A 57,671-nucleotide genomic window follows, 5' to 3' on the forward strand; every position below is an offset into this window, starting at 1 on the left:
CAACCCTTTGGGCGTTTCACAGGCACTTACTCTCATCGTTGTTACTTCTTAAAAGGGACTACCATTGTTGCAAAGTAACGCCTTGATATTAAGCACCTGTGAAACGCTGAATTCTGCATCTTGAGGTGGCTTGGGTATAGCTGGAATAGGCCCAAAAACAGTAAGGTTTTTTGGGCCTTTAAGAGGGGGTTAAATGTCTTTTGGCTTTTCGATGTAATAACCTTGCACACCATCAAGACACAGCGTTTCGATAATATGCTTTTCTTCTTGGCTTTCGACACCTTCAGCGAATACACTCACACCAATGCGGTGAGCTAAATCCACCATTAAGCGCATGAAGTATTGGTTATTTTTATCTTCTTCAAGGCCGCGAGTATAGCTTGCGTCCATTTTGATAAAGTCTGGTTTTAAGTCTCTAAAGAATTTAAATGACGTTAATCCCACACCAAAACGTTCTACAGTGATGCGTGCACCAACACGGTGAACCATATCGATAAAGCGCTTACTTGCTTTAATGTTTTGTTGTAAACCAAACTCACTGACTTCAAATACCAGTTTTGAGGCAATATTACTGTCTTTTAAAAGTCGACGTTCTAGCCAGATCACAAATTGATCATTGTGAGCACTTGAAGCTGTAACATTAATACCGAAGAATTTTTCAGAGAAGTTACGCGTTTTGACCTTTTCCAGAGTGCTATCGATAATTAAGCGGTCAATTTCCATTGCCATTTCTAATTTTTCAGCCATAGCCAGGAAAGAGGCGGTCGGTAGCATTTGGTTTTCTGCGCTTTTAAAACGCACTTGGATCTCAGCATAAGCTTTAACACTTTTACCTATCGGCATAATGTTTTGCATCACTAAGTGTACACGTTTTGATTCTATTACTTCGTTAATCACTTTGCGCCAGTTTTGATTACCAAAACCAGCACTGGCATTATTAACTAAGTCAGTTTCACGCTGTACATGCCATGCGTTCGCTTGTTTTGATTGCGCCATGCTCATTGCGTTATCAACAATCGATAACAATTCACCAAGCGGCTTACCTTTTTCGTAACCGACAATACCCGTATTGGCTACTGAGCTTAATTCTTGGTTTTGCTGATACTGTGTAAAGCGTGATTGTAAGTTGTCACCGAAACGCTCTGCTTCTTTAAGTGGGGTATTTGGCAATACCACTGCAAAATCTGAGCTATTTAAACGAAAAACCTGACTGCCAGTGTATGTGCCACTGATATGTTTAATAATATCGGCCACACCTTTTACGTATTCATCACCTTTTTGGTAACCACGGGTTTGGTTTATGGTTTGCAATTCGCTACAACGCACCATGGCAAGTGACCCAAAGGTACTTTTTTCTGCGTTTTCAATATTCTTCTCGTAGTACTCAACAAACATATTACGGTTGCCAAGGTTTGTGACTACATCTTTATACGCTTCTTTTTTAATGCTTAGCGCATTGTTTTGAATATCATCATGTTTAGTTTGTAAGAAATGCGATAGACGATTGAAAGAAGGAATTAAATCTTTGCTTAGTTTTTTTAGACGCGTGGTGTCCATTGCTTGTTCAAGGTCGCCATTAACTTGATTTTGGTTAATGTAAATGTCAACGATATCCGAAATCGTGGTGCTAATTTTACGATTAAGGCGGCGAAACATGCTCTTCATATAAATAATAGGAAGTAGGGCGATAAGGCCTGAAATCAAAATGACAATGAATAAAGACTCTTGTAAGAGGCTAGCAAGATTATGCGCATTAATCGTGAATTCGACTTTAATGTCGGATGTTTGGTTTACGGCAAACTGAGGACGAATTGAATTAAAACTATTATTAACTATTTCTGCAAACAAGGGCAGGGACTGGCTTGATTCAACCATGCCTACCACTTGACCCGATTGATCACGGATCACAAGCTTAGAAAAGGTACTGCCATCGGCAAATGCTTTTTGAATTTTCTCTGGTGCAAGTTGTTCAATTGTTTGCGTATTTATATATGCGTTTACGACACGCTGTGCTTTTTGCTGAGCATCACTGACTGCGCTATCAAAGCTTAGTGCAATAAAGTAACCGCCCAAAAGTGCAAACAGCAACCAAGATATAAGTTGTATGAAAATTAGTTTTTTAAAGCCAGCCATGTTCTTATCTTTTAAAAGCCTAAAGGAAGGAATCAATTCCTTGATTGATTGCTTTAAGTATAGTCGTTGTATTCTAAAGCATAATACAGAATAAACTAAAATTAGGTTAGATTATAAGTGCTTTAAAGTCTAATACAATCGACGAATAGTAGTAGATAAAAAGTTTAATGGATTCGTGGAGTTGGCTCCCCCTCCCCGACTCGAACGGGGGACCTGCGGATTAACAGTCCGTCGCTCTAACCAACTGAGCTAAGGGGGAACTAAATAGAGTAGTGTGGTGCTATGATTTGGCTCCCCCTCCCCGACTCGAACGGGGGACCTGCGGATTAACAGTCCGTCGCTCTAACCAACTGAGCTAAGGGGGAACAATCATATTCATAAACTTGGCTCCCCCTCCCCGACTCGAACGGGGGACCTGCGGATTAACAGTCCGTCGCTCTAACCAACTGAGCTAAGGGGGAAACGTTTATGATTGAAAAACTTGGCTCCCCCTCCCCGACTCGAACGGGGGACCTGCGGATTAACAGTCCGTCGCTCTAACCAACTGAGCTAAGGGGGAAGCGTCATGCCTTTCAACGGGGCGAAATATTAATGACAGCATTGCAAAGTGTCAACATAAAAACTTCATAAATTCAAAAAAGAAGCTTATTCGATGTTTTTATGTTCGATCTGAGCAAAATGTAGCTGAAAAGCTCAACATTTTTTGCTTAGCAGCGGGGGATCTATGTCGAAAGCTTGGCTTTTTTGCATGCTTTTTGAGCAGCGGTACGTTTTTTAAAAATATAAAAAAGTTTCTTTGCATAGATATTCTTTACCAAATCGAGGAAATTACTATTAATGCAATGTTTTTTTCTCATCGTCAAAATCAAATCTAATTCTTTTTATTAGGGATCAACAGTCGCCGTTTTTTTCGAACAATTGACTTTATTGGGCATGCAAAAGTCCGTGTAATTTTTTAGGAAAAGTGAAATATACCCTTCACGGCATTGCTGGAATTTTATTTTTAATAATTTATATCAATGGGTTAGTATCCTAAGCCGTTCTAATCTTTTCTTGTCATAGTTAACTTTGCATAGCGGTAGAACAATTTTTGCGCGTTCTTTTCGAGAAACTTATAAAAGGGTTAAAACAACAGGCTTTGGTATTCTTAGTATTAAGTGATAAACACCCGCCTTAAAAGCCTTTATATTTGCGGCTTCTAGAGAGTTATCCACGGTTTCTGTGGATAACTCTGTTTATTAAACTTTAAGAACAGCTATGGTGCTAGGATTTTCGAGGGCTACAGCAATTTCAAGTATTTAATTCATTTTTTTTAATTATTTAAAAATCATAGGGTTATTGTTTTTATCTGAAGCCTTGCTGAATTGATGAGTAAATTTATTCGTGACGATGAAATGGCGCTATTTATTGTGTAAAAAAACAGCGATAGCTGCCTTTTAATTGTAACAAAGCTATTAAACTTGTTTTTATATTGTTTTTTATTGGGGTTGGCCGTTATTTTTATGTCAAAGCGTCAAAAGTAATAGTTTTGTGTATGAATTTTGATTCTGTTAATAAAGCATAGCTTGCAAGGGAAGGATGCTTTAAACTTACAGGTTCAGAAAAAGAGGCAAAGTATTCCCATGAGCGTGAAACCGCAGAGCAAAACTAAACCTGATCTTTTAAACTCACCCATTCTGCCAACCTTGAAAAAAATGACCATTCCTATGATCTTCGGAATGATCACTCTGATGATGTTTAATTTGGTTGATACCTTCTTCATTAGTTTATTAGGCACCGAACCTCTTGCTGCTGTCAGTTTTACCTTTCCTGTAACCTTTACTGTAATTAGCCTTGCAATCGGCTTAGGGATAGGCACTTCAGCCGTGATAGCCAGAGCTCTCGGTAGCGATAAATTAGATGAAGCACGCTTTGATGCTAGCATGTCGTTACTGGTGTCGGTGGTGATGGTGTTTAGTCTTTCTGTGGTGGGCTATCTATTAATAGAGCCTATCTTTAAGTTATTAGGTGCAGGTGAACAAGTCTTGCCGCTTATCCACGACTATATGAGTGTGTGGTTCTTAGGGAGTGTATTTTTAATTACCCCTATGGTTGGCAACTCAGTGCTCAGAGCCAGTGGTGATACCAAAACACCGAGTATTGTCATGGGGGGAGCGGGGCTCATTAATGCCATCTTAGACCCTATGCTTATTTTTGGATTTGGGCCTATTCCTGCCCTAGGTATTCAAGGTGCTGCGATTGCCAGTGTTATTGCATGGTCAGTTGCGGTGGTTATTATTTTATACATTCTTGCGGTAAAAAATGGCTTATTAAGCCTGCATTCTGGTATGCAAACACCGCTTAGTTCGATTCGTAAAATTCTTAAAATTGGTTTGCCTGCGGCTGGTGCAAATATGCTGACACCTATTGCCATGGCGGTCATGACAGCATTGGTGGCTAAACATGGTCCTGAAGCGGTTGCGGCGTTTGGTGTAGGTAGTCGCATTGAATCTATCGCAAGCCTTGTGGTGCTTGCGTTATCAATGACCTTACCGCCATTTGTGAGTCAAAACTTTGGGGCAGGTAAGTTTGAACGAGTGAAAGAAGCCTACACAAAAACCCTGAAATTCGTGATGATTTGGCAGTTCGCTATTTATATAGTGTTGCTATTAGCCTCAGGCTTTATTGCTGATGTGTTTGGTAAAGAGCAAGCGGTATTGGATGTGATTAAGTTGTTCATCTATATCTTACCGCTAAGCTATGGCTTACAAGGGGTGATTATTTTATCTAATTCTTCATTTAATGCCCTGCATAAACCAATGAATGCACTGATTTTAAGTGTGGTACGCCTGTTTGTTTTTTATGTTCCTTTTGCTTATATAGGCAGTGAATTTGCGGGCTTGAGTGGTTTATTTATTGGTGCTGCGATTGGTAACTTATTTACTGCAACCTTGGCTTATAAGTGGTTTATTAAAGAAGTTGATGGATTAAGCGAGTCATATATGAAGGAGTGCCATTCATGAGCGACCATTTCCAGCTAGTTTCAAAATTTCAGCCAAATGGCGACCAGCCAACAGCCATTGCACAATTAAAAGAGGGTCTAGAGGCCGGCCTTGCGCATCAAACTTTATTAGGGGCTACGGGAACGGGTAAAACCTTCACCATGGCGAATATCATTAATGATTTGAATCGACCAACCATTATCATGGCGCACAACAAAACACTCGCTGCACAGCTTTATGGTGAGATGAAGGAATTTTTTCCTCATAATGCGGTTGAGTATTTTGTATCTTATTATGATTATTATCAGCCAGAAGCTTATGTTGTAGCCAGCGACACCTTCATTGAAAAAGACGCCTCTATCAATGAACACATTGAACAAATGCGTTTAAGTGCCACCAAAGCGCTACTTGAACGACGTGATACCATTATTGTGGCATCGGTGTCTGCTATTTATGGTTTGGGTGACCCTGACTCATATATGAAGATGATGCTATTGCTGAAAGTGGGTGAAACCGTTAATCAGCGCGATATGCTGCGTCGTCTTGCTGAGCTGCAATATACACGCAACGATATTGAATTTAGCCGCGGTACATACCGTGTACGTGGCGAAGTGGTCGATATATTTCCTGCTGAATCGGATACTTACGCAGTTCGTGTCGAGATGTTTGACGATGAAATTGAACGCTTAAGTATTTTTGACCCGCTTACAGGAGCCGTTGAAAAGCACATTGTACGCGCGACTATTTATCCGAAAACGCACTATGTAACACCCCGTGAAAAAATTCTCGATGCCATTGATAAAATTAAAGATGAGCTTAAAGACCGCCGAGCTCAGTTACTCAGTGCCAACAAACTTGTAGAAGAGCAACGTATTGCTCAGCGCACCCAATACGATATTGAAATGATGACCGAGCTTGGTTATTGCTCAGGCATCGAAAACTATTCGCGTTACTTATCGGGTAGAACACCGGGCGATCCGCCGCCGACATTGCTTGATTACTTACCCGATGATGCATTGATGATTATTGATGAATCACACGTTACTGTGTCGCAAATTGGTGCTATGTATAAAGGCGATAGAAGCCGTAAAGAAAACCTTGTTGAGTATGGCTTTCGCTTGCCATCGGCATTAGATAACCGTCCATTACGCTTTGAAGAATTTGAAGCCATCGCACCGCAAACTATTTATGTGTCGGCAACACCTGGTGACTTTGAGCTTGAGCGCTCATCAGGGGAGGTTGCAGAGCAGGTTATTCGTCCAACCGGACTTATTGATCCTGAAATCGAAGTGCGCCCTGTGGGCAGCCAAGTTGATGACTTACTTTCTGAGATCTATAAACGAGTTGAAGTGAACGAGCGGGTACTTGTGACCACTTTAACTAAGCGTATGGCCGAGGATTTAACCGACTATCTCAACGACCATGACGTAAAAGTGCGCTATTTGCACTCAGACATCGACACTGTTGAACGGGTTGAAATTATCCGTGATTTACGTGCCGGTGTGTTTGATGTGTTAGTGGGCATTAACTTATTGCGAGAAGGTCTCGACATGCCAGAAGTGTCACTGGTGGCGATACTTGATGCAGATAAAGAAGGTTTCTTACGTTCGACTCGTTCGCTTATACAAACAATAGGACGTGCCGCTCGTCACTTAAATGGTAAAGCAATTCTGTATGGCGACCGCATCACTAATTCAATGCGACAAGCCATTGATGAAACAGACCGCCGCCGTGAAAAACAACAAGCTTATAACCTTGAACATGGTATTGAGCCACAAGCGCTGGTGAAAAGTATCACCGACATTATGGATGTGGGCGAAGAAGCAAGTCCTAAAGACAACCTTAAAGTGGTGCGTAAAGAGTCTAAGAAAGTGCTCAGTGCAAAAGATATTGCCAGCCAAATCAAAACCCTTGAAGCGAAAATGCATGCCTATGCCAGCGATCTTGAGTTTGAAAAAGCGGCGTCTGTGCGTGATGAAATTCACGAATTACAACAACAGTTAATTAATTAAAGATGATGACAAACGATTTTTCTGCCATTTTAAATGCCTTAGCAGAGGCTCCTCTTGCTGCAAATGAACTATGTCGTGTATTTCATGGCCGTGGCCACTCAGTGGCTGAGCTGAGCCACATTAATTTGGATTTTTATCCGCCCGCACTCTTTTTAGTTTCATATGAAGAAATTGAAGAACAAGCACTTGCGCAATTAACAGATACCCTGTGGCAATGGGCGCAAGAGAACGCGCCTGAGCTTGTGAGTGCATTGGTTTACCAGCAGCGCAGCGGCATTAACACCCGTAATGCCCTTATGTTTGGTGAATTACCGCAAGAGCATTTAGTGAGTGAAAACGGCATTAAGTTTAAAGTCGATTTATTGAGTCGCCAAAATACCGGGATTTTCCCTGATATGCGCCGTGGCCGTGAGTTTGTTCAAGCCAATAGTAAAAATGCAAAAGTGCTCAACCTATTTTCATATACATGTGGCTTCTCTGTTGCAGCAATGCAGGGTGGGGCAGACCAAGTTATTAATATGGACATGAATAAAGGTGTGCTGCGCACGGGTAAACAAAATCATCAGCTAAATGGTTTTGAGCAAGGTGTGAGTTATTTCCCGCACGATATTTTAAAATCATTTGGTAAACTAAAAAAATCAGCGCCCTATGAATTGATCATCGTTGATCCACCTAGCTTCCAAAAGGGCAGCTTTATATTGACTAAGGATTATCAAAAAATTCTACGTCGTTTACCTGAGCTGTTGAATGAAAACACCCAGTTATTACTGTGTGCCAATAGCCCTGAGCTTTCAGAGCAGGCGTTTAAAGATCTCATTACCGAGCATACACAAGGTGCAATTAGTTTTGTTGAGCGACTAGCTCCTACAGATGGCTTTGTTGAGGTAGACAGTGATCGCAGCTTAAAAGCGTTAGTTTATAAAACAGCAAACTAATGGCACTGAGTAAACGGCTTTCAGCCATCGTTGATGTGGTTGATTCAGATTATGATGAGATCTGGGATTGTTGCTGCGATCACGGTTTGTTAGGGATTGAGCTTTTACAGCAAGATAAAGCACCGCTTATACATTTTGTCGATATTGTGCCTGAGTTGATGCAGGCACTAAGTGATAAACTCGAACGTTTTGCTACAAGTGAGCAACGCGGTCGTTGGCAGGTACATTGCCAAGATGTGGCAATGATTACACCAGACCCACAAAAACGCCACCTAGTTATTATTGCTGGGGTGGGCGGAGAGTTGTTAGTGCAGTTCTTAGCGAAGATTGTCAGTCAACAGCCAAATACGCATATCGACTTTATTGTTTGCCCGGTGCATCACAGTTATCAAGTTCGCAGCTATTTACAAACACTGCCATTGGGGCTCATCTCTGAGCAGTTGGTGTGTGAAAACAAACGCTTTTATGAAATCATTGCCATGAGTGCGTCATCTTCGCAGCCGATCACGCGAGTCGGGCAGCAAATGTGGCAGCTGACAAGTAAAGAGCACCAAACGTATTTAAAGCAGTTATGTGCTCATTACCAACGCATGTTAAATCAAGACGCCGATTATTATCAGCCTGTGCTTGAACAATACAGTGCATTATTATCTTAATTAGAGCTAACTTAATTAGAGTTAATTAAAGTTTATTAATCTCTTGTTTTACGTTGTAGCTTGAATCGGTGACAATGGCTTCGAGCGTTTGCACACGCTCTCTTAACTCTTGCAGCTCTTTTGTTACTTCGGCTACATGTTCGTTGGCTTCTTTTGAATTTTTTAAAGTTCGTGATTTAAACTCAAGGTGTTTTTTATACATATCATAAATTACCCCAGAGCCAACTGATATCAGCACGATTAACACCACCATGGTAGTACCTGACATACACTTCTCCTTCCTTTTTAGTACCCAATACCAATTCACTATAATACTTAATCATTTTGAGGGATTAAACCTGTCGTTAACTGCGTTAAAAATTTCTCATTTAGAACAACTAAATAACGAAATTTTTGCCTTGTTATCAACGAGGTTTTATTGCCTCAAAATAGACTACTTAATTAAGCGAATTGGTATAATAGAGTATAGATTGTATTTAAAAATGCAATTTGCATTCTGTTACAAGGTGTTTCGTTTTAGAAACGGCTTGATGCGAATAAAGCCCGTGACCAACATGGTACCTGCGATAACACACAGTGCGCCAACTAAGGTATTGGGACCAATTTGCTCATCTAAAATTAGATTACCCCATACTATGCCAAAAAGTGGAATCAAAAAAGTAACAGTCAGCGCTGAGGTTGGGCCAATGTCATCAATCAAACGAAAGAACAAGATATACGCTATCGCTGTACACAGTACACCGAGTGCGAGTACCCCAAGCATAACCTCGTTACTTGGCATTTCTCTGGCAGGAATAACAAAAATAAGCGGCAGTACCATAATACTCGCCGCCCACATACTGCCATGGGCATTATCAAAAGCTGATAACTTTGGGGCATGTTTGGTGTAATGAGATGCGATGGCATAGCTTAGTGAAGCACACAGTGCTGCAACAATGGCCGTGATGGCTTGGCTGTCGATAGTCAGGCTATTTTGTCCTACCAAAATGGCCACGCCCGTTAAACCTAACAGTAAGCCAAGCAACATACTTTTAGTGGGCTTCGTTTTAGTCCATACAATACCTACGATGGCGCCCCAAATTGGCGTTGTTGAGTTTAATATGGATAAGGTAGATGCATTAATTGTTTGTGCTGCAAAGGCAAACAATAAAAAGGGAATGGCGGAATTAAGCGCGCCAATAATGAAAAAATGCTTTTTGTGGGTCGTGAAAGCCAGTTTCTTGCGTAAGTACAGCGCAAAAATAAACAGTGTTATTGCTGCAAAGCCGACTCTTAACTCTATTAATACTGCAGGGCCTAAGCTATTCGCTGCCATGCGCATAAATAAGAAGGAAGCGCCCCAAATAGCAGCAAGGATGAACAGGCGTAATAAACTTGGCAATGACATGGTTTTACATTCTTAAATTATAAAACCTGAGCATAACAAATTTATGCCCCAATACTCGCCATTTTCGGACTATTAATCAGTTGATTGGGGAAGTTTCTTTTCAAAGTCAGATTTAACGATTTCTAGAGCGGCTAATACGTCTTCGGCAGGTACGTCGTTTTGTTCTAAGAGCATAATAAGATCAACAGCAATTTTGATGTAGTTAGGCGCGCTATCTAACTCATTACTCATTTTTGCAGTTCCTTTTTCTTAGCAACTTGGCTGATCGCTACATCGATGGCCGTTTGCACTTGTTGCTCCATTCTAATACGTTCTGTTTGCGGTAAATAAAATTCCATGTCGACATCGTAACGGATGTAACGGGCAGGCAGTTGGTTTAATACGGTGCAGCATAAATCTGCCATAATATCATCACTGTAAGTCGATTCTAAGTTGCGTTTAGTGATGTCTTCGACAACTAATTTTTCATAGTAGTTGTGAATGTCGTCATGCATTTTCATACAAAATAAGCCTAATTAAACAGTCACTTTTAGTGTATACCAAGCTTTAAAATAAATCGACAGCCGCCCTAAAAAGCTGACCATGAACATCAACCAAACGGCTTACATTTCGTTGATAGCCACCGCCCATGGCTGCAAAGACTGGGATTTCTGCTTGCTTTGCTTGGCTTAATACAAAATGGTCACGCTGGTACACGCCTTCTAAACTCACTTGAAAGTGTCCTAATTCGTCATCCGAAGCGATGTCTGCGCCAGCGTTATACAAAATGATGTCTGGCTGGTGGAGTCTAATTGTTAGGGCTAAAGCTTGTTTTACTGTTTCAAGGTATTCAGTATCTGAAGTGCCATGCTCTAAAGCAAAATCGTAGTTTGATTGCTGTTTAATTCGCGGGAAGTTTTGCTGACAATGAATAGAGCAGCTAATGATCTGGGGATGTACTTGTGTAACTTCGGCTGTGCCATCACCTTGGTGAACGTCACAGTCAAAGATTAATACGGTGTCGGCTTGCTCTGTATCAATTAAGTGTGCTGCGGCTATCGCCAAGTCATTGAATATACAAAAACCACTACCATAGCTTGTAAAAGCATGATGATAACCACCACTTAGATTAAAAGCCGCACCCTGTTGCAAAGCAAACTCAGCGCCTTGAATACTCGCGCCAACAGAGTAAAGTGTTCGTTCAACCAATTGAGTGGACCAAGGAAAGCCCATTTTTTTAATTGCTTTGCTATCAAGACTGCCAGTTAAAAAAGCGTCGACATAGTCGGGGTTATGGCACAGAGTAAGCTGCGCTTTAGTGGCTTGTTGTGGGGTAATGAAGTGCTGCTCATCAATAAAGTTGCTGACAAGCTGTTTTAACAAGCGATATTTATCAATGGGAAAGCGGTGACGCTCTGGTAAAGCTAACGCTGAATAACTTGGATGATAGTAAAACATTATCTCAGCTGCTGTTTCTCGACCTGTTGAATTTTGTCTTCAGTGGCAGAAATGGCTTTACGACAACGACCAAGTCTTGCATGTAAAGCTAATATTTCTTTATTAATTTCGGTTGCTTGCTGTGAATTTGCTGCGTCGAGCTTAAGCTTTCGCTCTTCGATCATCAAAACTAAGCGGCGTTCAAACTCATGGTTTTGCTTGAGTTCGTCATACAATTCATGAGATGACTGAATGATTTTTTGCACGGCTTGCTTGTAAACCTGTGGCTTTGCTTTTGGCTTAAAGCTGTATTTATTTTCTTTAGCCCAAACCGGGGTTGATTTGATCACATTAAACACCGCTTCTACCTGAAGGGTAATACGCTCAAGCGCATATTGATAGGCATGGCGATGCTCAGCTGGCGGCAGGCTGTTAAGCTCATCTTCAATTTCGGTTACATAGTCGGCTAACTTCATACTTTTTGTGCTAAACACGGCTTTATCAAACAAACTTGGTTGGGCTTGCATGTAGCGATTTTTTGCAAATAAATTACCCTTATCAAATTGCACGGCTAACTGTTTTAGCCGTTCAATTTGTGACCGTAGTTTATCAAAAGCAGTTGATTGCATTTATAAATATGCCTCATAGATTAACTTTAATGCTAACACTATAACCACAGTGTTAAACACTGGGCGGATCATTTTACCACCAAACTTAATTGCTGAATGTGCACCTAGCCATGCACCTAGCATTAAGAAAAAGCCCATTGTGATGCCAAGTAAAAAGTTCACATGACCAAGCGCGACGAAGGTGATCAATGAAATAAAGTTTGAAACAAAATTCATTGAACGGGCAAGGCCACAGTTAAGCAATAAGCTCATTTTATATAATAGGCTATTTGATGCGGTCCAAAAGGTACCAGTACCTGGGCCTGCTAAGCCATCAAAAAAACCAAGTCCTAGACCTTGCAGCCATTGTTTAACTTTAGTTTTACCATCAAGCTCAGGTAACTCGTTATGCTCAGTTGTACTTAAACTGCCAAATAAACTGTAACAAGCGACTAAAATAATCACCACCGGTAGTAATTTATTTAAAAATTCAATACTTAAGTAATCAACCACTAAAGTACCTATGAGTGCACCAATGGCTGTTGCAACAATGGAAGCAGCCCAAAACCGTGGGTTGAACAACTTTTTACGAAAATACGTTACGCTGGCCGTCAATGAACCAAAACTTGCTGCAAGTTTATTGGTCCCTAAGGTGAGGTGGGGCGGTAAGCCTGCGGTTAATAGCGCGGGTACTGTTAACATGCCACCACCGCCTGCAATTGCATCGATAAAGCCCGCTGCTAGTGCGACTGCGCATAATAGTGCCCAGGTTGTTGGGTCTAAAGCTAATTCAAACATTAATAATCAATTTGTCTTTTAAAAGGTGGCAAGGTATCGAGCATGGCTTTGCCATATCGCTTGGTCACTAGTCGGCGATCAAGGATAGTAATGCGACCCTGATCATTTTCTTTGCGCAGCAGTCTACCACAGCTTTGTACTAATTTCTTTGCCGCATCAGGTACGGTTATCGAAAGAAACGGGTTGCCACCTTTACTTTGCACAAACTCAGCCTGAGCTTCTTCTATTGGTGAGGTAGGCACCGCAAATGGAATTTTTGTTATTACCAGGTTTTCTAAGTACTTACCTGGTAAATCAAGACCTTCAGATAAACTTTGAGTGCCAAATAAATAGCTAGCACGGCCTAAATCTACATTGGCTTTATGTTTTTTCAACAGTGTTTCACGAGACATTTCACCTTGCACTAAGATCTCAATTCCTTTGCTACGCAGCGCTTTAACAACATGATCCATTTGCCAATAAGAGGCAAACAACACTAAATTAGCTTTTTTATCATCAAGGAACTTAGGTAATTGCTCAGCCAAGTGGTCGCTAAACGCTTTATCGGTCGGCTCAATATGACTTGCAGGAATATGCAACGTCGCTTGTTTTGGGTAATCAAACGGAGAAGGGACTTTTATGTATTTTACGCCTTCTTCTTTGGCAAGACCGCATTCATAGGCAAAGTGATCAAATGAACCCAATGCAGTTAAGGTGGCTGAACAAAGTACGGCACCCGCACATTGATTCCATAATTTATCTTTTAGGTAATAGCCAACTTCAATAGGGCAATCACTGAGTAAATGGTCGTGATGGTTCTTATATTCCAAGCGTTTTATCCATCGCGCATGGGGAATACCTTCGCCTTTTGTGGCGTAGCTAAACCACAGCTTGTTCAATAACTCTAAGCGATTAATGTACTGACCACTTTCAGCCAAGATTGGATCAGCCACATAAGGTTTTATATCGCCATCACTTACGTCTTGAACTAAGGTGTCATGCATCTTGTTGAGTGCTCTTAGGGCATCAAGGGTGGCATCGCTAATATCTTTTGCTTTGGCATGTAAAGAAGCAGGGATTTCACCATGTTCAAAACGATAGGTGTCATCACTGTTATAATTAAAGTCTGCGTTATCAAGAATATCACGCACCACTTTTAAGTTTTTACCAGCATCATTGATACTGTCACTGAGCTTAAAATTTTGCCCAATCGCTTTTTGACCTACGAGCACATTAGCCATTTTACCAGCAAATTTAACCAGCTTGTCGAGCCAATCTATGGTGCCTTTAATGGTTGCTGCAGCAGAAGAAAAATCGCGGGTGATGTGCGCTAAATGGTGCGCTTCATCGATTACATAAATCGTATCGTCAGGTTCAGGTAGAATTTTACCGCCACCCAAATCAAGATCAGCCAGTAATAGAGAATGGTTGATCACTAGCACATCCATTTGCATCAGACGCTGACGCGCCATATGAAAAGGGCAGAGCTGATGAGCGCGCATTTGTCGTTGGCATGAGTGCTTATCACAGGCAATTAAATTCCACACTTTATCAGGAATAGTATCAGCCCAGCTATCGCGGTCGCCTTGCCATTGCTTTTTTGAATAAGCATCATAAAGTTGCTTTAAGCATTTGGTTTCCATATCTGAAAGCGGCGATGATAGGGTCGGCATAAACTCCATTTGCGTTTGACTGTCGCCATTTACAGCAGCACTGAGTTTTTGTGCGCAGATATAACGCTGTCGACCTTTCACTAAATCAAACTTAATGTCGAGGCCAGAGTGCTCTTTAAAAAAAGGCAGCTCCTTACTAATTAACTGCTCTTGAAGGGCAACGGTTGCCGTCGAAATCACTAATTTCTTTTTCTTGGCCATCGCCAAAGGCAATGCCCCTAGACAATACGCCAGCGACTTGCCGGTGCCGGTGCCTGCTTCAATAACACAAATTCGTTGGCTCTTGTGATATTCGCCAGCCAGCGTTTTTGCAATTTCGGCAACTAAATAGTTCTGGCTGCTTCGAGGGCGGTAATCGGTGAGGTTATCAGCAACATGCTTATGAATTTGCCGAATTGTTTTTTTTAAAGAGTCAGAAAGCATGCCCAGAAAACCTAAAGTATGTATATAATTACAGTAATGAATTTTAGAGATTTAACTGGGCAACTACAAGCGACTTGTTCGATTATTATTTTAGAAGCTTTAACAGGGGCTCGAGGTGAACTTTATAGTTTGACCACTGAGTTAGAGCATCTTTGTAAATCGGTTGCCTTACTTGTTCAGAACTTGGCGTCATTATTGGACGTTGGTGATTATAAAAATTAATACAGTTTTCATGCATCTCTAAATTGCAATGACGTAGTAATTCAGCCACCGTATTGGAAAAATCATTAACCAAGTTTTGATAATCGACTGTATAAATTTCGCCAGCATAGAGCGTGTCCCAGTGTGACATTAAGTCTGTATAATCATTTATGTATTGTGCAAGGGATGTGAAATCGTAGCTATAAGCATGTCCCTCTGAAAAAGAGTGTTTGTATAAACTCCATGCTGTTGCGGCTTTATCTCGCGTAACTTCGAGTATTTTAGCGTTCGGGAATAGGGTTTTTATCAATGCAATATGATGGAAGTTTGTGGGTTGTTTATCGATAAATAGCTTATTTTCTCCGCGTAACGGGGCAATAAAGTTCATGTATCTTGCGGCATAATGTGCTTTATCCTTATCAGAAAGTTCATCAAGCCCATAAGGCATAGCTGAGCGCTTTTTACTCTCGAGCTCGCGCGCAATTGCATTAATTTCAGTTAGTTCATAACTTGCATCAACATCAGGGTGACTTGCTAAAATTTGCTCAACTAAGGTAGAGCCACTACGCGGTAAGCTGACGATAAAAATCAGTTGTACAGAGTCATCAGAGTTATTGTTAGCAACTGGTTTTTCCGTTAGGTGTTTTTTGCAGCGAGAGTAGAAATCGCTAGGCTTGTATGGCGTTAATGACTTTTGTATACGGTTTGCTTTATCTAACATTGCAAATGATAAGCTGAAGTTTCCTTGTTGCTCATACGCTTTTGCAAGCGAAAAGTAGAATTGGGCACTATTTAGGTGTGGTTTAGCAGCTTGTGTGAGCTGCTCTAGGTTACTGATATCTTCGTTGTCAAAAACGTATGTCTTTAAGTTTGCCAAATTCCAATAAGCCTCACCTAGTTTATTATCTAGTTGCAGCGATTGTTTATAGTGATTAATTGCAAGCTCAGTATTACCTTTTATTTTTTCTATGTTGCCAATGCGAAGGTGGCATTGGGCTGGGTAATAATTTGCATCGAGTAACTTGTTATAGATGGCTGAGGCTTGATCAAACTGCATCAATTTTACATGAGCGATCGCTAATAAGCTCTCTATATATAATGTCGGTGAAGGAATCGACGAGCGGTAAAAAGAGATTAGCTCATTAAATTGTTTGGTAGTCAGTAAGGCTTGACAGTAGTTTTCTATAACAGCTTGTTTTTGCGAGTTGTTTTCAAGGTTATGCTTTGATATTGCCAAGTGCGCTTTACTATCACCTACTTTAAAGGCAATGTCAGCTAGCGTTTCAAGTGCTCTATATTCATTAGGTACTAATTGTAATAATTGCTGGATGATTTGCTGTGCTTGCTGAGGGTTTTGATTGTTTAACTGTTGTTTCGCAGTTTCTAGTTGTTTATTAAACCAATAGATCATTTCATACTGTTTTAATGCACTTTGCTGTTGTTCATGCTCTTGAAGTCGTTTGTGAATATCAGCGAGTAAGGCCCAGCCATCATGGTATTCAGGATGTTGATTAAGTATTTCTAGCAACATTGCCTTGGCTTTATCTGGTTCTGTAGCAACGAGTGTTTTTGCGGTATTAATCGCATCAATAGGGCTCATAATTGGCTCTTATAATTTTATGTTGTTAGGGTGTACTATACCCCTTCCGTGATAGATATTTGAAGTAAATGGTTACAGATACAGGTTTTATCCTTTCTAAAGAAGCGTTTGATAGCTCATCAGGGGTTAGTTTCGTGTTTTGGCTTTGGTGTGAGCATGGCCCTTTAAAAGTGCATGTTGAGCATCAAGAAGTGGTTTTCTTCATTCCTGAAAATCAAGTGTCTGCAGCAACGCGGTTATTAAAAAGTCAAAACATTCATGTTCGTTTTGCCGATGCAAAGTTAAGAAACTTCCAAAATCAATCGGTGATCTGTTGTTATTTCAAATCATTAAAAGACTACTACCGTGCCATTAAGATTTTAAAAAGTTCACACATATTGCTGTTTGAAGATGATGTCAGGCCAATTGACAGATTTTTGATGGAACGTTTCATTAAAGGATCAGTTTGGGTTAAAGGGGAAGTTCAAACTCGCCGTGGCTATAGATTGTTAACAAACGCAAAATTAAAACCAAACAATGAATTTAGGCCTTATTTTAAACATATTTCTATTGATATTGAGTGTAATGGGGAAGGCGTACTATTTTCTATTGGCTTAGTCGGAGACGGCATAGACAAAGTGTTAATGATAGGGCGCCCAGAGCCTACCCCAGATCTAGATTATCAAATTAACTGGTGTGAAGATGAAATAGACCTGCTTTCTCAATTTGAGACTGAGATCCAGCGAATTGACCCTGACGTATTGATTGGCTGGAACGTGATTGAGTTTGACTTTCGTGTCCTTCACGCAAGAGCTGAGGCACTTGGCCTTTCGTTAAAGCTCGGACGCAATAAAGAAAAGCTACGTGTACGGGAAGGAAATATCACCCGCATAACAATACCTGGTCGCGTAGTTGTTGATGGTATTGATACACTAAAAAACGCCACTTATCATTACGACAGTTTTAGCCTTGCTAATGTAGCAAGTATTGAGCTTGGCGAAGAAAAGCTGATCAGCACAGATAATCGCCTAGAAGAAATTATTCGCCAGTTTAATGAAGACAAACTGTCTCTTGCTAATTACAACAGACAAGACTGTATTTTAGTTCTGCAGATTTTTGAGAAATTAAAGTTACTCGATTTTGCCGTTGTAAGAAGCCAACTCACCGGACTTGAGTTAGAAAGAATGGGTGGCTCAGTAGCGGCCTTTACTAACCTTTATTTGCCGCTCTTACATAGAAGTGGCTTTGTCGCCCCTAATTTAGGCGATCATGGGTTAAGTTTTGACAGTCCAGGTGGTTATGTCATGTCATCGCAACCTGGTCTGTATAAAAATATCTTGGTGCTTGATTATAAAAGTCTGTATCCATCAATAATGCGCACATTTTGTATCGACCCACTTGGCCTTATTGAAGGGTTAAAAAAACCACAGAGTGCGATAGAGGGATTTAATCAGGCGCTGTTCTCACGAACTGAACATCACCTTCCTGAATTGATAAGAGAGCTTGCTGCAACGAGACAAATTGCAAAAGACGATAACAACCCTATGTTATCGCAAGCGATCAAAATTATTATGAATAGTTTATATGGTGTACTTGGTTCAAAAGGCTGCCGCTTCTATGACCCTCGATTGTCGAGTTCTATTACCCTTCGTGGCCATGAAATCATGCAAACAACGAAAAAATGGATAGAAGAGTGGGGTTATGAAGTCATTTATGGTGATACTGATTCGACGTTTGTGAAGCTTGATGATGATCTAAACTCACTAAACTGTAATGAAATCGGTACGAAACTGGCAGGAAAAATTAACAAACGCTGGCAGCTCGTTTTGCAGCAAGACTATAAAATAGACAGTTTCTTAGAAATTGAGTACGAAACCCACTACAGCCCATTTTTTATGCCCACAATTAGAGGCAAAACAATGGGTTCAAAAAAGCGCTATGTAGGAAAAGTCGAAAAAAATGGCACTTCAGAATTGGTCTTCAAAGGTATGGAAACTGTTCGAAGTGATTGGACTGAACTTGCCCATAAGTTTCAAACAGAATTATTTGAGATTTTATTCGGCGAAAATTATAGCCAAGAATTAATAATTCAAACCTTTGATAAATATGTTAAAAAACTCTATGCGGGTGAATTCGACGCCATGTTAGTTTACCGAAAACGCTTAGGTCAGCATTTAACTGATTATCAAAAAAATATCCCTCCCCATGTAAAAGCAGCGAAACAACATTTAGCTGATAATCCCCATCTTACCTTTCAACGCGGTCAGATAATTGAATATGTTTACACCGCTACTGGCGCTGAGTACTACAACGGGCAACATAATTACGATTATGGCATTTATGTTAATAAGCAATTATTGCCAATAGCTGAAATGATTGTTGTTAATTTAGGTACTAAGATTGCGCCGCTAAGTGACCGTCAGATACAGCTTTTTTAGAAAAATTAACATTTTTTTGACTGTTTATTGCGATGAATGATCGATAAGCTCGGTTTAAACGCTTATTTGTGTGTTTTTTGTTCATAAAACAAGAAAAAGTAAACTTTTTGGTGCTTCATTAAAAAATTGTAAATAAAGGGCTGGATATTTTGTTTTATTTGTTTATTATTTGTTTGTCGCAGTCCTGATGCGATACAAATAATAAACAAGCTTATGCTAAATATAGCCACAATATAGTGGTCCAGGGAGAATCAAATGTTAAATAATAAAGTTTCAAAAGCAGTTCGCTTAGCGCTTGCTTTTGGTACAGCTTCTACAGCTGCGTTTTCTGTAAACTCTTATGCTGCTGAAGAAGAAGCAGTAGAAAAAGTTGAACGTATTGAAGTAACAGGTTCACGTATCAAACGTACTGATATCGAAACTGCAAGCCCAGTACAAGTTACAACAGCTGAAGAAATCGAAGTAGCTGGTTTCACTCGTGTTGAAGACATGATGAACAGCTTGCCTCAACTTGAAGCTTCAAGCACTGCATTCCAATCAAATGGTGCTTCTGGTACTGCTACGCTTAACTTACGTGGTATGGGTTCACAACGTACCCTAGTACTTATCAATGGTCGTCGTATGCAAGCGGGTGGTATCTATAGCCAATCTGCGGATATCAACCAAATCCCAGCTGCACTTATCAAACGTGTTGACGTAATGACTGGTGGTGGTTCATCAACTTACGGTGCTGACGCGGTAGCGGGTGTTGTAAACTTCGTGATGGACGATCAGTTCGAAGGTTTTGAAGTGAACATCGGTTCAACTGCATACCAACACGACAACGACAATGAATACATCCAAGGTCTAATGGATGACCGTGACTTTGAATACCCTTCAGGTAGCTCAGGTTTTGACGGTTCATCGTTTGACTTCTCAGCTACTTTAGGTGGCTCATTCGACAGCGGTAAAGGCCACGCGGTTGGTTACTTTACTTACAACAAACAAAACGAACTACGTCAAGGTGCTCGTGACTACTCATCTTGTGCATTAAATGCAGCAGGTACTGCATGTGGTGGTTCTGGTAACGCTGTAAACCCTAACTTCTACATCGCAGGTGTTACTGATTCTGGTGCATTTGACTGGGATGATTACGATTACTGGACACTAGGAACTGACAGCAGCTTCATTCCTTCAAGCGGTAACGTTTACAACTATGCGCCTGTTAACCACTTCATGCGTCCGGATGAGCGTCACACGTTAGGTTTATTCGCAAACTACGAAATCAATGACAACTTCCAACCGTTCATTGAAGCTATGTTCATGCGTGACCGTACTTCTGCACAAATCGCAGAATCAGGTACGTTCTTCGATACAAACTATGTAATCGATTACGATAGCCCGCTATTAACAGACGCACAACGTCAAAACCTAACTGACCGTTTCGGTTTAACATCAGGTGACCAGTTCGCTACTTACATCGGTAAGCGTAACGTAGAAGGTGGCCCACGTGTTAACCAATTAGAGCACAACTCTTTCCGCCTAGTATTAGGTAGTAAAGGTGAAATCAGTGACACTTGGTCATACGAAGCGTTTGTTCAATACGGTTCAACATCTTCATCTTCGGCATACGAAAATGACTTCTTCGGCCCACGTATCATCACTGCACTTTCTGCAAATGGTGAAGACTGTGCGTCAACTGATGGCTGTATTCCTTACGAAGTATTCACATACCAAGGTGTTTCTACTGAATCAGCAGCTGCTCTAACTGGTACAGCTATTCTTAACGGTGTAACAGAACAGTTCATCGTAAGTGGTTTCGTAACTGGTGAGTTTGACTTTGGTCTTCCTTCGTCAGACTACCCAATCGCTGCAGTATTCGGTGCTGAATACCGTGAAGAAACATTCGGTCGTACAGCTGACGAAGTTTATGCGCAAGGTCTATTACTTGGTCAAGGTGGTCCTACTAAGAGCCTTAACGGTGAGTATGATGTAACTGAGTACTTCGGTGAGTTAAGCTTACCAATCGTTGAAGGTTTACCTGGCGTTGAAAGCTTATTAATCGACTTAGGTTATCGTTGGTCTGATTACAGCACATCAGGTTCAGAGCCTACTTATAAAGTAGCAATGAACTGGGACGTAACTGAAAACTGGAAGATCCGTTCAAGCTACAACCGTGCAGTACGTGCAGCGAACAATGGTGAGCTATTCGCTCAACAAAGCCAAGGTTTATGGGCTGGTTCAGATCCATGTGCTACAGCAACTCCTTCACTTACCCAAGCTGAGTGTGCGAACACAGGTGTTTCAGCTTCTCAATACGGTAACGTAGGTAAGAGCCCAGCGGACCAATACAATGGTTTCTTCGGTGGTAACCCAGAGCTTAGCCCTGAGATTGCAGATACAATCACTCTAGGTGTTGTAGGTAACCCGTTTGAAGACTTCAACTTCTCAATCGACTACTGGGATATCGACTTAGAAGATGCAATCGGCAACATCGACCCTGAGCTTATCGTTGAGCAATGTGGTAAAACGGGTGATGCACTATTCTGTGATAACGTACAACGTACACCAGGTAGCGGTAGCCTTTGGATCGGTTCTGGTCAAGTTATCGCAACGAACACGAACTTAGGTAACATCCACTATGAAGGTATCGACTTAAGTGCAAACTACGACATCGAAGTTGGTGGCGGTACGCTTTCTACAAGCTTAATCGGTACTTACATGATGACTAAGGAATTTGAAGATATTCCTGGTGTAAGTGAAGTTTACGACTGTGTTGATACACTAGATAACGGCTGTTTCCCACAACCAGAATGGCGTCATGTTCTTAGCGCAAGCTACGACACAGGCAGCTGGTGGAAAGCAACAGCTAAATGGCGTTACTTCAGTGCAGTTAATGACTACACAGGTTCAGACACTTTAGTTCAAGATGGTATTGGTTCACAAAGTTACCTTGACCTTAAAGGTTCATTCACAATCAATGACTACACACGTGTTCTTGTTGGTGTGAACAACGTATTAGATAAAGAGCCACCACTAGTAGGCGGTACATTATCTACAAATGGTAACGCAGTTGCTGGTTACTACGACACGCTAGGTCGTTACTTCCACGCAAGCGTTTCATTAAAATTCTAATTTGAATTAATTAATGTATGATAAAGCGAGCTTCGGCTCGCTTTTTTTATGGGAAAGCTTTTTTATGGGGAAACAATGACATCAGAACAATACGCGTTTACCCAAGCTGTTGCTTTACTTCAGCAAGGTAAAGTTAGCCAGGGGATAGAATTATTAAAACCGTTAACATATAACAGTGAATTAGCTGAAAAAGCGTTACAGATCCTTTTCAAAGTTGCTATGCAGCAACAAGACACTGAAACAGCCATTGCTTATTGCCAGCAACTGGTATCCATTGCTCCAACAAAATTTGATTACGTACTGACCCTAGTGCAAATAAGTTTAAGTTGTGGTGAGTTCGAAATTGCAAAAAACGCGCTATTACCTTTATATACAGCAAATCCGCAGCAAGCTGATATCTGTTTTCAGCTAGGTAATATAGAACGAAAGCTTGGTAACGCCGATGCAGCGATACGCTTTCTCGAGCAAGCCCTCACATTATCTGAGCAGTTTAAAGTACCCGCTTTAATTGAAATTGCTTATGTGCATAATGAACAATTACATCAACCGAGTGTTGCAATACAGTATTTAGAACAAGCGATTAGTCATGATAATAAGAGTCTGCAAGCCAACTTTGCATTGGCAAATATTCATGAACAACTCGGTAATAAAGATAAAGCGAAAAAAGGCTTTCAACAGGTTTTAAAGATAGATGCATTTAACGCGATGGCACAAGCAAGGATGGCTGACATCGAGACATTTTCTGAACAAGATGCGACTAACTACGAACAAGCATGCCTAGCTATATTGCAACGAGAGTTAGATGATATTGCCTGTGCTGATCTTTATTATGCACTTGGTAAAGTGTTTAATGATTGCAAAAATTATCAGAAAGCTTGGCACTATTATGTAAAAGCAAATCAATACAATAAAAAGTATTTACCAGTTTATGATCGCCAGTCTATTGAAGCGGTAACCGACTACACCTTAGCGCGTAATATCACTCTTCAAGCAGCGAACACCTCTATTACGCCTATCATTATTTGCGGTATGTTTCGTTCTGGCTCAACACTGATTGAACAAATTATCAGCTCTAACGAGCAAATAGCAGCAGGTGGTGAGATTGCCTATTTACATTCATCGCTATTCAATTTAATTAGTGATGAAAAGGCGCTTGCAAATAAGGCTAAAGATCCTGAGTTTATAAATGGTTATAACGGGCAACTAACTCTTCGAGCCGAAGGTGCTCTTTACGTTACAGATAAACGCCCAGAAAATTACCTTTATTTAGACGTTATTAAGCAGCTATATCCAAATGCGAAGATCATTTGGACTGAGCGAGATATCAAAGATAATAGCTTATCAGCTTATTTCCAACATTTAGGCCCGAGCTTAAACTACGCAGTGTCTCTGAATGACACTTTGCATCACTATGAGCAGCAGCAACGCATTAAGTCACATTGGCAGTCGCGCTTTAGTAATGATATTTTTACGATGAATTATGATTTACTTGTTGCGTCACCTGAGCAGGTGTTAGAGCCGCTGTTTAGTTTTTTAGGGTTAGAATACACTGATGAAGCCCAGCGATTTCATCATAAAACTGGCACGGTAAGTACAGCAAGTGTATGGCAAGTAAGAAAACCTCTTTATAAATCATCATCAGGACGATTTGAAAATTACCTAGAGCATATACAGGGCAGTGAACAATCCTATCTGGATGCAAAAGCACTGTTAAATAAATAGCGATTAGTTACAGGAAAAGACCATCATGAAGATGGTCTTTTTAATTATTTTAACGGCATGATATCACAAGGAATCGTTAGCCTTGGGCTATCGCTCTTAAGTTGATATGTCCCGTGCCATATATAGCTTGGAAATATAATAATTTGACCTTCCTCTGGGCATATTTCACGAGCAATTGATTCTCGCTCTCCTAAGTTAAGACTGGTTTCTCCTAGCTTTAGCCAGCCATTTTTAGTGGCATCATCTTTACTCATCTCAGCAGGAATAGAAATATAACTCGGCGCGGATAACCAGCCTTGAGGGTGGATATGATTAGCATGAAAACCACCTTCTTCTAGCTTTACAGACCAACTACCTCTGGCAACAAAGCGCTTGTGGTTTCGTGCTAACAGAGGGTGGTTAACGTCCTCTGGAAGCTGCGTCAGGTATTGATTAATACATTGCGACATTGATGTCTTGAATAAATCAATAAGTTGATTAGAGCGCTGGAGTAAGTGACCTTGTGTTTGACTGCCACTTCGTACACTTTGATCTAATGGCTGCAGTTTATTGGTATGTAGGCTAATCATAAGCTCTTTTAACTGATGATTAAAATCAGCAAAGGTTTTAAAACCAGCCGGAGCAGGGAGCTCCATTACCTTCACGAATTTGTCGAGGTTAGTTAACCAATGGTATTTATCATTATTCGATAAGCGCCAAGCAATACTTAAATAAGCCCACAGCTCTTGGTTATTGGGATTAAATTTTACTGCCGTTTCTAAATGAGAAATCGCTGAGCTGTACTCGCCTTGTTGTATGTAAAAATTTGCTAAATCGATACTGTAGCGGGCATTGTGTGGTGCTTCTTTTACTAGCCGCTGAAGGAGTGAGAATGCCGTTTCTTCATCTCCCTTTCTATCTAAAATGATACTGTGTGCATGGAGTAGATCTAAGTTTTGCGGATAGCTCTGTGTTGCTTCAGAGCTTACTAATAAAGCTTCCTCAAGCTTATCGAGTTGCAATAGTTGGCCAATTTGAGAGTGGATCAGCACCGGATTCGCATCATAGTGTTTAAAAGTTTGGGTGTACGAGCTCATTAACTCGCTCTGTGCGTGTTCCCAGTACAATTTGTTAAGACTTTCATGAGCTGGTACGTAGTTAGGTGCCAGTTCCAAACATGCCTTTAGGTGCGCTTGTGCTTGTTCATATTGCTGCAAATCATAGTAAGTACAACCCACTATATAATGTAATTCGGCGCTGGGTTGCTGTTTTAAAAGCATTTGCAATAGGGCTAATGCTTCGGAAAATTTACCTAAATTACGATAATTACATGCCTGTTTATAAATGAAATGAAATTGCCCTTTTAGTTGCGCAGGTAATTCAGTGCGGAAATAATCTTCAATGTGCTTTAAATCCCCAAAGCGTTCGTAAAGCTCTAAAGTGAGCCAGTGGTACCGAATTAATGTGCTTTGCGAAGGAGATGTTTCTTTAATGAAGTGTTCGGCTTTGAGTAATTCATCTTGGTTAATTAGGCTTTCAATGTAATTGAGTCTTGGTTTTTCAAGTGACAAAGAATTTGTGTTGTATTCACAAAACTGAATACAATCCGCATACTTTTTTTGTTTACAAAGTAAGTTGGTGTAGTTATCCAAAAGCCCAACGTTTTTACTATGAAGACGCAAACCTTGCAAATAGCACTGCTCTGCATCGGTAATTCTATTTACAGCAGATAAACATAAGCTATTTAATGTATACCAATCAGCGGTTTTGTTTGTATGTGAAGAAAGGAGTTGAAGTGCGTGCATATACTGTTGTTGATTGAATGCCTGCAACGCTTTTTGCAATGAATTATTCACTCGTACACCTTGTTTTTGTTTTATGTTAACAGGGTGTACGCTAAAGTAAAATGTTACTCTTGATTTGCATCAAGGTCTTTGATTACTACAGTACCTTTAATGCGTTCTCTTTGTTTATAAAGCTTGCGAATTTTCTTCCAAACTTGTGGTGGGTATCGACCAAATTGAGCTAGCCGCTTCGTTAAGGGATCGGTGATATAGCTTCCGTCTGCTGCACGATATCCATATGTCATTCCTCCTTTACCCTCTAGCGCGGCCCTGTTAATAGCAGAAGAAGCGCCATAGGCTCTATGTGTGCGATATAAATCCACGATATGCCAGTCATCTATTGTAAGCTTAAACCCTTTAGATGACTCTACAGCATCTTTTAAAGAGCCATTAGTATAGTGTTCAATATGAGACTTTAAATCTTGCTCAAAGTCGTCAAACAAGGCTTCTGTTTGCTGGTAGTAGACGGATAGGTAAAGTCTATCTTTCCCTTTAATTTGCATACCTCGGTTAGAATTAACAAATTCCTCAGCATTGTCTGCTAGTTGGTAATACACTTTGCTTCCTACATAGGCCTCTGGGCGAAGATTTGGGCTGCCGATATTCCCTTGATGAAAGCCGTACATTACAATCGGTTTACTTTTGCCAAACTTTTTAAAGACAATGTTGTGTTGTATGTCATTCAAAGACAGGCTATGTCCCATAACAGTAATAAATTCCTCATCAAGTAATGAATTATCACCAAATAATAAATCTTCAGTACTAAAGATAGGGTAGTGCTCAATGAGTTTCTCTAATAATGCTGTGGTATATAAATTTAGCCAATAAGCCAGTTGCTCAGATAAAACGAGCTCATTAAGTGGGATTTGTTCAGGAACTTGTTCAAGGCTCAGACGTATTTTTTTAAAACCAGTTTTCAGGTTTGCTTTTACAACTTCTTCATAATAAAAACGATTTGCTTCTAAAGCTGTATCGTTATTTTTGTGTGCTCGCGTACGTGTGCCAATGCCTGATTGACCTTTTCGAAAACTTCGGTCTGAGCGGCCTAAGTCAATAACCGTGATTTTAAGTAACTGATCTAAATCACCATAAGATATTGTTAAATCACTATCTAAGCCGAAATCGGCAAATTCTTCAGGTAGCGTGTCTAGTTTTGCTGACGAATGTGCTGTAAAGAAAATTGCGGTAACTAATAAAATTCGTTTGATCATAGTGAACTCCCTGTTCAGAAAAAGCCATCCGTCACATTCTTTTGACGAGCGGCCTTATTTTGTTAATTGTTTGAATCAATGTCTTTGATCTTTACTGAACCTCTATTTTCCTTACGTTTGGTATTTAGTTGCTTTAACTTCTCCCAAACTTCAGGAGGGAATCGGCCAAACTCAACAGTTCGTTCCATAAACGCATCGGATATATAACTCGAATTCACTGCACCTACACCTACATCACCAGACGCACTGGCTACGGCATTAAGTAATGCTGCCCGATTTGTTGCTGTTGATGCGCCAAAAGTACGCTCTGTGCGATATAAGTCATTAATTCCCCAATCATCAATGCTTAATTGAAAATTATCAGCTAACTCAACTGAGTTCTTTAAATCTCCTTCGGTGTAATCTTCAATATGATTTTTTAATTGGTTTTCGAAATCGTCAAACAGTGCTTCGGTCTGTTTGTAATATAAGGATAAGTAAAGCTTATTTTTGCCCTTAACTTGCATTCCTCGATTTGAATTAACAAACTCCTCGCCATTTTCGACCAGTTGGTGATATACCTCTGGGCCTTTATAAGCCTCTTTTCTTAAATTTGGGCTGCCGATATTTCCTTGGTGAAATCCATACATAACAATCGGTTTATTTTTACCAAACTTTTTAAATACGATATTGTGTTGAATATCATTTAAAGACAACTGATAGCCCGCCACATGTATAAACTCTTCATCAAGTATTGATTGTTCTCCAAAGAGTAATTCTTGAGTATCTATAACAGGGTAGTGCTCTATCAGCTTTTCTAAGAGAGCTGTCGTGTATAAGTTTAGCCAATAGGCTAATTGTTCATCAAGGACAAGAGCATTGAGAGGCACTTGATCAGGCACTTTCTCAAGGCTAACGCGTACTTTATGAAAGCCTTCTTTTAGTTTGGATGTAGTAACCTCTTCATAGAAAAAGCGGTTAGCTTCTAGCGCAGTGTCGTTATTTTTATGTGCACGCATGCGAGTACCAATATTCGCTTTAGATTTACGAAACCGTCTATCGGAGCGGCCTAAATCAATTACTGTCATATCAAGCAGCATATCTAAATCATCGTAGGATATGGTGATATCACGATCTAAACTAAAATCAGAAAACTCTTCAGGCAATGTGTCTAGTTTTGCTGAGGTTTGTGTTGCAAAGCAAATCGCGCTGACTAATAGAAATTGTTTTAACATAACGAATTCCTTGTTAAAAAGGCCTCACGCACTTACATCTGACGAGCGGCCTTATTTTTTAATTGTTTGAATCAATGTCTTTAATTTCAACGGTTCCACTATTGTCTTGGCGTTTTAAGTTAAGCTTTTTGATTTTTTCTAACATTTCAGGAGAAAAACGACCAAAATCCATAGTGCGCATCATGATAGAGTCTGTAATGTGATTCACGTTAACAGCGCCTATACCTGCGCCACTTCCTTCAGGCCCAAGTGGAACAGCAGAGTTACTGACTACAGCATTTAGCATTGCTGCCGGGTTTGTTGACGCTGAACCGCCATAGTCACGGTCTGTGCCGTATAAATCAGTAATGTTCCAATCTTCAATGTCAATTTTAAAGCGCTTGGCGTACTTAACATCACTTTTCATTTGGCCTTCGGCATAATCGGCAAGGTGTTCACGTAAGTCACTTTCAAAATCTGAAAATAAAGACTCTGTTTGTTCATAATATTTAGAAACATAGAGGCGGTCCTTACGTTTTATTTGCATACCGCGGTTTGAATTTACAAACTCCTCACCATTTTCAACGAGTTGATGGTAAACCTTGCTGCCTTTATAAGCTTCATTACGCAAATTTGGACTGCCAATGTTACCTTGATAGAAGCCATACATAACGATAGGTTTCTTTTTACCAAACTTTTCAAAAACAATTTTATGTTGGATATCATTCAATGAGAGTTTGTAACCAGCAACCGTTAAAAACTCTTCATCTAGAATTGAGTCATCACCAAAAAGTAGATCTTCTGTGTCGCGAACAGGATAGTGATCAATCAACTTTTCAACCATCGCGGTATTATAAAGGTTAAGCCAATAAGCTAATTGCTCATCGAGACTTAAGTCATTTAGAGAAACCTCGCTTGGCACCTTCTCTAAGCTAACTCTGATTTTGTGAAAGCCGTCTTTGATTTCTGATTTTGTAACGCCTTCAAAGTAAAAGCGGTTTGCTTCAAGCGCAGTATCGTTGTTTTTGTGTGATTTCATGCGCGTGCCAATTGAAGCTTGGGATTTACGAGAGCTTCTGTCTGACATGCCCATGTCGATAACGGTCATTTCAAGTAAGTTATCAAGGTCTTCATAGGAGATTTTAATATCTCGATTAAGGCTAAAGTCAGAAAACTCTTTAGGTATTTCATTAATTTTTGCCTGCAAAGGAAGTGAGCAAAAAGTAAATATAATTAACAATAATTGTTTAAACATGATTTTTCCTTGTTGTTTTAACAATCTTACTATCAGCGATTGTTACAATTTTTTCAAGTTTAAACGTACCTAAAATAGCCTGTAACCATGTGAATATTCTAATAAATAAAGAGGTTTTGGGGTTTGGGGTTTTAAAAGGGGTTAGTCTAGTTGGTTAATAGAATGTTCATTCTATTAACTTTTGCATCATTCAGTCCTTTTTTTACATATCTTTACTATTTTGCCTATCTTTATTGTGGATTCGTCTTATTTGTAGGGTATTAAAATAGCATATTTTTATTTATTAAGATAAAAAATACCGGGAACTCCCGATGTTGTTTGTTGTATTTTTTGCAATAAGTTAACCCATCATATCCAGTACCTATATTAGTACTGAAAAATTAAATTCTTTTTTATCTTTGTAACTTGTTGTAAATGATGGTCCGGCCTTTGTATTTAAAGGTGTCCGATGGTGTTAATAAAGTTCTATTAATTGGTGTAATGTTTTATTTATTGTTAAAAGTTGGACTTTTGCGTTACTGAAGTGTTGACCTTGGAGAGTTGCGAGTATTATTATCAAAGCTCAAAATTACTGCGTAATATGCATTTTTTTTGAATAACTATAAATATTCCATGAATAACATGGTCCAGGGAGAATCAAATGTTAAATAATAAAGTTTCAAAAGCTGTTCGCTTAGCGATTGCTTTTGGTGCAGTTTCTACTGCTGCATTTTCTGCAAACACATTTGCTGCAGATGAAGAAAACGCAGAAAAAGTTGAGCGCATTCAAGTTACAGGTTCACGCATTAAACAAGTCGATCTTGAGAACAGCTCTCCAGTAACTGTTTTATCAGCGGCAGAAATCAGCCTTTCAGGTGAGCCTACAGTTGCTGACGTTTTAAATAACCTTGCTTCTAACTCTTTCGGTTCTTGGAAAGGTGTATCTGGTTACGGTGCAGGTGGTGCAGCTTCTTCTAACATCAACTTACGCGGCCTAGGTTCTGACGCAACACTTGTATTATTAGACGGTCGTCGTATGCCTGGTACAAGTTCATCTTCTGGTTCATCGGCTGATACATCAATCATCCCAATGGCTGTTGTTGAGCGTGTTGAAATCCTTCGCGATGGCGCATCAGCTGTTTATGGTTCATCTGCTGTTGCTGGTGTAATCAATATCATCACTAAGAAAGACTTTGATGGCGTAAGTGTTAAGTACGATTACGAAGTACCTAAAGTTGAAGGTGGCGAAAGCAAAACGTTCTCAATTACTTCAGGTTACACATCTGAAAAAGGTAACATCATCTTCACGTATGAAAACTCACGTGACAATGCAATCTTCGACAAAGAAATTTGGGCGATGGACGATCCTACGTACGGTGCGTACAGCGGTTATAGCCACGTTCCAAACTACAGAATTAATGGTTCAGGAAGCTACATCTCTAATCCTGAGCTTTGTGACCAAACAGCTGACGTAGTAAATGCTATGGATGAGAACGGCGTTGGTGGTTGTTTATATAACTACGGTAACGTAACAAAATTCTATCCAGACGTAGAAAATAACTCATTCTTAACAAACTTCAACTATGAACTGACTGACAACATTCGTCTTGTTGGTCGTGCAATGGCAAGCTTTAACGAAACAAACTCACGTTACGCAGGTACGCCAGTATCTACGGGTGCAGTTTGGATGGATGCTGATAACCAATATAACCCAGAAGATGAAGATATCCGTCTTTACATGCGTTCTGTGCCAATTGGTAACCGTGATACTAAAACAGAAGTTGTAACTACAGACATCGTATTAGGTCTTGAGGGTTTCACTGACATCGGTAATGGTCTTGATTGGGAAATCAACTATCAAAACAGCATTTCTAAAACAAACGTTTTTGGTAGCAACCTAGTTAATGACGTAATGCTACAAAATGCAATTAACACGGGTGAGTACGATATCCTAAATACTTCAGGTATGAGCTACGAAGAATGGAACACTCAATTAACTGAGTTATACCAATACGCAGCGCACACTGGTACTTACGAAGGTCGTTACGAAAGCCAACAAATTGATGGTTTAGTTTCTACAACGTTCATTGATAATGGTGACTTCGTTATTGCGGGTGTAGTGGGTGCTGAGTTTGAAGAAATTGATTTCACTCAAGTATCTGACCCTGAGTCTGCAAATGGTTTCATCTCTGGTGGTTCAGGCGGTGATGACGTATACGCAACTCGTGACCGTACTGCTGCTTACATGGAAATCCAAGCAAGCTTACCATACGAAATTGATGTAACAGTAGCTGGTCGTTATGAGAAATACGAACAGTCTGGTATGACAAACCTTGGTGAAAAGAGCACGACATTCGATAAAGTTGTTCCAAAAGTAGGTGTTACTTGGCGTCCAACTGAAACATTATTAATCCGTGGTTCTTGGGGTGAGTCTTTCCGTGCTCCTAACATGGGCGAAATGTTCCAATCTTATGCATTAAGCTTCCCAACTGTACGTGATACAGCATGGTGTGATGCTAACCCTGGTCAAGCATTAGAAGGTTACTGTTCTGACGCTGGTGAGCAAGTAGCGACTTGGTTCGGTGGTAATGCAAACCTTACTGAAGAAACGGGTGACTCTACAACGCTTGGTTTCGTATGGGATATCGTTGATGGCTTAGCAGTAGAATTAACTTACTATGATATCAGCTACGAGAACCGTATCGATGACGTAAGCACGACTGAACTTCTACGTATTGAACAAGAAGAAGGTGGTTTAGGTTCTACTCCAGACGCTATCGACCGTGCTAATGGTACTGGCCAAATTGATTACATCTACACAGGTTATATCAATAAAGCATCACTACAAACGTCTGGTTTCGATTTCTCAACTCGCTACAAGCATGAAACTAGCTTTGGTGACTTTGGCGTTATGCTAAACGTTTCTAAAGTTATGGAATTTGAAGAGAAAGCTGATAAAGATGCAGAACCGTTTGATTATGCTGGTCTTCAAGATTACCCAGATTGGAAAGCTGATTTAGGTGTTAGCTACTCTTATGAAGATTACAGTGCTTCTTGGACTATGTTCTACGTAGGCGCTCAAGAGTCAGGTAACGAAGAGTGGGGTGTTGATTACCTTGCTGATGTACCTTCATACTTCAAGCATAATGCTCAGTTCACATACACTGCACCAACAAATACTAAAATTTCTGTAGGTGTTAACAACGTATTTGATAAGAAAGCACCTTCTTGGTATGACGGCTTCCGTGATTACCGTGATTCAAGCTGGTCATTATACGATCAAACAGGTCGTTCAATGTACCTTCGTTTAGAACAAAAGTTCTAAGCTAAAATAATTAGTATAAGCTCTTAAAACCCTGCTGTAGCAGGGTTTTTTTGTGCGAAATACTAAGTTATAAATTACCTAAATATTTATCGTCATAATTAAATGGAATATTAAAATGAAAATAATATGGTTTTTATTTTTAAGTAGTTTGATCAGTGTATCAATGGATGTAAGTGCTAAAGCAAAGGACATCGCAATTGAAGACTTTTTTAAAACGCCTAAGTTTTCCAACTTGCAACTTTCTCCAAATGGAAAGTACCTTGCGGTTTTATCGCCGATCAACGAACGTAGAAATATAGTTGTAATGGAAGTTGATGGTTTTAAAAATGCGAGGCCTATTACAAAGTTTGATGAACAAGATATCAATAGTTTCTCTTGGGCGAATGATGATGACATTATTTTCACACTAGATAGTAATGGTAATGAAGCTTTTAGTATTTACGCCATTGATGCTCACAATAAACGGGCGAAGGTAATACAGTTAGTTGGATCTAAAGTGGGTGCATCTGGAATACGTTCAGCGTCAGTTGTACATTTATTACCAGACGATCCAAAGCATATTCTGGTGCAATATAATGGCCGAAATATCGTTGCTCCAGATTTGTATAAGCTACCACTTGATAGTCGTTGGGATCGTAAGCACGAGCGTAATTACAAAATGGACTTGATTGCAAAAAATCCAGGGAATGTTCAAGGTTGGATGCTTGATCACGATGGCGAGGTACGGGGTGCCTTAGCAATTGAAGGTTTAAAAGGTACTTTACTTTACAAAGGAAAAGGTGAAGAAAAATTTAAAGTACTCCGTGAATACAATGCCGAAGAAGCAAATATTGAACCATTGGCGTTTGATTTTGATAATAAAAAGTTGTTCGTTGCATCCGATCTAGACCGTGATACCAAAGCTATATTCTATTTTGATCCAGAAACGAACAAGTTAGGTGAACAAATATTTGCCCATGATAACGTCGATGTCACATCGCTGAGTTTTTCGCGAAAGCGTAAAAAACTAACGGCAATTAGTTATTTTGACAAATACCCTGAAGAAGTATATTTCGATGAACAGACTGCAAAAATGATGACCTCATTAAAGCAAGCATTTACCGATAAAGTTGTGACAATTACCAGTCGCTCTGATGATGAAGTGCTCAATATTGTTTATGCAGCGAGTGACACCGATCCAGGGCAGTATTATTTATTTAATCAAAATGACAATAGCTTAAAAGCATTATTGAGCCCAATGTCATGGATAGATCCCAAAGCGATGTCGCCAATGCAGCCGATCGAATTTAAAAGTAGGGATGGCTTAACATTAAATGGTTATCTAACAATCCCTAAAAACTCATCGGGTAAGGCGCTACCTCTCATCGTAAATCCACATGGTGGTCCCTTCGGAATTCGAGATTATTGGGGGTTTAATCCTGAAGCTCAGTTCTTTGCAAGTAGAGGCTATGCGACAGTCCAGGTTAACTTTAGAGGTTCAGGTGGTTATGGTCGAAAGTTTCAGCAAGCTGGCTATGGCGGCAAGTGGGGGGCAGAAATGCAAAATGATATTACAGACACTGTTAACTATCTGGTTTCTGAAGGAATTGTTGATGCAAATAAAGTCTGTATTTATGGTGCAAGTTACGGCGGCTATGCCACAGTTGCAGGCCTTGCGTTTACTCCTGAACTTTACAAATGTGGAATTGATTACGTTGGCGTAACAGATGTGTCTTTATTATTTGAAACATTGCCAAAGCATTGGGAATCGCAACGCGAAGTGCTGGAAATGCAAATAGGCGATCCATCTGATGAAGCCCTAATGAAACGAATGTCACCGTTGCAACATGTTGATAAAATTAAAGCGCCATTAATGATAGTACAAGGTGCGAAAGACCCCCGTGTAGTTAAGCAACATGCGACAGATCTACGCGATGCACTGGCAAAAAAAGGAGTAATTTTGTCTGATGATGAGTGGATAATGAAAGAAAATGAAGGCCATGGTTTTCAAAAGCAAGAAAATAAAGTTGAGCTTTATACAAAAATGGAAAAGTTTTTGGCTAGATATTTGAAATAATTAATTATCAAAAAAATATAAAAAGCCCAGAATTCAAGGTGTGGATCTTGTTCTGGGTTTTTTATTGTTTCGAATATATAAATTAATGTGAAATATATGTAATCAGATTTTTCTCTAATTTTATATACAGGTGAAACTTAAAATTTACATTGAAAAACAATGGTTAAAAAACTGTTGACCAAAAGTTGTCCCTAATATTAGTATTTAATCCCCTTATGAGGTACTAGTACCTTTTAAGGGGTTAAAATAAATTAATAAAGTCATAACATGGATATGACCAGGGAGAATCAAATGTTAAATAATCAAGTTTCAAAAGCAGTTCGCTTAGCGATTGCTTTTGGTGCAGCGTCAACTGCTGCATTTTCAGCTTCGTCTTTTGCTGCTGAAGAAGAAGGTGCAGAAAAAGTTGAGCGAATCGAAGTTACTGGTTCACGTATTAAACGTACAGATATCGAGGGTGCAAACCCTGTAGTTGTAATCGACCGTGCATCTTTAGATAATTCAGGTCAACTAAGTGTTGCAGACGTATTAAACCGCTCAACATTCAACTCATTTGGCTCAATTCAACCATCATCAGGTAGTACTGCGCAAAGCCAGGCAACAGTTAACTTACGTGGTTTAGGTTCTTCTAGAACACTAGTACTAATCAATGGTAAGAAAATGCCAGGTTCACCTGTTATGGGTGGTGGTGCAGCTGACTTAAATACCATTCCTTTTGCGGCTGTTGAACGCATTGAAGTGATGGGTGATGGTGCATCAGCTGTATACGGTTCTGATGCGATCGCTGGTGTAGTAAACATTATTTTAAGAAAAGACTTTGAAGGTGTTCAAGTTCAGGGTCGTATGGGTTCTCCAAGCCGTGATGGTGGTGGTGATGAATCATCATTCTCAATTATCACAGGCCTTAAATCTGAAAACTCAAACTTAGTATTCAGCTATGAGCATGACGAGCGTGATATCATTTTTGCTCGTGACCGTTGGTTCTCTCGTGCAACAGATGATGGTTCAGGTACATTCGCTGGTACAACAGGTCAAAGCTGGTACGGCCGTAACATCCTAGACATGCAAACATTTGAGTTTAATCCAATGATCACTGGTCAAGATTGTTCTCAATATGGTTCAGCATTTGCTTATCATAACGATGCTCCAGACTTCCCAGATGATGATGGCTGTCATTATGATTACACTGCGGTTGCTGCTGACGCTGCATCAACGAAGCGTGACTCAGTATTCGTAAACTTTGATTATGACATCAATGATGATCTAATTTTTAACTTCCGTTCATTACACTCGCGCAACGAGAGTTTTGGTCGTTTCGCACCTGCTGCGGGTTGGTTTACTTTCCCAATCGCGCTTGCTGAAGATACAACTAAAGGTTTAACGGCAGTTAACGAAGGCGACCGTGGTTATTACCGCTTTAATAACGTAGGTACTTCACGTGATACTTGGCAAGTTAGTAACATGGCTGATTGGAGTGCATCTCTAAATGGTATGGGTGACACGATCGACTGGCACGTTGATGCACACTATAACCGTTATGAAATGAACGAGTGGGGCCAAGGCTATGTTCACCGCCCAAGCGTAGAAAATGCAATTGTTGATGGTTGGGATCCTCGCGACCCTGATCAATCGGCATATGCTGAGCAATTAGCGAATATTGCTGCAAACAGTAACCGTCGTTCTGGTAGTACATTACGTGAAGTAACTGCAGGCGTTAGCTTCAATGAGTTAGCTACTTTACCAGGTGGTGAACTTGGCTTATACGTTGGTGCTAGCTACCGCGAAACTGATTACTTTGACCAAGCTGAAGCTCAAAACGAAGCGAAAAACATCATCGGTACTGCTGGTGGTTCAGCAGCAGGTGATCGTACAGAATCAGCTGTTTTTGCTGAAATGTTAATCCCTGTGATTGATACATTAGAGCTTAACTTAGCTGCACGATATGATGACTACAGCGATGTAGGTTCTTCATTTGTACCTAAAGTTTCACTTAAGTATCAACCATTTGATGAGTTAGTGTTACGTGCTGCTTGGGGTGAAGGTTTCCGTGCTCCAACGCTAGAAGATTTATATAAAGCACCACAAGAGTCAGCTTCATCAGCTAAAGACGTTGTGGTATGTTCATCAGCGGGTACATCACGCTCTGATTGTCGTACTCAACAACATACAACTTACTTCATTGGTACTGATTCCTTAAAGCCTGAAGAGTCAGAAAGTGTTAGCTTCGGTGTGGTTTATAACGTCACAGATAACATTGATATGTCAGTTGACTACTATGATATTAAAATCACAAACCAAGTTAGCTCTCTATCTACACAAGACGTATTTGACCTTGAGTTAGCGGGCCTTTTAGGTGACCCTGAAAATCCAAATGATAACGCAGCTGGTTATGACCAAGTATCTGTAGACCGTGGTGGTAATCCAACTGGTCGTTCATTACTTGTAACTGCGCCAATGGCTAACATCCCTGGTTTCTCTACAGATGGTTTAGACTTCAAACTAAACGCTGTATTTGACTTAGGTGGTGCAGGTCAACTTCGTTCTAAGTTTGCTTGGTCAGAAGTACTTAGCTATGAAGAACCAGATATCATCGGTTACCCGAACGTTGATAAAATTGGCCGTGCTGGTTTACCAGAAAGAAGAATTAGCTGGGGTTTAACATGGGATATCGAAGCTCACATGTTAAATGTAAACTGGAATCACATTGCTTCAACAGCTGAAGAAACTGAAGATGCAAATGACGAAGGTACTAAGTTTAAAGCTGTTGGTGAGTTATCTTCATATAACATTATTGATGTTAACTATACTTACGCAACGCCTTGGAACCTTGATTTAACAGTTGGTGTTAATAACCTAGCTGATAAAGATCCAGTATTGAACTCTGAACTGGCGTACGACGATACTCTTTATAGCCAAGTGGGTCGTCTGTACTATGCAGGTTTCAAATTTAAGTTCTAAACGAACGATTTAAATACTTGTATATTAAAACCCTGCACTTGCAGGGTTTTTTATTTTATAAACAAATTCACTATAGGTTTTACAGTTATAAAATAATTTATTTTTAAGGTTTAATTATTTACTTAAGCTCTTGCGCAAGATTTACGTGCAGTTGTTTAAATCAATTTATGCTCTTATACTTAAAAAACCTTAATAAAAGCGATGTTTCAGTTGAGTTATTTCCATAAAATCATAGTGTTGTTTTTGACGCTGTGTCTTTCATTCGATGTCTTAGCCACACAACTCAAAGCGGGTATCGTCAGCTACAATTTTTTTCCTTACCATACCCGGGATGCTGATGGGCAGTTTTCTGGGGTTATTGTTGGCTACAGTAATGAAATTGCACGTTTGGCTGAAGCGGATCTTGAATATCGTGTCTTTGATAGCTTAGATGAACTTTTAGATGCGCTTAAAGCCGGTGAAATTGATTTTGCGGTGGGTTTAAATAAAACGGCGCAACGTAAAAAGCATTTCTTATTTTCTACCCCCTTCATGGAAGCGCCTAGAGGTATTGTCGCAAATCAATCTATCGCGAATGACGCACTAAAAAACTTGGCGAGTCTGCGATGGGTATGTATTACAGGGAGTTCACATTGTGAATACCTAGTTGAAAATGGCGCGCTATTTATTAATCGTTTTATAAAACCCGAAGATGCTTTTAAAAAAGTTGCCGATGGCACGTTCGACGCCTTTATGGGCGATTACTCAGTATTATCCCACCAACTTAAAAACCGCTCTCAAGAAAACCTTAAAGTTGTGAGTCCAATTTGGCTATCGAGTGAAACCTTGCATGTTATGTTTAATAAAAATAAAACAGCATTACGCAATCAGGTTAACTCAGTACTTGCTGCGATTTCACCGACCACGAAACAACTGTGGGAAAGCTCTGCCAGCGAAGAATATTTAGCAGCTAAAGCGTATAGTCAATTCAAGCGAGATTTTAATCGTATTGATAAAAAAGAAGAAAATAATTACTTACTGACTTTTTCATTTGTGGATGGTCTCTATCCAATTCATGCAACCAGCAATGTAGGTGAAGCCAGTGGTTACCTAAACGATACCCTTGAGCTATTAGCACAACGTAGTGGCTTTCAATTCAAATATATTCCAGCAGCAAACAGTAAAGAACTCGAAAGGTTATTTTTAGCCAATAAAATCGATCTGATCCCAACAATGACTCCCACCAAAATTGATGAAGGGGTATTAATTGCGCTGCCATCACATTACAGTTTAGAAATGGTGTTGATCTCAAAGCGAGCGAGTAACACCAAGCGAATAGGTTATTTAGAGGTATTTGCCGATCCGAAACAAAAGCTTTTAACGAATGAGTTAGTCGAGACGGTTTCATTTGACTCTATCAAAACGCTATTTTTTGCACTCAGGAATGACAATATTGACGCGGTGATCCTGCCGCAAAGTATTGCAGCCTACCAATTAAACCAATTCTATATTGGTGAGTTTTATATCAATCCGAAATACCGATATACCCAGCCTATTTATTTTTTAGTGAATAAACATTTTTCAGAATTTGCGACGTTGCTAGATAGTCTGTTCAAAACATTGACCAGCAATGATTTTAGCCATGTTGTTAATCGCCATGGTATTTTTAGTATTGAGCGTGGTTATGATAGAAAAACGGTAAATACCACGGCTATTCTCATTTTAATTCTGATTGCTGTATCGGTGATCTATTTTATTAGTTGGCGTTTAACCATTAACCGTGAAATTGCAAAGCGTAAAGAGGCTGAAGAAGTGGCCCTCAGTAAGCTTAACTTCACGCAAAAATTGATAGATGACTTACCGACAATGGTGGTGATTCAAGATCAGCACCAAAAACGCATTATGTGGAACAGGGCCTACAAAGAGAATTTTGCACACCTATGGGATGAAAATAACCAATACCTGCGTGGCGATATTAAAGTCGTAAAAAAACTGATTTCACAAAATGAGCAAAGTTTAAGTTCAGGTAAAGTCATTAATCAGCATATTAATTACATCAACAAAGCTGGCAAAGAACTGGAGCTGCTATATACCAAAAAGCCTTATGTGGGTTTAGATGGTGAGCTGGCTGGTATTATGACCGTACTTACAGACGTGACAGAGCATCGTCATTTGCAGCGTGAGAATCAGTCAGTTCAGCAGTTATTGCAAACTATTACAGATACCATACCTGGAGGCGTGTTCCAGTATGAATACTATGACAACGGTGAGGGATGTTATACCTATATAAGTAAAGGCGCACAGAGCTTATTAGGAATTACGTCGAGAATGATTAACCAGCGCGGTATGACAGGTTGTATTTCGCCTTTTATTGTTGATGAAGATCGGGTACACATCGCGAAGAGCTTTAAAGCTGCCAGTAAACTCAACAAAATGATCGATATTGAGTTTCGGATAAATAATCTCGGCCAGCAAATTTGGTGTCGTTATATTGCCAATGCAGAAATTAATAAACGTGACGATAGGCAAGGGGTGAGGTGGAATGGTATCTTGCTAGATATTAGCTTACTTAAACGCCAACAAGCAGACTTAAGTAAAGCCACTCAGCTTGCACATCAAGCTGATTTAGCAAAAAGCCGTTTTATTGCCACCATGAGCCATGAATTAAGAACACCTATGTCAGGGGTGAATGGCTTTATAGAGCTTCTAAAATCATCACCACTTGATGAAGAGCAGCATTATCTAGTGGATCATATCGACAGCTCAGTAACCAAGCTTCGTACATTAGTGGATGATATTTTATATTTTGCTAACACCAGTACGGGTAATATCGAAGTTGAATTACGCGAAGTCGATTTAGAAGCACATTTATGCCGTGTAATGCGTGCCCATGAATACCTTGCTAAGCAAAAAGGGCTTGAGTTCAATCTGATATGGCGCACTGCGGCGTACACGCTCGCATCGGTCGATATAAGTCACCTGATGCAAGTCCTTTCAAATGTGTTAAACAACGCCGTAAAATTTACAGAAAAAGGCTCAATAAGTTGTGATGTGTTATTTGATAAGCAATCTCTAAAAATTGAAATATCAGATACAGGTAAAGGCATGACAGCCGAACAGCTGGCACATACATTTACTCCTTTCGAGCAAGCTGATAACTCTATTCAACGTCGACATGGCGGTACCGGATTAGGTTTGAGCTTGGCAAAGCAACTGGTTGAAGCCATGCAGGGTGAAATCTCCCTTTCAAGTACCTATGGTAAAGGCACTAATGTGTATATTGCTGTGCCACTTAAAAACGTCAGCAAACAAAAACTACAGGCTGTTTCAATCAATTGGGCTGTGTGTAGTCAAGATCATCAGTTATTAAATAACCTTGCAAGTATGGGCGTTAAGCACCACCCGTTAAGTGCGCCAATTGATAAAGAGGCATTTGAACAAGCTGACAATATTCTAATTGATGAGAGCTATATTAAAGCGTTGTGGGGAGAGCAGTGGCAGCAGTCTATTAGTGCCGCAAACAATAACTATATTTTAGTAGCAAGTGCTAAAAAAGCGCATAGACCAGCAAATTGTAGCTGTCATATTCTCCCTGTAGAACCATTATACCCAGATACCTTACGTGAGCTTATAAACAGCGTACACACCAGTGATGATGAGGGCATACCTACGCATAATACACAGATACATGGGCAAATATTAATCGCTGAAGATAATAAAACAAATCAGCTATTACTTGAAAAGCAATGTCAGAAGCTCGGTATCAAAGCCGTGATGGTTGATGATGGCATTGCTGCACTTAGGGCGCTTGAAACAGGGCATTTTGATTTATTATTAACAGACTGTCATATGCCCGATTTAGATGGGTTTAAATTAACAGAGCAATTACGAAGCCAAGAAAAGTTTAAACGTTTACCAATAATTGGCTTTACTGCAGATGATTCAAAAGAGTGTTTAAATAAAGCACTCAAATCAGGCATGAATTGTGTGCTATTTAAACCATATAAACTCAATGAATTATATAATCGTTTAGTCGAGTTTATCGATTTAAAAACAGATGATTTGCCTAACGGTAACGAAGGGAGTGATATCAGTTTACAGGGTATAAAAGATAAACAACACTGGTTAACTATTTTTGGAAATGAGAATGACGCAAAAATGCTCGCTGACGTGTTTATAAGCAGTTTGCAAAGTGACTTAAATACCTTGCATGAGCACTTGGAATCTCAAAATTCAGAAAAGGTTTCTGCAGCAATACATAAGCTTAAAGGCGCTATTGTGATGTTGCAATATCCACCTTTGTCTGAACTAATCGTGACAACAGAAAATACCTTTAACCAACAGCAAGATACATTAATTGTCGAAAAGTTAATTACAGAGCTAAGCGATGTCATAGATAAAATTAAGCTATGGCTATAATAAAAAGATAGGATGAAAAATAAACATAGAATAGATTATTTTATGATTTCAACATATACTAGGTCGTGTTGAACATTTAACCTAACTTTTAATATTTAAGAGAGCTCTCAATGAAAGAAATCCGATCTTTTGTTAAATCTGCGTCATTATCTGAATTAGAAAAAGCAAAACAGCTAATCGACACAGCAATCGAGAAATATACTCAACAGCAAGAAGCTAAAAAAGAAGTACTCGATCTACTAAAAGAAAAAGGACTTACATTAGAAGATCTACAGGATGTAGCAACAACGGATAAGCGTACAAAAGTAAAACCAAAGTACCGCATCGAATTTAATGGCGAAATCGTTGAATGGACAGGCCGTGGTAAACGTCCTAAAGCATTCCAAGGTGTGGATTTAACAAAACACCTCGCTTAATTTTTGCTTTAAAGAATATCAAGGGAAGCGTATGCTTCCCTTTTTTATGTCGATTATAGTCCGATAACATGAAGTACGTACTCAGACCCTATCAACAAGAGGCCGTGGCTCGCACGGTTGCTCACTTTCGACAAACAGACGACGCCGCCCTGATTGTATTACCAACAGGAGCAGGAAAAAGCCTGGTTATTGCTGAACTTGCACGTATTGCCAAACAAAAAATTATGGTGCTTGCGCATGTTAAAGAGCTGGTAGAACAAAACGCTGAGAAATATATTAGCTTTGGCTTTAAGGCGAGTATTTTTTCTGCAGGGTTAAAACAAAAGTCTTTAACAGAGCAAGTCACCTTTGCAAGTGTGCAATCATTGGCTCGCAATACAGAGCAGCTTACCGATGCGTACTCTTTGTTGATCATTGATGAATGCCACCGTGTAAGCGGTGATGACAACAGTCAATACGGGCAGGTCATAGCGAGTCTAAAAAAACAAAACCCCAACCTTAAAGTGCTTGGCTTAACCGCGACACCATTTCGTATGGGGATGGGCTGGGTTTATCATCATCACTATCATGGTTTTGTTAGAGGGGATAAAGAGGCACCATTTAAGAAGTGTATTTTTGAGTTACCACTGCGCTATATGATCAAAAACGGCTATTTAACGCCACCCCATGAAGTTGATGCAGCTATTAGCCATTATGACTTTTCATCATTGCCGAGTGATTCATTTGGCCGGTACAGCATTGAGAATATGAATGCGTTATTAAAAGATAATACACGTGCAACAAAAGCCATTATCAATCAAGTAATAGAATACAGTGAACAGCGTCATGGCGTAATGATCTTCGCCGCAACTGTGATGCATGCCAAAGAAATTACCAGTTACTTACCTGAGGATAGTACGGCACTTATCACGGGTGATACGGATAATAACGAACGTGACCGGATTATTAATCAATTTAAAGCCAAAAAAATAAAGTATTTAGTTAATGTGTCCGTACTCACGACGGGTTTTGATGCACCTCACGTTGATTATATTGCGATTTTACGCCCCACCGAGTCGGTCAGTTTATACCAACAGATTGTGGGTCGAGGCTTGCGTTTAAGCGAAGGGAAAAAAGACTGCTTAGTTATTGATTATGCAGGTAACGGCTTTGATTTATTTTACCCTGAAGTAGGCAGTAAAAAAGCGCAAAGTGATAATGAACCAGTTCAAGTGCTGTGCCCAGGCTGTGGATTTGCGAATATTTTTTGGGGTAAAACAGACAGCGAAGGCAAAGTGGTTGAGCATTTTGGCAGGCGTTGCCAAGGCTTGCTGGACGATGGTGAAGAGCAAGTACAGTGTGATTACCGTTTTCGTTTTAAAGAATGTGAGCAGTGTGGAGAACAAAATGATATTGCTGCAAGGCAGTGTCAGTCTTGTGGTGCAATGATGGCAGACCCTGATGATAAACTGCGAGAGGCGCTTAATCTCAAAGATGCCTTGGTATTAAGATGTAGTGGTTTGTCGGCACAGTTGCTCGCAAAAGGTTTACTTAAAATTAGCTACTATGATGAAGATGGAGCCAGTTGTGATGAGGTGTTTAACTTAGCAAATGACACCGGTCGGTTTATTTTTAATAAGCAGTTTGGAAAACGAGCAGCACCAGGTTTTACCCCAATTAATTGGCAAAGCGCGGAGCAGGTTGTCGATTCACAGCAGCAATTACTGGCACCCGATTTTGTGATTGCACGAAAAAATAAAAAATACGGTTGGAAAGTGGCAGAAAAGCTATTTGATTATCAAGGCAATTTTCGTAAGGCGAATCAACTACATTGATCCCCTTACGAGATTGTGGGAATGGCTTATTCTTCTTCGGCCATTAAACCCCAGCCATCACCATAACCATTATGGCCATTAGCGATGCTTTCTAAGTATTGTTCAGTTTGGCTAAGTAACGTGTGATCTGGCACCATCTTCACGCGAGTAATTACTTCCCACACCCCAGTATCTGGGCATTTGGTTAACTCTGTTGAAGGGGCTAGCTCATCACTTGCAATGGCCTTGGCAAATTTTTCTGCTTCAGGCTTTTGCTCAAAAAGAATATAGAAATCGATAGTTTGCATACTGGTTAAATCAACACCAGCGTCAGCAATTTCAGCTAATAATTGACCGTTTTCGTCATCAGGGAAGTGCATTTAGTCGCTCATTCATTATAAATCTAGGTATTATCCGCTATTGTAGCGAAAATAATTGTTTAACGCGTACTAATTTTAACATTTCAATTATGTCAGTGGCTATTGCACTGTGCTAGTATCTTTTTGTACTCATTTTAGATTATGACTCTTCCAAAAAAGTAAGGATATTTTTTGTATACTCGGCATTTGTTGTTTGTCTTTGTGCTTTACTGCTTCTCTTATAGTCAGCATGCGATTAGTGCAGCCACCGTTATTAAAGATTATAAAATTCAAGGGATCAGTGATGAGCTTGAAAAAAACGTTGAGCTTTACATTAAGCAACTGGTCGATGAAAAAACTTCCAAGGCGTTGAGGCGTCACGCAAAAAGCCAAGTAGAAATGAGTTTAAAAGCGCTTGGTTATTATAAGCCGACTATCAAAATTAGTTTCGATAACGCACAGCAGTTATTGATTGTTGATGTTGAACGTGGCCCAGTTACGCGAATTGCAGATATTAATGTGACTATCACAGGTGCCGGTAAAGATGACGCTGAATTCATGTCGGCCGTCAACAGCATCAAAATCAAACAAGGTGATTTTTTAAATCATGGCAAATATGAGGCTGCAAGAAAACGTATTGAAAGCCAATTATTAGAGTTAGGTTATTTTGATGCGAAATGGCATGAGCATAAATTGGCGGTATCGCTAAAAAATAATAGCGCAAAGATCATTTTTAATGTTGATACCGGGCCTCGCTATCAGTTTGGTATTATCACCATCGGTAGTGAGACACCTGCTGAAAAATACATTCGTTCGCTGGCTGAATTTAAGCAAGGGCAGCCTTACAAATCTACCGAAGTTTCGGATTACAACTTAGCATTATCGAGTACACCCTATTTTACAAGTGTGCGCGTATATGCCGACATTGCAAAACGTAAAAATAATCAAGTGCCTGTGAATGTTGATGTGTTACATAAGCCTGCCAATAGCTATGAAGTCGGTGGCGGCTACAGCACAGACCTAGGACCAAAAGTACGTTTCAAATGGACGAAACCTTGGATCACCGAAGATGGTCATTATTTAGAAAGTAATTTGAATGTGTCAGAACGTCAGCAAGATATTTCACTCGGTTATACGGTGCCGGTTGATGACCCTAATGATGATCTTTGGCGTTTTTCTGTGGGTTACAAACTTGAAGATGAATTAACCAATGATTTATACAGCCGTATATTCACGGGGCAACTCCAGCGGCAGTGGCTAACCGATGATGATTGGGTACGGACAGCCTTTTTAAGACGCGATTATGAGACCTATCGAATAGGGGATGAAGAGCAAAGCGCAAAAATGCTAATGCCTGGTATTAGTTATGCGAAAAAGGATACCGAAGGAGGCACAACACCTTATGAAGGTTATCAATGGATGGTATCGGCCGAATTTGGTTTAAAAGACATGATGTCTTCAACCAATATTTTGCGATTGCAACTGCAAAATGCGTGGTTAACCACCTTTGCAGATCGCCATATGCTGTTTTTAAGAGCCAATCTTGGCGCCATGCTAGTCGATAATATCAACAACGTTCCGCTATCGCTTCGTTTCTACGCGGGGGGTGATCAAAGTGTGCGTGGTTTTGCTTATGAATCTATTTCGCCTGAAGATGAGAAAGGCCGTTTAATTGGTGGTAAATATTTAATGAGCGGCACCGTTGAATATAACTATCAATTTGCTGAGCATTGGCGCGCGGCTTTATTTGTCGATAGTGGTACCGCGACAAATGATTTTAGTGATCGCGTTGAAGTCGGTGCCGGTTTTGGTTTTCGCTATTTAACACCGGTTGGCCCTGTACGTATCGACCATGCTTGGGGTTTAACAAAAGAAAGCAAAAGTACCCGATTAAGTATTACCATAGGGCCTGAAATCTAATGAAGATGTTAAAAAAGATAACTAAGGTTCTATCGATCACGTTGGCAAGTTTGCTAGTCATTGTGTTTTGTTTGTTGTTTACCGCACCCGGTAATCACTTTATTGCGTACACAGCTAATAAGTTAGTTGATGGTTTAACAATTAAGCTGCCATCAGGGCGGTTTTTATATAACGATGCGTTTGATGTTTATTTTGAAAACCAAGGCATCAAGCTTGATGCAAAGCAGCTAAAAATTGATTTGTTCTGGTGGCGTTGTGATGGTATCTGCCTTGATAATTTAAGCGCCCAATCGATAGATCTAAGCATTAAGGGTCAAGCGGCATCAACCGAACAGAGCACGCAAGCAGAGCCCGAAATTGAACAAGTTACACAAATCAGCTTGCCAATGAAAGTGACTGTGAAGCGTATTGCCATTAATCGCTTTAATCTCGCGCACCCGAGTGCCGATGTAACAGTCAACAAATTAAACTTAAATGGTCGCGGCGAAGCATCGGATCTTACTGTGGATTCACTGACCATTGCTGATGTTGCTGTGATGCTGCACGAAGCAAAAGAGCAGCCTAAATCAGCCCCATTAACTGAGTTGCCAGCATTACCCGCAATTGATATTACGCTCCCAATTAATGTTGAGCTGAAGCAATTTCAAATCAGTAGAGTTGCCGTTACTCCTTATGGCGCAGAAGAGGCTCAGCTTATTGAAAATATCGAGTTGATTGCGTCAGCCAAAGGAAGCGATATTAATCTTGAAAAGTTTGCAGCAGGTTATCAGCAATGGCAATTGCACTCTAACTTAATGGCAGAGCTTTTGGGTGAAAATTCAATTGAGGGCGCAGTCTCAGTAAAAAGCACTGAGCATCAAGCGAAGTTATCGGTTTCAGGCCCGCTTGCGAATTTAAAGTTAGATTTAGTGACACAGGGGACATACCCAGCAGAGCTAAAAGGAACTGTGAATTTAAAACAAACAAATTACCCGTTTGATTTAACAGGCCAGATAGCAAAGTGGCAAATTGCGACAGACACACAACAGTTGCAATTATCAGACTTTGATTTAAAAGCGAAAGGCCATGCCGATGCTTATGCTGTCGATTTGAGCTTAGTCACACAGTTAGACGCATTACCGGCAATGACCGTGAAATCGCAATTACAAGGTAGTTTAACAAACGCAAAACTTGAGCAGTTAAGCCTTAATGCCAACGACAGTAAAGCAGACATTAATGCATCCGTTGATTGGTCAAATGGGGTGAAAAGTGAATTTAAAGGGGTTTTAAGCCATTTAAAAGCACAATACTTAACGGATGCACTAAGTAGTGATTTATCTGGTGAGTTTAATGGTTCATTCAATTTACAGGCAAGTGAGTGGCAGCTTGCGTTGGAGAATACACAATTAAATGGTTCTGTGAATGACGTGCCAGTGACCTTATTGTCGGATTTTGAACTTGATAGCAGCTTGCATGCGAGTTTCAATAAACTAGAAGTGAAAAGCGGTAAAAATGAAATTGCTTTATCGGGTCAGGTAGATGATGTATGGCAAGTTGACGGCAAATTGCGTTTAGATGCAAGTGGTCAAGATATCTTGCCTATGCAAGGCAAGGGCTTTGCTGATTTGAGTTTGCGTGGTGAGCGTCTTTCGCCAACGGTTGATTTAAATTTAGTTCTTAATACATTGAGCTATCAAGATATTCAGGTTGATGGTTTAACATTAAAAGGGCAATTTGATTACGCAGCCGATTGGCAAACAGATGTGTCACTGGTGCTTGATTCTGCATCGATTAGCGAACACAAAATTAATCAAATTGAGTTAGACGCTAGCGGCGATAAAACAGATCACCATTTAACTTTTTTACTCGATGCAGACCAAGGCAAGGCGTCGTTTGATATTGACGGTAAATTTAATAAAGAAACCTGGCAAGGTGCGCTAAGCCAAATTCTTGTTACCGATAATCAGGTGCGCTTTGGCACTAATAAACCAATTAATATTCAAGTTAATACCAAAACCTTTGACTTTAATGTCGCTGCACATTGCTGGCAAAGTGATAACTCAAAATTATGCTTTGAGACTTTGCAGCAAACTAAGCAGTTAGGCCAGTTAAATGCACAGCTTGCAGCGTTATCGATTGCTGAATTTAAACACTTCTTACCCGATAACTTGAAAGTAACTGGCGATGCAAGCGGGGAGTTTGTTGCCAACTGGAATAATGGCGCACTAAAAACTATTCGTGCCAATATCAAAACTCAGCAGCTTGAAGCATCCTTAATCGATGGTGCAAGTGTATATAAATTACCGGTTGAGGTTTTAGATATATCGGCAATGAGCGACGCACAAGTTGGTAAACTTAATGCCACTATTGATTCATCCGTATTAGGTAAAGTAACGTCAGAGCTCAACATTGATGATATTCAAAATCAACAGACCTTAGCGGGCGACTTGGTTATTGAGAAAATTGAGTTAACAAACCTACGTCCTTTTATTGCTTCACTTGAGCAATTAACAGGCGACATAAAAGGCCGGTTAGCAATTGCAGGTACTTTAAAAGAGCCATTACTCAATGGTGATTTTGATGTCGAAAAAATCAATCTAGAAGGGGCAACCTTGCCTATATCGCTGCAAAACTCTTATGTGAACATTGCCTTTAATAACCAAAGTGCGAAGCTCACGGGTGAGCTTAAAGACACCGAAGGGGGCGCGCTTAATTTATCTGGCGGTGTTGACTGGCAGCAAAATTTACCGGACGTTGACGTGAAGTTAAACGGTAAAGAGTTTTTTGTGCGTGCTCAACAAGATGTCACCTTTAAAGTGTCTCCAGATTTAACTATGTCATTAAAAAATAATGCGTTTAATCTTGATGGCCAAGTTGTAGTGCCATGGGGAAGAATTGCGATTGAAGAGCTACCAGAAGGCGCTGTGCAAGTCAGTGATGATGAAGTGATTGTTGATATTGAGCAGCAACAATCAGAAAAAGTCCCCTTTGATTATGCAATTAACTTAAAGGTGTTGGTTGAAAATGATGTGCGCGTTGATTCGTTTGGCTTACAATCGAAAGTTGAAGGCGACATTAATATCAGCATGGACCAAGTTACGCCGATGATAGCAACGGGTGAGTTGAACCTAGTTCAAGGTACCTATCGTGCTTTTGGTCAAGACTTGCAAATTCGTACCGGTCAGGTGGGCTTTAGCGGCTCAATTGATAAACCGTACTTGAATATTAAGGCAATTCGTAATCCAGACAACACCTCGAATGGCGTGATTGCAGGTATTACGTTAACAGGCAATGTTGAACAGCCTTCATTAAAAGTATTTTCAGAGCCTGCGATGGACCAAGCCCAAGCATTGGCTTACTTATTAAATGGGCAGCCTCTTGATGAAGGAGATAGCTCAACCGATGCGATGCTGACTCAATTACTGCTTGCTCAAGGTGTTAATCGCAGTGAAGGTGTGGTATCTAAAATCGGTGAAAGCTTTGGCTTGTCTGATGTTAGCTTAAGCTCAAGCGGCAGTGGGGATGACACCAAAGTTGAAATATCTGGCTATGTTACACCGGGTATTCAAGTAAAATACAGTGTCGGTATTTTTGATTCATTAAGTGAAGTGGCGGTACGTTATCAATTGTTGTCGCAATTGTATATCGAGGTCACCAGCGGCCTGTATCAAAATGTTGATATTCTTTATAAATTTGATTGGGACTAATACCTCTACTTGTGACCAAACATCGCTTTTACTTGCTTATTAGGGCATAAGTTAATAGGCTGAATTGTCAGTTACTTAAAAGATAATAACAATGAAATTAAGTCTATTAACTCTGTGCCTTGGCGTAGTATTAGCTGCACCAATTGCTGCAAAAGAAACAAGCCAAAAACGTTCCGCTGGCGAAATCATTAAAACCGCAAGTAGCAGTGAGTGGCGAGCCGTCAGTGCCGAAAACGTCATTAAATTAACCTTACCCACGGGTGCTGCTTATATTGAACTAAACGATAAACTAGCGCCCATTCACGCAAATAACATGCGACAGCTTGCCAAAGAAGGGTTCTATCAAGGCCTAAGTGTGTATCGTTTTGTTGAAGGATTTGTTGCGCAGGGCGGAGATGCCAGCGAAAGTAAACCCGTTAAAAATGCCAAAAAAGGGTTACCCGCTGAGTTTTATCTACGCACTGAGACTCCCTTAGCGATTACAGAGCTTAAAGGGCCTGATGGCTATGCCGTTAAAACAGGTTTTTTAAACGGCTTTGCAGTGGCACAAAACCAAGGCCAAACCGAAACTTGGCAAGTACATTGCCCAGGGATTTTTGCCATGGCCCGCGATAATGATATTAATTCCGGCGGTACTGAATTTTATGTAACCATCGGCAATAGTCAGCGCTATTTAGACCGTAATATCACCGTGTTTGGTCGTGTTTTAGAAGGCATGGAACACTTTAATCTATTGCAGCGTAAAGCCACTGAAGGTCAGCCATTTAATCCCATCACAGATATGCAAGTATTAGCAGATATTAAAGACACTGATAATAGTGAGTTTCGGGTCATGAAAACAGACTCAAATGCCTTTAAAGACCTCATCGAAGCACGTAAAAATCGAGTAGAAGCATGGTTTGTCGAAAGCCCTGATCACATCGATGTTTGTGCAATGCCAATTCCAACCGAGAGGACTATGCCAACTCGCAATAATACTTAATCATTTTGAGGGATTAAATCTGTCGCTAACTGCGTTAAAAATCTCTCATTTAGAACAACTAAATAACGAAATTTTTGCCTTGTTATCAACGAGATTTTATTGCCTCAAAACTGTTCACTTAATTAAGCGAATTGGCATAAATAAAGCCATGACCACCTGATAGATTATTTGATACAATATCAGTCTATTGGTTAAGAAATATAAGGGTATCGGGTGGTTAACCTAGGTCCGCTGTTCGGCGAATTAAAAACGTGTTTACGCAAAGATCAATTCATCTTCAAAAAACGCCTACATGGCATCAAAAAAATCAACGATGAAACTAAGCAAGCGAGCATAGCGCAAAAAATAGCAGAAGATATTAGCCGTTCGCAGCAATTGCGCGAGCAACGTTTGGCTGCCTTGCCTAAAGTGACCTACCCAGAGCAACTTCCTGTTAGCCAAAAGAAAGATGACATTAAACAGGCGATTGCCAATAACCAAGTGGTGATCATTGCCGGTGAAACTGGCTCTGGTAAAACGACGCAGATCCCAAAAATGTGTTTAGAGCTTGGCCGCGGTGTTGATGGATACATTGGCCACACCCAGCCTCGCCGACTCGCGGCTCGAAGTGTCGCGAATCGTATTGCAGAAGAAATGCAATGCGAGCTAGGTCAACAAGTGGGATTTAAAATTCGCTTTAGCGACCAAGTTTCTGACAATAGTTACATTAAATTGATGACAGACGGTATTCTGCTGGCTGAAATTCAACAAGATAGGTACCTAAATCAATACGATACCATCATCATCGATGAGGCCCACGAACGCAGCCTAAATATCGATTTCATCTTAGGCTATTTAAAAAATTTACTGCCAAAACGCCCTGACTTAAAAGTTATTATCACCTCAGCAACAATTGACCCTGAGCGTTTTTCTAAACATTTTGATAATGCGCCAATCATTGAAGTATCTGGTCGTACATTCCCCGTAGAGGTTCGTTACAGACCAACCACTGAAATCAACAAAGACGAGATGGAAGCGGATGGTGACCAATTACAGGGGATATTTGATGCCGTTGATGAGCTGTGTGATGAAGGCCCCGGCGATATTCTGATTTTTATGAACGGTGAACGAGAAATTCGCGATACCGCTGATGCGTTATCAAAGCGAAACCTCAAAGGCACGGATGTTTTACCGCTATATTCGCGTTTATCAAACGCTGAACAGAACCGAATTTTTGCGCCGCACAGCCGTCGTCATATTATTTTAGCCACCAACGTGGCTGAAACGTCACTAACGGTGCCGGGTATTCGTTATGTTATTGACCCAGGTACTGCGCGAATTAGCCGTTATAGCTACCGTACTAAGGTACAACGATTACCGATTGAGCCAATTTCACAAGCTAGTGCCAATCAGCGTAAAGGTCGCTGTGGTCGTATCGAAGCGGGTATCTGTATTCGCTTATACAGTGAAGAAGACTTTAATTCGCGCCCAGAGTTTACTGACCCTGAAATTTTACGCACTAACTTAGCCTCTGTTATTTTGCAAATGCTCGGTTTGGGGCTTGGCGACATGCAGCAGTTCCCGTTTGTGCAAGCGCCAGATAGCCGCAATATCAATGATGGTTTAACGCTACTTGAAGAACTCGAAGCCATTAAGCCGGCTAAACGTCATAAGAAGACTGAACTTACCAATTCAGGCAGAAGCTTAAGCCGTTTACCGGTTGATCCGCGTTTAGCGAAAATGGTACTAACTGCTGATGGCTTAGGTGCGCTGCGTGAAGTGATCATTATTGTTGCGGCATTGTCTATTCAAGACCCAAGAGAGCGACCCCAAGAAAAACGCGGTGCAGCGGATGAAAAGCACGGCCGTTTTGACGACCCTGATTCAGATTTTATCGCCTTTTTAAATCTTTGGAATTACCTTGAAGAGCAGCAATCTGAATTGAGCAATAGCCAATTTAGAAAGTTATGCCAAAAGGACTTTTTAGCCTATATGCGTATCCGTGAATGGCAAGATATTGTTTATCAGTTATCAACGGTCTGTAATGAAATGGGCATGAAGGCTACTACCAATGTTGCTGATAGCGAGAGAATCCATCAATCTTTATTAAGCGGTATGTTAAGTCATATTGGTTTTAAAGATGAAAAACAAATCTATAAAGGCGCACGCAACAGCCAGTTCCATATTTTCCCAGGCTCAGGATTATTTAAAAAGAGCCCAAAATGGATCATGGCAGCTGAGCTTGTTGAGACCAGTAAGCTTTATGCTCGCATCAACGCGCGCATAGACTTGAAATGGGTTGAAGGCTTTGCGCAGCATTTAGTGAAACGCAGCTATAGCGAACCGCATTGGGAGAAAAAGCCGGGTGCAGTTATCGCGTTTGAACAGCAAACCTTGTATGGCCTATTAATTGTAAATAAGCGCCGCTGCGTATACAGCAATATTGACCCGAAAGTAAGTCGCGAGTTATTTATTCGCACAGCATTGGTAGAGCAAGAGCTGGGTCAAAATGAAGGCTTTTTACAGTTTAACCAAGAGCTAATTGAAGATATTCAGGTACTCGAAAATAAATCTCGCCGCCGTGATATCTTGGTTGATGAACAAACTTTATTTGAATTCTACGACAAGAAAATTCCGCAAGATGTAAATAACCGTGCCGCGTTTAATAAGTGGTGGAAGGGACAAAAACAAAAAGATAACCGCTTTTTGCATATGTCTCGAGAAGAGCTAATGCAGCATGGTGCCGATCATGTCACTGAGTTTGATTACCCAGATACTTGGCAGCAAGAGAACTTGTTATTACCACTGGCTTATCATTTTGATCCAGGGCAAGCCGTTGACGGTGTTGCGGTACAAATTCCGGTAGCACTGTTAAACCAAGTGCAAGAAATTGGCTTTGATTGGCATATTCCAGCATTTCGACATGAGTTAATTTGTGCGCTTATCAAGTCGCTACCAAAAACGATTCGTCGCAACTTTGTGCCTGCGCCAAACTACGCCGATGCGGTACTTGCTGCAATCGAGCCGATGCAAGGCAACTTAATTGATGCAATTAGCACGCGCTTATTACGTATGACAGGTGTGCGTGTTGAGCCAGATGCATGGGATTTATCAACCCTTGCTCCGCATTTACGCTTACAGTTTGAGGTACGCGATGAACACGATAAGTTACTCGCTCGCGGTTTAAATTTATCTCAACTAAAAGCCCAGTTACAAGGTAAGGTAACGGATACCTTATCGAAAGTAGCCGACAAGGGTATAGAAAAAGCTGATTTGACTGAGTGGAGCTTTGGTGAGTTACCAAGCTCTTATGTGAAAAAGCAAGGTCAATACGAAATCAAAGCGTTTCCAGCGCTGGTGGATAAAAAAGACTCAGCAGCGGTTGAGCTATTTGATAATGAGCACAAAGCACAACAGGCGCACCAACAAGGTTTACGTCGCTTAGTGTTATTAAACGTGCCATCACCGATTAAGTATTTACAGCAAAATTTACCGAACAAATCTAAATTAGGTTTGTACTTTAATCCGTTTGGTAAGGTCAATGACTTAATTGATGACTGTATCGCTGCAGCCGTTGATAGCTTATTAACTAAATATGGCAACATTCGCACTGCAGATGCGTTTGAAAAGGCGAAAGAGCAAATTCGCGGCGAGCTCGGTGACACGGTTGTTGAGATCGCTACCCAAGTAGAGCAAGTGTTGAGTATTGCTCATGGTTTAAATAAACGTATGAAAGGGCGTGTTGATTTAACAATGATAACAGCGCACGGCGATATTAAATCACAGTTACAAAGCTTAGTGTTCAAAGGCTTTGTTAGCCAGCATGGTGCAGCAAAGATGACGGATTTAATTCGTTACTTAAAAGCCATTGAACGCCGCTTAGAAAAGCTACCTGTTGATCCTAATCGTGATAGGTTGTGTGTGCTTGAGCTTGAAAAAGTAGCTGAGCAATATCAAAAATTAGCGAACAAAATCCCTAAGGGAATGCCAATTCCTGAAGAGATCAGTGCGATATTTTGGATGCAGCAGGAGTTACGTGTTTCTTTATTTGCACAAACACTAGGGACGCCTTATCCTGTATCTGCTAAACGTGTTTTAAACGCAATCAAAGAATGTGAGTTATAATACTAAGGAATGAGTAATGAGGTTGGCGCCTCCTTGCTTTTAGTTAAGAACACAGATGCTAAAAGGAGATTATGTGGGCATAGAAAAGGAAAGACCGATCTCAGTTCCTGAGCGTACGGTAAATCGACCGCGACCAACCATTTTGGTCGTCGATGATGAATATTTTAATTTTGAAATGCTCAAAGCAAGCCTTGGGAATGAGTTTTCGTTAAGCTATGCAAACTCAGGCACATCGTGCTTAACATCGGCTATTGCTGAGCCGCCGGATGCTATACTACTCGATGTGTGTATGCCGGGCTTAGATGGTTATGATACCTGCCGATTACTAAAAAACACCCCAGAAACAGAGCAAATTCCTGTTGTCATGGTGTCTGGTCTTGAAACCGAGCTTGAACAAAAAGCGGGGTTTGATGCCGGTTGCGACGCCTATGTAGTGAAGCCTTTTTCTGTTAAAACATTAATAGAGAAAATAAAAACACTGGTATAGGAGGCCATATGTTTCATGAGGAGAAACGCGATTTTCGCCGCATGCAAATTCATACCCCTGCAAAACTAATCCCATTAGATGCAGTTAATGGCGAAGAAATTCAGGTGACGTGCACTGATTTAAGTGCAACAGGGCTGGCAATTCACCTTGATGAAGTTTTAGAAATAGGCAGTCTTTATCGGGTGTTAATTGCTTCTACAAGTACAGCAATTACTTCGTTTGATGCCACAGCTAAAGTTGTGCGAGCAACCAAGGAGCAAGATGGCTCCTTGAGTGCCGGTTTAGAAATTGTAAATTTTAACTAGTAAACCTTACAGATCAGGCCTTTAAGATAAAAGCCTTCTGGGTAGCTGCCAGCAATTGGGTGGTCGGCAGCTTGGTTCAGTCGTTCCATAATTAATAAGTCTTTACCTGCATCAAGGGCTGCATCCGCAACCACTTTTTGAAATAAATTTTGTTCCATTAATCCAGAGCACGAGAAGGTAAGTAAAGTGCCACCTGGTTTTAAGATTTGCATCGCAATCATATTAATATCTTTATAACCACGGCAAGCACCGGTTAACTGCGCTTTGTTGTCAGCAAATTTTGGTGGATCCATAACGATAGTATCAAATTGCACACCTTCATCGCGGTATTGGCGCAATAACTTAAAGACATCTTGTTTCACGAAATCAACTTTCGATAAATCAAGGTTGTTATGCTCAACGTTACGCTTAGCCGTATCGAGCGCTGGCTGCGATACATCGACGTTAGTAACGTGTTTACAACCGCCACGCAAAGCATAGAGCGAGAAAGTACCTGTGTAGCTAAAGCAGTTTAATACTGTTTTGTCTTTAACAAAGCGCTCAAGGGCTGCACGGCTATCACGTTGGTCTAAGTAAAAGCCAGTTTTGTGGCCTTCAAGAATGTCTACCTCGAGTTTTAAGCCATTTTCTTCAATGATGACTGGCTCAGTTGGTTCCTTGCCCCAAAGTAGGCCCTTGATTGGCTCAAGGCCTTCTTTGGTGCGAACATCAACGTCCGAACGTTCATAAATATCGCAGCCTGGGAAAATCGTCATTAGTGCAGCAACAATTTCACCTTTATGGCGCTCTGCACCGGCACTAAGCAGTTGGCACACCAATACATTATCAAATTTATCGATAGTGATGCCTGGCAAGTAGTCAGATTCTGCAGCGCTTAAACGAAAACCTGTTAAGCCGCCTTCGCTGATCACCTGTTCGCGCGCAGCATAGGCACGGCGCAAACGTTTTTCAAAAAATGCTTGGTCAATAACTTCGTTTTGATCGAAGCTCCATACGCGAGCGCGAATTTGCGATTGCGGGCTGTAAGCTGCAATCGCTAAAAACTTACCGTCATTGTCATAGATAGTGACAGTGTCACCTAGTCCTGGCTTACCTTTTACTTTTTTAATGGCTTTTGAGAACACCCATGGGTGTTTTCTTTTTAATGATTTTTCTCGTCCAGCTTGCAGGTAAATAGCAGATGACATAGGGATTCTCGCGTCAAACAAAAGGGGGGCATAGTTTAATGAAGCACTGGCAAACATACAATGAATGTTTTGAACAAATCCAGTAAGCACGCTAAAGTAAGCATAATTTCAATCAGTTAATGGTGATAGCCAGTATATGCAGCCAGAAATAGACTTTGCAGCTTTAGAAACTCAGTGTC

The 57,671-nt window shown here is 40.4% G+C and carries 36 protein-coding genes and 4 tRNA genes (1 of these 40 running past the window's edge); 20 read left to right on the top strand and 20 right to left on the bottom strand.

Features of this window, described 5'->3' with window-relative positions:
- Nucleotides 1–189: 189 nt before the first annotated feature.
- The 5 genes from CWC28_RS16345 to CWC28_RS16365 form a co-directional block, all read right to left on the bottom strand.
- Entirely contained in the window at nucleotides 190–2,133 is a 1,944-nt protein-coding gene (locus CWC28_RS16345; RefSeq protein ID WP_105181590.1) for an EAL domain-containing protein, read from the bottom strand.
- 182 nt (nucleotides 2,134–2,315) lie between these two features.
- Nucleotides 2,316–2,392, bottom strand: a tRNA-Asn gene (locus CWC28_RS16350).
- 29 nt (nucleotides 2,393–2,421) lie between these two features.
- Nucleotides 2,422–2,498 (bottom strand) — tRNA-Asn (locus CWC28_RS16355).
- Nucleotides 2,499–2,517: 19 nt separating this feature from the next.
- A tRNA-Asn gene (locus CWC28_RS16360) sits at nucleotides 2,518–2,594 on the bottom strand.
- A 21-nt stretch (nucleotides 2,595–2,615) separates the two neighbouring features.
- Nucleotides 2,616–2,692, bottom strand: a tRNA-Asn gene (locus CWC28_RS16365).
- A 1,063-nt stretch (nucleotides 2,693–3,755) separates the two neighbouring features.
- Here CWC28_RS16365 and CWC28_RS16370 point away from each other — a divergent pair.
- Genes CWC28_RS16370 through CWC28_RS16385 form a run of 4 tightly spaced genes read left to right on the top strand, consistent with a single transcriptional unit; the run spans nucleotide 3,756 to nucleotide 8,717 of the window.
- Nucleotides 3,756–5,135, top strand: coding sequence for an MATE family efflux transporter (locus CWC28_RS16370; RefSeq protein WP_138625427.1), 1,380 nt, complete (start codon nucleotides 3,756–3,758; stop codon nucleotides 5,133–5,135).
- Nucleotides 5,132–7,126 carry an excinuclease ABC subunit UvrB gene (uvrB, locus tag CWC28_RS16375; protein WP_138625428.1) on the top strand — a complete coding sequence of 665 codons (1,995 nt, stop codon included), beginning with the start codon at nucleotides 5,132–5,134 and terminating at the stop codon, nucleotides 7,124–7,126. Before CWC28_RS16370 ends, uvrB begins: the two co-directional genes overlap by 4 nt.
- 5 nt (nucleotides 7,127–7,131) lie before the next feature.
- The gene (locus tag CWC28_RS16380; RefSeq protein ID WP_138625436.1) at nucleotides 7,132–8,061 is read left to right on the top strand and encodes a class I SAM-dependent methyltransferase; all 930 of its coding nucleotides are present in this window, start codon (nucleotides 7,132–7,134) and stop codon (nucleotides 8,059–8,061) included.
- Nucleotides 8,061–8,717 carry a tRNA (adenine(22)-N(1))-methyltransferase gene (locus CWC28_RS16385; protein WP_138625429.1) on the top strand — a complete coding sequence of 219 codons (657 nt, stop codon included), beginning with the start codon at nucleotides 8,061–8,063 and terminating at the stop codon, nucleotides 8,715–8,717. The genes CWC28_RS16380 and CWC28_RS16385 overlap by 1 nt, the downstream gene beginning before the upstream one ends.
- A gap of 25 nt (nucleotides 8,718–8,742) precedes the next feature.
- Here CWC28_RS16385 and CWC28_RS16390 read toward each other — a convergent pair whose 3' ends face one another.
- The 9 genes from CWC28_RS16390 to CWC28_RS16430 all read right to left on the bottom strand — a co-directional run bounded on the left by CWC28_RS16390 (nucleotide 8,743) and on the right by CWC28_RS16430 (nucleotide 16,802).
- Nucleotides 8,743–8,985: a hypothetical protein gene (locus CWC28_RS16390; protein ID WP_058583760.1), complete on the bottom strand. Its 243-nt coding sequence runs from the start codon at nucleotides 8,983–8,985 to the stop codon at nucleotides 8,743–8,745.
- 231 nt (nucleotides 8,986–9,216) lie between these two features.
- Nucleotides 9,217–10,104, bottom strand: coding sequence for a DMT family transporter (locus tag CWC28_RS16395; protein ID WP_105181593.1), 888 nt, complete (start codon nucleotides 10,102–10,104; stop codon nucleotides 9,217–9,219).
- A 72-nt stretch (nucleotides 10,105–10,176) separates the two neighbouring features.
- Complete coding sequence (locus CWC28_RS16400) at nucleotides 10,177–10,335, bottom strand: YbaM family protein (RefSeq protein WP_082874113.1); 159 nt, start codon at nucleotides 10,333–10,335, stop codon at nucleotides 10,177–10,179.
- Entirely contained in the window at nucleotides 10,332–10,604 is a 273-nt protein-coding gene (locus CWC28_RS16405; protein ID WP_063707060.1) for a late competence development ComFB family protein, read from the bottom strand. The genes CWC28_RS16400 and CWC28_RS16405 overlap by 4 nt, the downstream gene beginning before the upstream one ends.
- A gap of 46 nt (nucleotides 10,605–10,650) precedes the next feature.
- Nucleotides 10,651–11,544 (bottom strand): histone deacetylase family protein, encoded by an 894-nt coding sequence (locus CWC28_RS16410; protein ID WP_171038314.1) that lies wholly within the window; start codon nucleotides 11,542–11,544, stop codon nucleotides 10,651–10,653.
- Entirely contained in the window at nucleotides 11,541–12,149 is a 609-nt protein-coding gene (locus tag CWC28_RS16415; protein WP_105181595.1) for a primosomal replication protein, read from the bottom strand. Before CWC28_RS16415 ends, CWC28_RS16410 begins: the two co-directional genes overlap by 4 nt.
- Complete coding sequence (locus tag CWC28_RS16420; protein ID WP_105175119.1) at nucleotides 12,150–12,926, bottom strand: TSUP family transporter; 777 nt, start codon at nucleotides 12,924–12,926, stop codon at nucleotides 12,150–12,152. It lies immediately after the preceding gene.
- On the bottom strand, nucleotides 12,926–15,001 hold the full coding sequence (gene dinG, locus CWC28_RS16425; protein WP_063707072.1) for an ATP-dependent DNA helicase DinG: 2,076 nt from the start codon (nucleotides 14,999–15,001) through the stop codon (nucleotides 12,926–12,928). Before dinG ends, CWC28_RS16420 begins: the two co-directional genes overlap by 1 nt.
- 85 nt (nucleotides 15,002–15,086) lie before the next feature.
- Nucleotides 15,087–16,802, bottom strand: a complete 1,716-nt coding sequence (locus CWC28_RS16430; protein WP_063707075.1) for a tetratricopeptide repeat-containing sulfotransferase family protein — start codon at nucleotides 16,800–16,802, stop codon at nucleotides 15,087–15,089.
- Between the two features lie 68 nt (nucleotides 16,803–16,870).
- Between CWC28_RS16430 and CWC28_RS16435 the strand changes: the two genes are divergently transcribed.
- The 3 genes from CWC28_RS16435 (at nucleotide 16,871) to CWC28_RS16445 (ending at nucleotide 24,055) form a co-directional block, all read left to right on the top strand.
- The gene (locus CWC28_RS16435) at nucleotides 16,871–19,219 is read left to right on the top strand and encodes a DNA polymerase II (RefSeq protein WP_063707077.1); all 2,349 of its coding nucleotides are present in this window, start codon (nucleotides 16,871–16,873) and stop codon (nucleotides 19,217–19,219) included.
- A 255-nt stretch (nucleotides 19,220–19,474) separates the two neighbouring features.
- Nucleotides 19,475–22,333, top strand: a complete 2,859-nt coding sequence (locus tag CWC28_RS16440) for a TonB-dependent receptor domain-containing protein (protein ID WP_063707079.1) — start codon at nucleotides 19,475–19,477, stop codon at nucleotides 22,331–22,333.
- A 75-nt stretch (nucleotides 22,334–22,408) separates the two neighbouring features.
- Nucleotides 22,409–24,055 carry a tetratricopeptide repeat-containing sulfotransferase family protein gene (locus tag CWC28_RS16445; protein WP_063707081.1) on the top strand — a complete coding sequence of 549 codons (1,647 nt, stop codon included), beginning with the start codon at nucleotides 22,409–22,411 and terminating at the stop codon, nucleotides 24,053–24,055.
- A 44-nt stretch (nucleotides 24,056–24,099) separates the two neighbouring features.
- On the opposite strand, the gene CWC28_RS16450 is transcribed toward CWC28_RS16445, so the two are convergent.
- The 4 genes from CWC28_RS16450 to CWC28_RS16465 form a co-directional block, all read right to left on the bottom strand.
- Nucleotides 24,100–25,890: a putative 2OG-Fe(II) oxygenase gene (locus tag CWC28_RS16450; protein ID WP_063707083.1), complete on the bottom strand. Its 1,791-nt coding sequence runs from the start codon at nucleotides 25,888–25,890 to the stop codon at nucleotides 24,100–24,102.
- Between the two features lie 53 nt (nucleotides 25,891–25,943).
- Nucleotides 25,944–27,089, bottom strand: a complete 1,146-nt coding sequence (locus tag CWC28_RS16455) for a DUF547 domain-containing protein (RefSeq protein ID WP_063707085.1) — start codon at nucleotides 27,087–27,089, stop codon at nucleotides 25,944–25,946.
- Between the two features lie 62 nt (nucleotides 27,090–27,151).
- Entirely contained in the window at nucleotides 27,152–28,303 is a 1,152-nt protein-coding gene (locus tag CWC28_RS16460) for a DUF547 domain-containing protein (protein WP_063707088.1), read from the bottom strand.
- Nucleotides 28,304–28,361: 58 nt separating this feature from the next.
- Nucleotides 28,362–29,537 carry a DUF547 domain-containing protein gene (locus tag CWC28_RS16465; RefSeq protein WP_063707090.1) on the bottom strand — a complete coding sequence of 392 codons (1,176 nt, stop codon included), beginning with the start codon at nucleotides 29,535–29,537 and terminating at the stop codon, nucleotides 28,362–28,364.
- Nucleotides 29,538–30,177: 640 nt separating this feature from the next.
- Between CWC28_RS16465 and CWC28_RS16470 the strand changes: the two genes are divergently transcribed.
- From CWC28_RS16470 to radD, 6 genes are all read left to right on the top strand, one after another.
- Entirely contained in the window at nucleotides 30,178–32,841 is a 2,664-nt protein-coding gene (locus tag CWC28_RS16470) for a TonB-dependent receptor (protein ID WP_063707093.1), read from the top strand.
- A gap of 115 nt (nucleotides 32,842–32,956) precedes the next feature.
- Nucleotides 32,957–34,897, top strand: coding sequence for a S9 family peptidase (locus CWC28_RS16475; protein ID WP_082874115.1), 1,941 nt, complete (start codon nucleotides 32,957–32,959; stop codon nucleotides 34,895–34,897).
- Nucleotides 34,898–35,188: 291 nt separating this feature from the next.
- Nucleotides 35,189–37,855: a TonB-dependent receptor gene (locus CWC28_RS16480; protein ID WP_063707096.1), complete on the top strand. Its 2,667-nt coding sequence runs from the start codon at nucleotides 35,189–35,191 to the stop codon at nucleotides 37,853–37,855.
- A gap of 243 nt (nucleotides 37,856–38,098) precedes the next feature.
- The gene (locus CWC28_RS16485; protein ID WP_063707098.1) at nucleotides 38,099–42,253 is read left to right on the top strand and encodes an ATP-binding protein; all 4,155 of its coding nucleotides are present in this window, start codon (nucleotides 38,099–38,101) and stop codon (nucleotides 42,251–42,253) included.
- A gap of 110 nt (nucleotides 42,254–42,363) precedes the next feature.
- Complete coding sequence (locus CWC28_RS16490) at nucleotides 42,364–42,669, top strand: H-NS histone family protein (protein WP_063707100.1); 306 nt, start codon at nucleotides 42,364–42,366, stop codon at nucleotides 42,667–42,669.
- 68 nt (nucleotides 42,670–42,737) lie between these two features.
- Nucleotides 42,738–44,483 carry a DNA repair helicase RadD gene (gene radD, locus CWC28_RS16495; protein WP_063707102.1) on the top strand — a complete coding sequence of 582 codons (1,746 nt, stop codon included), beginning with the start codon at nucleotides 42,738–42,740 and terminating at the stop codon, nucleotides 44,481–44,483.
- 26 nt (nucleotides 44,484–44,509) lie between these two features.
- On the opposite strand, the gene CWC28_RS16500 is transcribed toward radD, so the two are convergent.
- Nucleotides 44,510–44,842, bottom strand: a complete 333-nt coding sequence (locus tag CWC28_RS16500; RefSeq protein WP_063707104.1) for a ribonuclease E inhibitor RraB — start codon at nucleotides 44,840–44,842, stop codon at nucleotides 44,510–44,512.
- Nucleotides 44,843–45,043: 201 nt separating this feature from the next.
- Between CWC28_RS16500 and CWC28_RS16505 the strand changes: the two genes are divergently transcribed.
- The 6 genes from CWC28_RS16505 (at nucleotide 45,044) to CWC28_RS16535 (ending at nucleotide 56,305) form a co-directional block, all read left to right on the top strand.
- Nucleotides 45,044–46,741, top strand: a complete 1,698-nt coding sequence (locus CWC28_RS16505; protein WP_420820061.1) for an autotransporter assembly complex protein TamA — start codon at nucleotides 45,044–45,046, stop codon at nucleotides 46,739–46,741.
- A complete protein-coding gene (gene tamB / locus CWC28_RS16510; RefSeq protein WP_138625430.1) occupies nucleotides 46,741–50,427 on the top strand; it encodes an autotransporter assembly complex protein TamB in 3,687 nt (1,228 codons plus the stop codon). The genes CWC28_RS16505 and tamB overlap by 1 nt, the downstream gene beginning before the upstream one ends.
- Nucleotides 50,428–50,518: 91 nt before the next feature.
- A complete protein-coding gene (locus CWC28_RS16515) occupies nucleotides 50,519–51,409 on the top strand; it encodes a peptidylprolyl isomerase (protein WP_138625431.1) in 891 nt (296 codons plus the stop codon).
- 213 nt (nucleotides 51,410–51,622) lie between these two features.
- Nucleotides 51,623–55,513 (top strand): ATP-dependent RNA helicase HrpA, encoded by a 3,891-nt coding sequence (hrpA, locus tag CWC28_RS16525; RefSeq protein WP_138625432.1) that lies wholly within the window; start codon nucleotides 51,623–51,625, stop codon nucleotides 55,511–55,513.
- A 73-nt stretch (nucleotides 55,514–55,586) separates the two neighbouring features.
- Nucleotides 55,587–56,000 carry a response regulator gene (locus CWC28_RS16530; RefSeq protein WP_267894693.1) on the top strand — a complete coding sequence of 138 codons (414 nt, stop codon included), beginning with the start codon at nucleotides 55,587–55,589 and terminating at the stop codon, nucleotides 55,998–56,000.
- A gap of 8 nt (nucleotides 56,001–56,008) precedes the next feature.
- Nucleotides 56,009–56,305, top strand: a complete 297-nt coding sequence (locus CWC28_RS16535; RefSeq protein WP_063707113.1) for a PilZ domain-containing protein — start codon at nucleotides 56,009–56,011, stop codon at nucleotides 56,303–56,305.
- On the opposite strand, the gene CWC28_RS16540 is transcribed toward CWC28_RS16535, so the two are convergent.
- Nucleotides 56,302–57,492, bottom strand: a complete 1,191-nt coding sequence (locus CWC28_RS16540) for a class I SAM-dependent methyltransferase (RefSeq protein ID WP_063707115.1) — start codon at nucleotides 57,490–57,492, stop codon at nucleotides 56,302–56,304. The genes CWC28_RS16535 and CWC28_RS16540 overlap by 4 nt on opposite strands.
- Nucleotides 57,493–57,628: 136 nt before the next feature.
- Here CWC28_RS16540 and CWC28_RS16545 point away from each other — a divergent pair, with 136 nt between their 5' ends.
- Nucleotides 57,629–57,671: the beginning of an HD domain-containing protein gene (locus CWC28_RS16545; RefSeq protein WP_063707118.1), read on the top strand. Its footprint extends 605 nt past the window's final position; 43 of the gene's 648 nt are visible here — the first part of the coding sequence; its start codon is at nucleotides 57,629–57,631; its stop codon lies beyond the right edge, outside the window.

Source organism: Pseudoalteromonas sp. S4492 (assembly GCF_005886115.1).
GTDB lineage: Bacteria > Pseudomonadota > Gammaproteobacteria > Enterobacterales > Alteromonadaceae > Pseudoalteromonas > Pseudoalteromonas gelatinilytica.

What these genes read in the sequence shown, in the direction of transcription:
- CWC28_RS16475 (WP_082874115.1), top strand. Translation starts at nt 32,957, where the DNA reads ATGAAAATAATATGGTTTTTATTTTTAAGTAGTTTGATCAGTGTATCA.
- CWC28_RS16345 (WP_105181590.1), bottom strand. Translation starts at nt 2,133, where the DNA reads ATGGCTGGCTTTAAAAAACTAATTTTCATACAACTTATATCTTGGTTG.
- CWC28_RS16370 (WP_138625427.1), top strand. Translation starts at nt 3,756, where the DNA reads ATGAGCGTGAAACCGCAGAGCAAAACTAAACCTGATCTTTTAAACTCA.
- CWC28_RS16440 (WP_063707079.1), top strand. Translation starts at nt 19,475, where the DNA reads ATGTTAAATAATAAAGTTTCAAAAGCAGTTCGCTTAGCGCTTGCTTTT.
- CWC28_RS16470 (WP_063707093.1), top strand. Translation starts at nt 30,178, where the DNA reads ATGTTAAATAATAAAGTTTCAAAAGCTGTTCGCTTAGCGATTGCTTTT.
- CWC28_RS16500 (WP_063707104.1), bottom strand. Translation starts at nt 44,842, where the DNA reads ATGCACTTCCCTGATGACGAAAACGGTCAATTATTAGCTGAAATTGCT.
- CWC28_RS16415 (WP_105181595.1), bottom strand. Translation starts at nt 12,149, where the DNA reads ATGCAATCAACTGCTTTTGATAAACTACGGTCACAAATTGAACGGCTA.
- CWC28_RS16380 (WP_138625436.1), top strand. Translation starts at nt 7,132, where the DNA reads ATGACAAACGATTTTTCTGCCATTTTAAATGCCTTAGCAGAGGCTCCT.
- CWC28_RS16405 (WP_063707060.1), bottom strand. Translation starts at nt 10,604, where the DNA reads ATGAAAATGCATGACGACATTCACAACTACTATGAAAAATTAGTTGTC.
- dinG (WP_063707072.1), bottom strand. Translation starts at nt 15,001, where the DNA reads ATGCTTTCTGACTCTTTAAAAAAAACAATTCGGCAAATTCATAAGCAT.
- CWC28_RS16385 (WP_138625429.1), top strand. Translation starts at nt 8,061, where the DNA reads ATGGCACTGAGTAAACGGCTTTCAGCCATCGTTGATGTGGTTGATTCA.
- CWC28_RS16465 (WP_063707090.1), bottom strand. Translation starts at nt 29,537, where the DNA reads ATGTTTAAACAATTATTGTTAATTATATTTACTTTTTGCTCACTTCCT.
- CWC28_RS16430 (WP_063707075.1), bottom strand. Translation starts at nt 16,802, where the DNA reads ATGAGCCCTATTGATGCGATTAATACCGCAAAAACACTCGTTGCTACA.
- tamB (WP_138625430.1), top strand. Translation starts at nt 46,741, where the DNA reads ATGAAGATGTTAAAAAAGATAACTAAGGTTCTATCGATCACGTTGGCA.
- CWC28_RS16535 (WP_063707113.1), top strand. Translation starts at nt 56,009, where the DNA reads ATGTTTCATGAGGAGAAACGCGATTTTCGCCGCATGCAAATTCATACC.
- CWC28_RS16480 (WP_063707096.1), top strand. Translation starts at nt 35,189, where the DNA reads ATGTTAAATAATCAAGTTTCAAAAGCAGTTCGCTTAGCGATTGCTTTT.
- CWC28_RS16460 (WP_063707088.1), bottom strand. Translation starts at nt 28,303, where the DNA reads ATGTTAAAACAATTTCTATTAGTCAGCGCGATTTGCTTTGCAACACAA.
- CWC28_RS16540 (WP_063707115.1), bottom strand. Translation starts at nt 57,492, where the DNA reads ATGTCATCTGCTATTTACCTGCAAGCTGGACGAGAAAAATCATTAAAA.
- CWC28_RS16490 (WP_063707100.1), top strand. Translation starts at nt 42,364, where the DNA reads ATGAAAGAAATCCGATCTTTTGTTAAATCTGCGTCATTATCTGAATTA.
- CWC28_RS16445 (WP_063707081.1), top strand. Translation starts at nt 22,409, where the DNA reads ATGACATCAGAACAATACGCGTTTACCCAAGCTGTTGCTTTACTTCAG.
- CWC28_RS16435 (WP_063707077.1), top strand. Translation starts at nt 16,871, where the DNA reads ATGGTTACAGATACAGGTTTTATCCTTTCTAAAGAAGCGTTTGATAGC.
- CWC28_RS16390 (WP_058583760.1), bottom strand. Translation starts at nt 8,985, where the DNA reads ATGTCAGGTACTACCATGGTGGTGTTAATCGTGCTGATATCAGTTGGC.
- CWC28_RS16420 (WP_105175119.1), bottom strand. Translation starts at nt 12,926, where the DNA reads ATGTTTGAATTAGCTTTAGACCCAACAACCTGGGCACTATTATGCGCA.
- radD (WP_063707102.1), top strand. Translation starts at nt 42,738, where the DNA reads ATGAAGTACGTACTCAGACCCTATCAACAAGAGGCCGTGGCTCGCACG.
- CWC28_RS16395 (WP_105181593.1), bottom strand. Translation starts at nt 10,104, where the DNA reads ATGTCATTGCCAAGTTTATTACGCCTGTTCATCCTTGCTGCTATTTGG.
- CWC28_RS16400 (WP_082874113.1), bottom strand. Translation starts at nt 10,335, where the DNA reads ATGAGTAATGAGTTAGATAGCGCGCCTAACTACATCAAAATTGCTGTT.
- CWC28_RS16515 (WP_138625431.1), top strand. Translation starts at nt 50,519, where the DNA reads ATGAAATTAAGTCTATTAACTCTGTGCCTTGGCGTAGTATTAGCTGCA.
- uvrB (WP_138625428.1), top strand. Translation starts at nt 5,132, where the DNA reads ATGAGCGACCATTTCCAGCTAGTTTCAAAATTTCAGCCAAATGGCGAC.
- CWC28_RS16455 (WP_063707085.1), bottom strand. Translation starts at nt 27,089, where the DNA reads ATGATCAAACGAATTTTATTAGTTACCGCAATTTTCTTTACAGCACAT.